The sequence below is a fragment of the Luteococcus peritonei genome, from assembly GCF_039526385.1.
GTDB classification, from domain to species: domain Bacteria; phylum Actinomycetota; class Actinomycetes; order Propionibacteriales; family Propionibacteriaceae; genus Luteococcus; species Luteococcus peritonei.
This window is the reverse complement of the sequence record NZ_BAAAIX010000025.1, coordinates 1-45,761: the sequence shown is the minus strand read 5'-3', so window position 1 is coordinate 45,761 and position 45,761 is coordinate 1. Positions and strand designations below refer to the sequence as shown.

Sequence of the window (45,761 nt, the reverse complement as noted above, 5' to 3'; positions counted from 1 at the left end):
CCTGCCCGCGACCGCGGGCAACAGGACGACTCTCGTAACGACTGGACCTACGAAACGGGGTCAGCCCAGAGCCGGATGTCGTGGTGCTCACCGACCCGACACTGGGGCAGCAAGCAATCCATCACTCCCCCGAGTTGGGACCCATAGTGCGACACATCATGGTCCGACCGCTAGTGCAAGACTCCCAATCCTCACCTCCAGAAAGGCGTCTCAGGCGCCATTTCACGCCCGTAATGTGCGTAGAGACAGGGATCGGGCCTTTGCTAGCGACTTGAAAAATGTCGCACGAAGTCGTGAGCAAACCTGGCTTCACGCTGTGCGGCGTGCATGCCGAACACCGCCGACGGGTGTCATCAGCGCCTCGACCTCATCAACCCTCACGCGAATGATTCGGTTCCCCAAGCGGTAGGCGGTCAACTCACCACTGCCGATCCGTCTGCGCACGGTCCACACGCTGACTCCAAGGAGTTCCGCCGCGTCGGCGATGGTGACCATAGAACGCGGGGCCTTCGCTGTCTTCGCTTCATGGGTTCTCATGCCCTCACAAGACGCGCTCCATCGGACCGTGGCCATGCCGTAGGGGACGCATGGGGGAACGCCTAGTCAAACGAGCGTTCCCCCTCCGACTTTCAGCCGTGGCCTCGGGCCATCTCGGAGAGTCGTGCTGCAATCTCTGCATCCCGGTTGCGCGCAACGTGCTGGTACCTCATTGCCGCGCCCACTGTGGAATGGCCCATCCGGTTCATCAGCTCAGGGAGGGTGGCCCCCGCGACAGCGGCCATCGTCGCGCCCGTATGGCGAAGGTCGTGCCAGCGCAGGTCATCTCGCCCGGCCTTCGTCCTCGCCGGGTAGTACCAGCGATACAGCGTGCTGGTGGCCAGCTGTTCCCCCGAGTCCCGTCCAACGAATAACAGCGCGTCCTTCGCTGGGCCCACGAAGTCCTTGAGGTGATCGTGCACGGCGGGCATCACGTGAGGCGGAATGGTGACATCGCGGATGCCTGCCTGGGATTTCGGAAGGCCGACGATGGGGGCCTGGCCGGCGACTCTGGTTACAGCCCGACGAACTCGAACGACTTGTCGCGAGAGCACGATGTCACCTCGGCGCAGCTCCAGAATCTCACCCTGCCGAAGCCCGGTCCACGCAGCCAAGAGCACCGCGAGGCGGAGTCGTTCCGGCATGTGTCGCACGATGACTTCGAGTTCCTCCAGTGTCGCGGGCTCAGGCTCATGCACCCGCTTGACACTCCCCGCCCCGGGGATCATGCAGGGATTCCTCGTGAGGCCATCAAGCTCGCGCACGGCGCTATTCATGATCGTCCGGAGCAAGCTGTATGCGTGGGCGCGACTCGTCGGTGTCCCAGGTGCCAGGGACGCATACCAGGTGCGAACCCGGATGGGGGTGATCACGTCCAGGGTGAGCGGCCCGAAATGGGGCATGAGATACCGGTCCAGCAGCATCTCGTAGAGCTTTCGCGTCGCCGGCTTGAGATCTCGGCTCATTACCCAGGCGAGCGAATACTCCTCGAAGGTCGGCGGCCGCGAGCTTCGCTCATGTTCGAGACGCAGTCGAGGAGGAATCCAATCCGCTCTCGTACAAGCGTCTCGTTCATCGGCCAGCCAGCCCTCGGCCTCTGCCTTAGTCCTGAAGGTGTCAGGCGCCTGGTGTCGTACAGTGTCAGGACCCGTGTAGTAAGCCTGCCAACGCCCTGAAGGCAGCTTTCGCAGCCCGCCAAATCCTCGTCGGGAACCACTTGTCATCTTTCCTCCGCGTGCACTCCGCGTGCACTAACCGTGCACTTGAGAGCCTCCCAGAGCCGACTTCTGCACTCACGCATCAGGCTCTCCAGGACGGCATCTCCGCTTGTGGGAACGCTCTAACAAGGCAAAATGCCCCGCTCGGTGCCTAGGCTCAAGGGAGGTTCAAATCCTGTCCCCGCTACGAAGCAGAAGTGCCGTTGACAAGGTGAAACATCCGAAGTCAACGGCACTTCTTTTTTTGTCCGTGCACTCGGCGTGCACTTTCGCCCCGTCACCGGTTCGCCATGAGAGCGCCTGGGTCGCTGATCTGCTTCACCAGGTGGTCGCGTCCAATTCAAGGTGCACACGCCGGCAAGATGCCGTGCCACGATCGCCAGCCCATGCCGTTCCAGCACACCGCCATCGCGCCTGGCGCAGGGTGCCCGCGGTTCAGGACGACGTCATACCCGAGCGCCTGGTAGCCGTTGCCAAGCCGGCGAATCCCGTGGCCTGTCTGAGTTCCTCGTCGGCTGCCGGCATGGCTACACCCTGCCCCCATCGCCGCGGGCGGTGAAGGCGAAGGGCAGACAGTCCGTCTCCGCCACCGTGAGCACCTTCGCCTGCTCCATGGTGAACCACGACAAATCGTCGTGCTCGTCCGGCGCGCAGTTACTCGGTGTCCCCGACCACTGCGTCGCGACGAAGACATCCTTGTGACGGCCGCCAATGACTTCGTACTCCGCAACGCGGACGACCTGGGTCAATTCGACACCCAGTTCCTCTCGGCATTCACGCCGTGCCGTCTATAGGCGATTCGCAGTCCTCGAGATGGCCTCCGGGAAGGCCCAGCAATCGGGATAGTTCTCGCGATCCGGCCGACGATGTACCAGCAGGACGTGGCCATCTTGAACCAGTGCGACGACGGCGATGCAGATCATGGTGCCTCCTGAACTGGTGTGTTGGCTTGGTCGCGCCGGGCTTGATGCTCCACCACGACAGCGATCAGCTCCTCCTCGAGGGGCCACCAGACGCCGATGGCCCCTCCGAGGATCAGCGCCCACCCGGTTTCTTGGTCGCCGCCCTTGATCTTGTCCCGCTCCGACAGCTGCCGCCCCCAAGCCAGTCCAGCAACCAGCCTCGCCACCGCAGCCTGAGCTCCCCCTGCAGAGACCGTTGGGATCTGTCAAGATGACAGGATGCAGCCCCGGGCCTTGTCAGTGGGAGGTGCGGGCCTGCCAGGCGGAGGTCACCATCTGGTCGATGTCGTGGCGCATCCTCCAGTCGATGTCACGCGCCGCGGGCGAACCGTCGGCCACGATCCGGGCCGGGTCGCCCGCACGACGCTCGCCGATCACCGGCTCGAAGCTGTGCCCGGTGCCGCGCTGCATCGCGTCCATGATCTGCCGCACCGAGAGCCCGTCGCCGGAGCCCAGATTGTAAACCGGCTGCAGCTCGCGTCCCTCGGTCATCGACAACGCCTTGGCCTGGGCGGCAATCAGCCACTCGCCGATCAACTTGCTCTCGCCGTAGGGCGACTCGGGGTGGAGCTCGCAGCCCTCGGTCACCAGGTCCACGTCGGGCGTGCTGTAGACGGCGGCCGAGGAGGAGAACACGATCTTGTGGACCCCGGCGTCGTTCATGGCCTCCAGCACACAGGCGGTGCCCTGCACGTTCTGCGAGTAGGTGTGCAGTGGCTTGGTGACCGACACCCCGGCGTACTTGTAGCCGGCGATGTGCATCACGCCCTCGACGTCGAGGTCGCGCATCGTCTCGCGCAGCAGTTGGGTGTCCTGCACCTGCCCCTCGACGAAGGTCACGCCGTCGGGCACGAACTCGCGGTGCCCACTGGACAGGTCGTCCAGCACGACGGGCTCGATCCCCTCCGCCAGGAACGCCCGCACCACGTGCGCACCGATGTAACCGACTCCGCCGGTGACCAACCAGGTCATGGGCCCGTCCTTTCGTGGTTTGGGCGGGGCGCCCGGTGTCGAGTGCCCCGCCCCGGTGGTGGTGTGGGTCAGGCGGTGGCGGGCCGCACGGCGCGCAGTGCGTGGTTCGCCTTTTCCACGTTGAGCCGGCTGAGGAAGAACAGGATGATGCCGGTGGCGATGGCCGGGATCCACAGGTACATGAAGTAGAGCATGGTGATGGTCGAGTCGGGCTGGGTGGTGGCCTTGCCGACGTAGCCGCTGGCCGCCAGGAGCCAGCCGGCCAGGGCGGTCCCGACGCCGCCGCCGATCTTCACGCCGAGGGTGGTGCAGGAGAACATCATTCCGTCGATGCGCTTGCCGGTGCGCAGGAAGCTGTACTCGGAGGCCTCGGCGATCAGCGCGTTGAGGGTTCCCTGCAGGGGGCTCATGCCGAACGACGCGATCGCGGAGCAGGCGATCATCAAGGGGATGTTGCCAAGGTAGCCGCTGGCCACCACGCCGAGCCGGCCCACCAGTGCGATGACGTAGCCCCACACATTGACCTTGAACATCTCGCCGTAACGCTTCACCAGCGCGGGGGTGAACAGCAGGCCGATGATGAGCGGAATGTTGATGGCCCACGCGAACACGCCCAGCTTGGTGGCGTCGCCCAGGATGTAGGTCATGAAGTAGATGCCCATGTTGAGGGTGGCGGTGAAGATCTGCTGCACCAGGAAGATCACCAGGATGATCAGGTAGTACTTGTTGCTGAGCAGGATCCGGGCGCCCTCCTTGAAGGTGTACTTGTCCGCGACACCAGTCTCGCGACCCTCGTCGAGTTCCTCCGGGGGGAGCTCCTTGACCGACATCACCGAGATGGTGTTCACCACCAACCCGATGACCGCGTAGATGATCGCGATCCAGCGCCAGCCGTCGGCGCCGCCACCCAGCGCGCGGACCCCCTGCACGGTGAAGGTCTGGATGAGCATGCTGGTGGTGAAGGCGAACATGAACCGGATGGAGCCCATCTGGACGCGTTCTGCGGAGTTCTTGGTGATGAGCGCGGTCAGCGCCGAGTAGGCGATGTTGTTGGCGGTGAAGAAGACGCTGTTGAGCAGGGTGTAGGCGATGAAGAACCACACGTACTGTGCGGTGTCACCCAGCCCCGAGGGGATGGCATAGCAGGCCACCAGGGTGATGGCGCAGCCCACATAGGGCCACAGCATCCAGGGCCTGGCCTTGCCCATGCGGGTGTGGGTGCGGTCCAGCAGGGCGCCGAAGCCGAGGTCGGTGACGCCGTTGAACAGCTGCGCGATCATCATCAGGGTGCCGATCACGCCGGCATTGAGGCCCATCTGGTCGGTCAGGTAGATCATCAGGAAGGCCGACAGGAAGGCGTAGACGACGTTGCCGGCAACGTCGCCGGAGCCGTAGCCGATCTTGTTGCCCCAGGTGAGGTAGGTCTTCTGCGCCGTTGGCGCAGCGGGTGTGGTGCTCACGGTGGTGCCTTTCGGTGGGGGTGGTTGGGGTCAGTCGGTGACGGGCAGCAGGGTGAGGTCGACGTGGTACTCGTCGTCGTCCACCCGGTACTGGGGTAGCAACACGGGGCCGCAGCTGTTGGAGCCGATGCCGGCGATGGCGTGGTCCAGGCACAGCACGGTGTGGCCGCTGGGCTGCAGTTCGACGTCGTGCCGGGCTGCGGTGAGCTGTTCCTGGGTGTACGGCGAGGCGTTGAACGAGAACGGTCGGGCGGCGCTGACCTGTAGGCCCGCCCCTCCCCCGGTGATGCTCATCCAGTCGCAGTCGCCGCGGCTGCCGCCCTCCTGCGGGCACAGGTAACCCACCTGCAAGTCGTCCACCGTGGCCTGGTAGCGGCCGTGGCGGCTGGCCTGTCGCTTGTCGGGGTAGTTCTCGTGGGGGCCGAGGCCGGCCCAGCCCACCTGGTCCATGGCCTGTGGCAGGAACAGCCGCAGCCCGAGCCGGGGCAGGGTGGGGAACCCGTCGGAGCGGCGCACGCACATCCGGCAGGTGATCCGCCCCGCACCGTCGATGCTCCAGGTGGCCTCGATGCGGAGGATGGGCTGGATGGTGGGCGCCACCAGCGCCATGGACGCGGTGACCACCGCCTGGCCGTCGCCCACCTTCGCCTCGCAGTGGTAGGCGCGGGTGGTGGTCTGGTCGTAGCGCGCCCGCTGCCACTCGAGGCGGATACGGCTGTCGTTGTCGGTGGGGGCGCGCCACACGTTCACCTCGGCAGGCCGCTCCAGCAGCTCGGCGCCGGCCACCTGCAGTGACGTGGGCAGGCCGGTGGCCTTCGCGAACACGTAGCGGAACGTCTCGCCGGAGACGACGATGTCGTCGCCGTCGTCGACCACCTGCGGGGACGGCCCGTCGGCGGGGGCAGCGATCCGTGCGGCGTGCTGGTTGCGCGGGTCGGCCGTGGCCAGCTCCACCTCGTCGAATCCCAGTTCCTGTCCGGCCTCGCGGAGCGCGTCGCCCTGGCGCAACCGGTACTCCAGGCGCAGCTGGCAGCGGCCCGCCTCGGGCAGCCGCGGCCGACAGGTGACCTCGGCCACCTCGTGCGGCGCCACCGGCTGGTCCAGGACGAGGGGTTGGGACTCGACGACCTCTCCGTCGCAGACCAACTGCCAGGAGATGTCCACGGCCTGGTCGAGGTGGGTGAAGTCGAGGTCGTTGCGCAGCCGGAGCAGACCGCGGGCCTGGTCGTAGGAGACGACGCGGGCGGGGCGCTGCACGTTCTTCAGCTCCAACAGCCCGACGTGGGGGCGGCGGTCGGGCCACACCAACCCGTCGACGCAGAAGTTGCCGTCGTGGACGGTCTCGCCGGAGTCGCCGCCGTACAGGTAGCGGGGGCGGCCGTCGTCGGTGTGGCCGTCGAGGATGGCGTGGTCACACCACTCCCACACGAACCCGCCGCACAGCCGCGGCTCGTCGAGGATGACCTTCCAGTAGTCCTCCAGGTCGCCGGGGCCGTTGCCCATCGCGTGGCAGTACTCCACCAGGATGAGCGGCTTGTCGGGATCGCTGTCGAGGTAGTCGCGCATCTCCTGCTGGGAGGGGTACATGCGGCTGAACAGGTCGATGTTGGAGTAGTCGTAGCGCCGCTTGGAGTCTCGGTAGTAGGAGCTCTCGTAATGGCTGAGCCGGGTGGGGTCGAAGTCCTTCATCCATTCCAGCGCCGCCTCGAAGGTGCAGCCGTAGGCGCACTCGTTGCCGGCCGACCAGGAGATGATGCTGGGGCGGTTCTTCTCGCGCTGCACGCACAGCTGGACCCGGTCGACGGTGGCCTCGGTCCAGTCCGGGTTGTCGGCGATTGGCTCATTCCAGTGTTCGACGACGTTGTCCCACGCGTCGTCGGCCAAGAACTGCGTCTGGGTGCCGTGGCTCTCGTTGTCGGCCTCGGACATCACCAGGAAGCCGTAGCGGTCGCACAACTGGTAGAAGCGCGGGTCGTTCGGGTAGTGGGAGCTGCGCACCGCGTTCACGTTGTGCTGGCGCATCATCCGCAAGTCGCGCACCATGTGGTCAAGGTCCACCACCGGCCCGGTGGCCGGGTCGGAGTCGTGACGGTTGACGCCGCGCAGCGTGACCGGCGCGCCGTTGAGTGTCAGGACGACGTCAGTCACGGCGACCTCGCGGATGCCCACTTCGTCGGTGATCACCTCGCCGGGGGTCTCGATGAGCAGGGTGTACAGCTGCGGGTCCTCGGGGTTCCACAACCGCGCCTCGGCCACGTGGAGCTCCGCCGCGTGGGTGTAGCCGTGCCGCTCCGTGGTGGGCGCCATCGCGGCCGCCGCCACCTCGGCGCCGGCGGCATCCAGCAGCCGCAGCCCGGTCTCGACGGCCTGGTCGCGGTAGACACCCCGCACCAGGACCGTCGCGGTGCCGTCCGGACCAACTGCGGTGGTGGTGAAGTAGTCGAACAGGACCTGGTCGGGCCGGTCCACCAGGTACACGTCGCGGAAGATGCCGCTGGTGCGGAACTTGTCCTGGTCCTCCAGATAGGTGCCGTCGCACCACTTGAACACCAGCACCTGCAGCCGGTTGCTCCCCTCACGCAGCGCGTCGGTCACGTCAAACTCGCTCGTGGCGTGGCTGACCTGGCTGTAGCCCACGTAACGGCCGTTCAGCCACACGTAGAAGCAGGAATCGACGCCCTCGAACACCAAGGTGGTGCGCGGTGCCGCCGGGTCGGCGGCGTGGTCGAAGTCGACGACGTATGCGCCACACGGGTTGTCCTGCGGCACGAACGGCGGGTCCAGCGGGATCGGGTACCGCACGTTGGTGTACTGGTGAGCGTCGTAGCCGGTGTGCTGCCAGGTGCTCGGCACGCTCACCGTGTGGTAACCCGCCGCGTCGAAGCCCTCGCTGCCGAACCCCTCGTCGAGGTCCCGGACGCTGGTGCAGTAACGGAAGGACCACTGCCCGTCGAGGAGCTGCACCCGGTCGGAGTCCTGACGGGCGGCGACCACGTCACGCAGCGGTGTCGAGGCGGGCATGTAGTAGGCCCGGGCCGGTAGCGTGTTCTCATGCAGGACGGCCAGGTCCTGATGGTGGTTGGGGACGTTCATGACGGTTTCCTCCAGGAAAAGGGGTGTCGTCGGCCACCCGGCCACCCGGCACGGGTGGTCGACGACGGTGGGGTGGGGTGGGTTGGTGGGCTGTCAGCCCTTGGTGGCGCCCATCGTCAAACCGGCGACGAAGTGCTTCTGCAGGGCGAAGTAGATGACCAGCGTCGGCAACGCGATGATGATCGACCCGGCCGAGACCAGGTTGTTGTCGGAGAAGAAGGTGCCGGCCAGGTTGGTCAGCGAGCTGGTGATCGGGAACTTGTCGCCGTTCTGCAGCAACACCGTCGCCCAGAAGAACTCGTTGTAGATCCAGGTGGTCTCCAACGTGGCCAGGGCGGCCAGCGACGGGCGGCACAGGGGCAGCGTGAGGCGCCAGAACTGCGCCCACAGGCTGGTGCCGTCCACCATTGCCGACTCGTAGATCTCCTTGGGCAGCGCCTTCATGAAGTTGCTCAGCACGAAGGTGCAGAACCCGATCTGGAAGGCGACGTTCACCAGGACCAGGGCCAGGTGGGTGTTGAGCAGGGTGCCCGACTCACTGAGCCAGAACGGCACCTCGATCTTCTGGAACATCTTGAACACCGGGATCAACAGCGCCTGGGGTGGCAGCAGGTTGCCGGCCAGGAACAACGCCAGCATCACGGTGTTGAACTTCCAGCTGAACCGGGCGATCACGAATGCCACCATGCAAGACAGGAACAGGGCGAGGACGACCGCCGGGATCGTGATGATCGCGGAGTTGATGAACTTGTGGCCGAAGGCACCCACCTCCCACGCCTTGATGTAGTTGGAGAAGGTGAACCCGCCGAAGCTCAGGTAGGCGTGCTGAGCGGTGCACTGGTAGCTGCGCAGCGAGGCGAGCACCGCGTACAGCAACGGGAACAGCCACAGCAGGGCCATGATGCCCAGGAAAACGTGGGTCGCGATGCGGCCCTCGGTACTTCGACGTTTCGGCCTTCTCACTGACCGCGATCGCGGAGGGATGGGCCTGCACGTTGGTCATCTGGGCCTCGGCACTGCCCAGGTAGGGCAGGAACGTCTTGGCCCCCTTCTCGTTCTTCGGCCGCTTGCTCAGCACGTATCCGTCGGTGGGCGCCTCGATCGCGCCGGAACCGATCGTCGAGTCGATCTCGGGGAACACGAAGAAATCGAGATCGTCCTGTTCGGCACCCGCAGCGAACTGCTGAGCCATGAAGGTGGCCAGGTAGTACATGCCGGTCTGGCCCTTCTGCAGGCTGCGAGCCGCTTCCTGCCACGTACGGCCCATCGCGTCTGGCTGGCGCAGCGGCAGCAGTCCGCGCCACACGTCGAAGACGTCCTGAACCTTCTTCTGCGACCAGTCCTGCTTGCTAGACATCAACCCGATGTGGAACGGGTAGCCGTTCTGGCGCATGTTCAGGACGTCGAACAGGCCCATCGCCTCCCAGCCGTCCTTGTCGGCCATCGCGAACGGCACCAGGCCGTCCTTCTGCATCTTCGCCGCGAGGGCCTTCAGCTCGTCAAAGGTCTTCGGGACCGTGTAGCCGTGTTTGGTGAAGACGCTCTTGCGGTACTGCACCACCCACGGGTAATAGGTGACCTCACCCGAACCACTACCACTCCCCCCGCCGGAACCGCTGCCGCACCCGGCGAGGCCGACCGCACCCGCAGACAAGGTGCCGAGCAGCAGCGAGGGGCGCCAGATGCCGCTCACCGGCGCGGACAGCAACGTGGCGAGGTACTCCGCCTCCGATTGTGGGCGTGTCATGGTGACCTTCTTCCTCCGTTGGAATGACCGGCGGCCTGTTACCGGTAACAGCAGTGACGGTACACCATGCTGTTACCGGTAACAAGAGGTGGTTGGGAAGTCACCTGGCGCGGTGGGGCGCGGCAGTCGAGGCGCGGATGACCAGTTCGCTGGAGAACGGGTACTGCTCCATGGCGGGCGGGCTGCCCAGCCCCTCGCCGGCCAGCAGTGCCTGCACCGCACGGCGGCCCATGGCGCCGAAGTCGATGGCGATCGTGGTGAGCGGGGTGGCATAAAAGGCCGCGTCGCGCAGCCCGTCGTAGCCGGTGATGCTCACGTCGTTGGGGACGGACAGGCCGCGCTCGCGGAGCCAGGACATCGCGCCCAGGGCGATCTGGTCACTGGCGGCCACAATCGCGGTGGGATGGTCGTCCAGCGGGAAGTGCCGCATGGCGTCGTATCCGTTCTCCGCACCCCAGGGCCCTTCAGTGTCGCCACAGTCCACCAGGCCCAGCTCGGCCACCGTGTCGCGATAGGCGGTCCTGCGGTTGCGACCGGAGGGCCACTGCGTCGGCCCACCCAGGTAGAAGAAGCGTTCGTGCCCAAGTCCCGCGAGGTGGCGCACGGCCCGGGACATGGGGTGGCGAAGCGCCATCGGGTGCCCACTGGGGATGTCCGGCTCCACCTCGATCATCCACGGGGTCTGCAGCGAGGATAGGTCCATCCGCTCGAGGACCATGTCGGGGGGTGAGAGCACCATCACCCCCGCCAGTGAGGCTCGGTTCATCATCTGCAGTGCCGTGTCCACCGACTCCCGGTCGTCCACGTCGCAGCGGATCATCTCCAGCAGATGGCCGGACTGACGCGCTGCCTCCGCCGCGCCGGCCAGGACGCGCTGCGGCGCCCAGTCATCCACGTCGAACACCAGGGCCCCGATGCGGCTCGGCTGGCGCGAGGCCAGCTCGCTGGCCGTGTCGTTGTAGCGGTACCCCAGCTCGGCGATGGCCTGCGCCACCTTCTCCTGGTTCTCGGGCATGATGCGTTCGCCTCGCAGGTAGCGCGAGACCGTCATCTGGCTCACGCCCGCGTGGGCAGCCACGGTCCAGATCGTCGGCCCGGGCCGACGGGGCTTCCTGGCAATCGGCATTGGCGCTCCTGGATGTCTGACCGGCGGCTATGGCTGCAGTTGTTGGGCGGCAGCCCTGCTCTCACGACGCCCCGCACTGCTCCGGGGCGACGGGGTCAGCATACTTCCGACACCCTTTCCCGTGGGATGTTTGCGACCCCACACTGGCGCGACAGGACCGAGAATCGCGGTTCCCGTGGCCCTGAACACTTGACGAAGGAGTCGTGTTAGCGCAAACATGCATGCACTCACACGGTTTCGAGCGGCATTCAGCGCGACGAGGCGCGGACCATCACGGAGAGGCAGGGCATGGCGCAGGGGCAGGGCATGGCGCAGGGGCAGGGCATGGCGCAGGGGCAGGGTGCATGGAGCGACCAGGACGGGGCGGGGCGGGTGCTGTCGCTCTTCTCGGAGGGGTTCGGGGGCTCGTCCCACGGGGTCTGGGCCTCGCCCGGTAGGGTGCACCCGATCGGTGACCACGTGGACTACAAGGGTCGGCTATCCCTGCCCGTGGCGTTGCCGCACCGCACGTTCGTGGCGGTGTCGCATCGTCAGGACGGCAGGGTTCGCCTGGCGACGCACATGGATGCCAAGGTCCCGCGCTGGGAGGGTGTGCCTCACGAGATTGTGCCCGGGCGCGTCGACGGATGGGCCGCCAACGCGGCGGGGCCCGCCTGGGCGCTGCGGCAGGCGGGATTGGACGTGCCCGGATTCGACATGGCCATCACCTCCAGTGTTCCCGTGGGGGCAGGGTTGTCCTCGCCGGCGGCCATAGAGCGCGCGGCGGCGCTGGGGTTGTCCGCGGTGGCCGACCAGCCGTTGCCGTTGGGTGACGACGATGCGGGCCGGGCGCCCCTGGCCCGCCTGTGCGTCCGGGCAGAGAACGAGGTGGCGGGTGCGCCGACGGGGGGTCTCGACCAAGCCGCGTCGCTGCGCGCTCGGGCTAGGCACGCGTTGCTGTTGGACTGCCGTGACATCAGTGCGAGTCAGGTGGAGCTGCCGCTGGAGCGTCTGGGTCTGGAACTCGTGGTGATCGACACGCGAGCCAGCCACAGCCTGAGCGACGGGCAGTACGGTCAACGACGCGCCGACTGCGAGGCGGCCGCCATGCTATTGGGCGTTGAGTCCCTTCGGGAGTTCGCCGACCGTACGGACTGGTCCGCCCTTGACGGTGAGCTGGCCGCGCTGCCGGGGCGGCTGCGGCCACGGGCACGCCACGTCGTCACCGAGATCTGGCGGGTGACTGGCTTCGTGGATGCCGTACGGAGTCCTGACGTGGAGCGGGCCGGCCGGCTCATAGTGGAGTCACACGTCTCGTTACGCGACGACTTCGAGCTCAGCGTGGCGGAGCTCGACTGCGCGGTGGAGGCGTCGCTCGCGGCTGGCGCCGTGGGGGCGCGGATGACCGGAGGCGGGTTCGGCGGCAGTGTCGTCGCCCTGGTACCCCGAGACGCGGTGGCGTCGGTGGCCCGCTCGGTGGTCGCAGAGGCCGAGCGCTGCCGCCTGCCCGAGCCCGAGGTGCACCGCGCCAGTGCCGGCGAGCCGGGGCGGAGGATCCTGTGAACGACACCGGCAAGGGCACCAGCCGCCGCGGCGGCATCGGGTGGAGTGATCGTCCCACCGCCAAAGACGTCGCCGTCCTGGCTGGGGTCTCGACACAAACCGTCTCGCGCGTGGCCAACGACACCGGCAACGTGTTGCCTGAGACCCGGCAGCGGGTCCTCGAAGCCATGGCCCGGCTCGGATACTCCCCCAACGCCGCCGCTCGCGTGCTGCGAGCTGGCCGGTCCAGCAGCCTCGCCCTGGTCGCGCACCACATCAGCCGCACAGGTGAGGCGAACATCATCGAGGCGGTCTGTTCCACCGCCCGCGAGCACGGCTACGACGTGCAGCTGACGATCGCCCCCAGCGGCTCAGCTGCGGACCTCAACCAGGCCATGACCCGCTCCAGGCAGGGAGCGGCTGGCCTGGTCGTCCTCGGCCTGGAGACCGCCGCAGTCAACCAGCTTCGCTTCCCGCCCAACCTGCCGGTGGTGGTGGCTGATTCCCGCACCTTGTCGTTGCCGAGCGTCGGCTCGGACCAGGCGGGCGGGGCCAAGCTGGCGGTGGAACACCTGCTCGCCACCGGTGCCTCCACGGTCCACATCGTCGCCGGCCCTGAGAACTCGGTGCAGTCCACGCAACGCGTCGCGGCCTGGCGAAGTGTCCTGACCGCCGCCGGGTGTCCAGTCCCGCCCGTCCTGCACGGTGACTGGAGCCCCGCCTCCGGCTACCAGGCTGCACAACAGTTGGCGGACGATCAGCAGGTGCGCGCGGTGTTCGCAGCCAACGACGAGATGGCTGCGGGAGTCCTGCGGGCCCTCCACGAGGCTGGACGCCGGGTGCCCGAGGACGTCCGGGTCGCCGGGTTCGACGACGTCTCCGCCCCGTGGCTGTGGCCACCGGTGACAAGCGTGCGTCAGGACTTCTCAACCATTGGAGAGCTACTCATCTCGCTTCTGCTTGACCAGCTCGACAACCGGCCAGAGCCCGGAGCGGTGCCCGTAACCCAGTCCGTGGTCGTCCCGGCCCAGTTGATCGTGCGGGGCAGCACCATGGCCACGGCAACGGACGGCCATTGGTAGACCGCGCTGAGCTTCGGAAGTAGGGGCCACAACCACCACCCCGCAGGCCGTCGAGGCCACCGGGGAGACTGGGCTTGGCGGCAGGCTGCCGGCGAGGTCTCGCTCGTGCTGCGGGGTCTCCCGCCCCGGCGAGATCAGACCCCTCAGGACTCGCTGGTGTGCGGCGATGAGGTCGGTGGTCATCCGGGGGGTGAAGGCAGCGGGCCTGGTGGCGCCAGCCGACCGCTGATAGGTACACGGCCTCAACAGTTGTTGTTGCAGGGCGTGACGATGTCGGAGGCGGCCCGCAGGGTCGGGGTGAACCGCAAGACCGCGAAGCGCTGGCGCTACGGCCCCACGGTCCCCACAGCCAACGGGTGGGTGCTGCACTATGCCCCCGTGATCCTGCTCAAACCAGCCACGCCTGCCTCGCCTCGTTACCTCAGCCTGGACGAACGAATCCGGATCGCGGACCTGCACCGTGACGGCCACAGCCTGCGCGCGATCGGCAGGCTCATGGGCCGGCCGGCGTCGACCATCAGCCGCGAACTCACATCCAGCAGCAGCCCATCGGGCCGCTACCGCCCGCACCAGGCACAACAGCGCGCGATGGCCCGCAGGCCCCGGCCGCGCACCAGTCGCCTGGCCCAGGATGCTGTGCGGCAAGGTCGCGTCGGATGCAGCGCAGGTGTGCCCACTCCTCGAGGACCACGCGGATGCAGTCACCGACGCTGGGACGCCACTTCCCCTGCGGATCCCACGGGTTGCGGGCCGCCTGGTCGAGTTGGGACTGGGTCACCGTGTCCAGGAAGTCCTCGACCATGCGCTGGCGCTCGGCGCGGACGGCCAGGATCTCGTCGAAGTCCTTGGCCGGGCGCATCCGCGTCATGTCGAAGCCCATCTCCTGCGCACCGTCGAAGACCTGACCGATCGGCTGGAAGGGCTCCGGCTCCTGCTGGATGCCGGAGCGCAGCCAGGCATCGGTCACCAGGACGAGGTGGCGCAGGGTCTGCGACAGCGACCACTCACCGCGCACCGTGGCCTCCCGCAGCTCGGCCGGGGTCTGCTCCACCGTCGCGGCCCAAGCGGCCTTCACAGCCTGGAAGCCCTCCCGGAGGCCCTCGGGATCGTTGGTCTCCATCAGTTCCCGGCCCGGGTACTGCCGGTTCAGCTCCGCCTTCACCAGCGGCACCACGTCGACGCCGTTGACCACCAGGCTGCCGAAGAACAGATCATGGCTGTCGATCTCGAGCCGGTCGACATCGCACTCACGAATGGTCAGGCCTTGCAGGTTGGAGAAGCGGACCAGCGCATCGGCAGCATTCGCCTGGATCAAGGTGGTGCCGGTGAAACGTGCCTGGTGCAGGGTCTGCCCGCTGAAGTCGGCCGCAGCCGGTTCGGTCGTCATGGCACGAGTGTGCCCGAGGCAGCCGACCCATGGTGGAGGGCAAGGCATGGAGCCCACCGATCCTCAGGGCAGGCAGCTGATGCCGGCCGGGAAACGGGGTTCCCGGCATCTCGCCGCTGCGGCAGACTGGCGTCACGCCAGCGAGAGGATCCCGATGACCAGCCGGACCGCGAACTTCTGCTTCGATGCCGCCGACCCCAAGGCCCAGGTGGCCTGGTGGGCCCAGGTCCTGGACGACTTCGTCCCCGACGAGGAGCAGGGCGACGAGGAGGCCGGGCTCACGGGCCCGGGTGGCCGCTGGATGGGCTTCCTGCGCGTTCCCGAGCCCAAGACTGTGAAGAACCGGATGCACCTGTGCCTGCGCCCGGTGGACCGCAGCCGCGACGAGGAGGTCGAGCGCCTGCTCGCGCTCGGCGCCACCATGGTCGACGACCTGCGCCAGCCCGACCAGGGTTGGGCCGTGCTGGCCGACCCGGAGGGCAACGAGTTCTGCGTCCTGCTCCGTTCCGCCGACGAGGCGGGGATCCGGCGCGACTGATGGCCACTCTCCACGGCCGGCGGCTGCTGGCCCTCACCGTGGCCCTCGAGGTCGCCTGCTTCCTGGCCTTCTCGGTCACCTGGGGCAACCAGAACCCCAAGCCGCTGCGAACCCTGCTGATCCCCGTCACGATCGGGCTGCTGGCGGCCTTCTGGAACCACCTGCGCTCCCCCGGTCCGGACCCCAAGGGCTCCCCGTGGACGGCGCTGCTCGCCTGTTCCGGCCTGGCGGTGGTCCTGCTGGCCTACATGCTCGCCACCGTCGTCGAGGCCTTCCAGGTGGGCTTCTGAGCGCCGACCGACGCGCCATGACATGACGACGGGGCCGACGGGGATCTCCCCCGCCGGCCCCGCGCGTGCCCAGCTCCGTGATGGGACTCAGTGGGCGTTGAGCGTGGCCTCGTCGAACTTGTCGCGGCCGTCGAGCACGGCCTCGGCCTTGCTGCGATCGAACTCACCCACCCATTTGCCGATCAGCAGGGTGGCCAGCGCGTTGCCGGTGAAGTTGGTCAGGGCACGCGCCTCGGACATGAACTTGTCGATGCCCACGATCACGCCCATGCCCTCCAGCAGGGCGGGCTTGTGCGCCTGCAGGCCGGCCGCCAAGGTGGCCAGGCCTGCTCCGGTCACGCCGGCAGCACCCTTCGAGGCGATGATCATGAACAACAGCAGACCGATCTGCTGCGGCAGGCTCATCGGCATGTGCATCGCCTCGGAGACGAACAGCGCCGACATCGTCAGGTAGATGGCGGTGCCATCCAGGTTGAACGAGTAGCCGGTCGGCACCGTGATGCCCACCACCGACTTGCCCACGCCCGCGTGCTCCATCTTCGCCATCAGTCGCGGCAGCGCCGTCTCCGAGGACGACGTGGAGAAGATCAACAGGTACTCCTTGGCCAGGTACTTGAGCAGCTTCAGGATGTTCAGCCCGGTCACCACCTTCAGCAGGGTGCCCAGCACGATCAGGATGAACAGCGCGCAGGTCAGGTAGAAGGCGAACATCAGCTTCAGCATGGCGCTGACCGCGGACCAGCCCGTGGCGCCCACGACGGCCGCGATGGCGCCGAAGGCTCCCAGCGGGGCCACCCACATGATGTAGCCCAGGATCTTGAAGACCACGGCCTGGATGTGGCCGACGGCCTCCAGCACCGGGGTGCCGCGCTTGCCCAGCGACTGCACCGCGAAGCCGACCAGGAGCGCCACGAACAGGGTGGGCAGCACCGGGATCGACGGCGGGATGATCTCCATCAGGAAGTCGAGCGTGCCGTGGGCGGCGCCACCGCCCGAGGAGGGCTTGTAGGGCTTCGGCTTGAGGCCGTCGCCGGGATGCACCAGGTTGCCGACCACAAGGCCGATCGCGAGCGCGAAGGTCGACATGGTGATGAAGTAGCCGAGCGCCAGGCCGCCCACCTTGCCGACGGTGGCCGCCTTGGCGATGGAGCCGATGCCCAGCACGATGGTGCAGAAGATCACCGGGGCGATGATCATCTTGATCAGCTTGATGAAGGCGTCACCCACCGGCTTCCACTGCACCGCGGCGGAAGGCCAAATGATGCCGAAGGCGATGCCCAGGATGACGGCGGCGATCACCGAGATGTAGAGCCAGTGGGTCCGGTCCTTCTTCGGCGCCGGCGGCTCCTCGTGGGCGGTGACGATGTCATGGCCGTGCGGGTTGTTGGGATACATCTGTTCGTCGTTGTAGATGGTCATGCGCTTCCTTCCTGGCGCCGTCTGCGTGCGCGAGGTGGGCGGCGGTCATTGCCACCCGGGCACGGGCGCCGGTCACATGGACGTTCCAGCAGGAAGCACCCTCTCACACAGAGGCCGGACCTCTGTGCTCATGCCAAACTCGCGCGAACCAGATCCCGTCCGCTCCCCACCCCAGGCGTAGGGGTCGACGGGACAAAGCGTCGGGTGGCTAGTCGGTGGCGCCGTCGGCCCCGGCCGCGTCGTCCTCCAGGGTGATCGCCGCATTGACCAGTGCCAGGTGGCTCAGGGCCTGCGGCAGGTTCCCGACGTGGTCGCCGGTCTCCGGGTCGATCATCTCGGCCATGATGCCCACGTCGTTCGGGACGGTGGTCACCAGCTCGTCCATCAGCTCGGCCGCCTCCTCACCGCGGCCCACCTGGTGCAGCGCCGAGACCATCCAGAAGGAGCAGGCCACGAAGGCCCCCTCCTCCTCTCGCATGCCGGAGTAGCGGTACAGGTGCGGGCCGTGGCCCAGCTCGGCGCGCAGCGCGTCGATGGTGCGCGACATCCGCTCCCCGCGGTCGAAGCCGCTGATGGCGTGCAGCAGGATCGAGGCGTCCAGCTCCTGCGAGCCGGGATACCAGGTGTAGGTGCCGCGCCGCTCGTCCCAGCAGTTCTGCTCCACCCACGCGCGGATCTCGTCGGCCTCGCACTGCCAGCGACGGCTGTCGCCCGGGATCTGGCCCGCCTCTGCGAGCCGCACCGCGCAGGTCAGGGCCTCCCAGCAGCCCAGCCGGCTGGTGGTGTAGTGGCGCTGCTCGGGCAGCTCCCACATGCCCGCGTCGGCGCGCCGCCACCAGTCGCAGGCCATGTCCGCGATGTCGGCCAGGCTGCGCCCGGTGGGGGTGTCGAGCACGTTGCCGTTGTCGACGTAGAGCCGCACGAAGGTGAACAGGTCCCCGAAGATGCCCAGCTGCAGCTGGTCTGCGGCGGCATTGCCGTCCTTCACCGGGCCGTGGCCGCGCCAGCCGGGTGCCTCGGTGGCCTTCTCCTCGGCCGGGGGCAGCTGGCCGTCGAGGGTGTAGAAGATCTGTGGCTGCGGCCCGTGCTCGCGCACCCGGCGCAGCATCCAGCTGATCGCGGCATGGGTCTCCTCGCGCAGCCCGAAGCGGAAGAGGGCCTTGAGGGCGTAGGCGCTGTCGCGCACCCAGGCGAAGCGGTAGTCCCAGTTCTTCTCCGCCGTGGCGGACTCCGGCAGCGAGGTGGTGGCCGCGGCCGCCACCGCCCCGGTGGGTGCGTGGATCAGCAGTTTGAGCGCCATCGTGCTGCGCTCCACCGCCTCGCCCCACCGTCCCCCGCAGGGCAGCTCACCGCTCCAGCGCTGCCAGGACTCCACGGTCCTGTCGATGCCGCGGTCCACCGCCTGCGGATCGGTGAGGAAGAGGGGCTCGTCCTCGGTCGCCACCAGGCCCACGACGTGGTGGGAGCGGTGCCGGCTGGTGAAGCGCACCCGGATCTCCTCGCCCTCCACCTCCACCTCGGTGTCCTCGCCGGCCCGCACCGCCAGCGTCAGCCCGTCGAGGCGCAGCACGTAGCCGTGGACGGTCTCACGCAGCCACGGCGAGGCGGTACGCAGCGCCGTGCCGGGGCGGAAGATCGCGGTCATCGTCACCTGGCCACGCAGACCCTCGACGCGGCGACCCAGCTCCGCCCAGGGCAGCCGGCCCGCCACGCCCGAGTTCAGCGCATCGGTCACCCGCACCGCGCCGGCCTCGGTGGTGAAGGTGGTGGTCAGCACATTGGTGCCGGCCACGTACTCGCGCTCGGTGGTGAAGGGTGCATCGGGCCGCAGCGAGAGCTGGCCGCCCAGCTCCGCGTCCACCAGGGCGCTGAAGGCCGGCACCGCATCCAGGGAGGGCAGCGGCAGCCAGTCGATGTCGCCGTCCTGGGCCACCAGGGCCACGGTGCGCCCGTCACCCAGGGCTGCATAGCTGCGCAGGGGTGCATAGCCCTGCTCGTCGCGCAGGCTGGTGCCCAGGTCGGTCTCGGGGGATCGCTTCGCCATCCGTCGAGCGTAGTTGCGCTGAGGGCGATCAGGAATCCACCCCTGCGGATGGCCCGATCCCTGTCAGACCCCGCCTAGCGTCGACAGGGCAGGCGACAAGAGGCGTCGCCCGGACCGCGACCACAAGGAGACCCATGGCTTCCCAGGACGCCGACAAGACCACCACCGACCAGCTCACGCTGCAGGACCCGGTCAAGCGCTACCCCACCATCACTCCCCCGGCCGAGGCCCTGCCCGGCACCGGCCTCGACGCCGAGATGACCCCCAAGGCCGACCTGGGCGAGGAGTCCTACCGCGGCACGGGTCGGCTGGAGGGCCGCAAGGCCCTGATCACCGGCGGCGACTCCGGCATCGGTGCCGCCACCGCCATCGCCTTCGCCCGCGAGGGCGCCGACGTGGCCATCAACTACCTGGAGCAGGAGCAGGCCGACGCCGAGAAGGTCAAGCAGGTCATCGAGGCCGACGGCCGCACCTGCGAGCTGATCCCCGGCGACCTGCGCGACAAGCAGTTCTGCGCCTCGCTGGTGGAGCAGGCCGTCAAGGCGCTCGGCGGACTCGACATCCTCGTGAACAACGGCGGCAAGCAGGTGGCCACCGGCGGCATCGAGGAGATCACCGACGAGCAGCTGGAGGCCACCTATGACGTGAACATCCTGGCGATGTTCCGCCTGGTACGCGCCGCGCTGCCCCACCTTGAGGCCGGCTCGACGATCATCAACACCACCTCGATCCAGGCCTACCAGCCCTCCGAGTCGCTGATCGACTACGCCTCCACCAAGGCCGCGATCAACAACTTCACCAAGGGCCTGGCCGAGCAGCTGGCCCCCAAGGGCATCCGCGTCAACGCGGTGGCCCCCGGACCGATCTGGACCCCGCTGCAGCCCTCCGGCGGCCAGAAGCCCGAGGACCTGCCCGAGTTCGGCCACTCCACCGGCCTGGGACGGGCCGGCCAGCCCACCGAGCTGGCCCCGGCCTATGTCTTCCTGGCCTCGCCGGAGTCGTCCTACGTGATCGGCGAGACGCTGCACGTCAACGGTGGCATGCCCACCCCGTGATCCCCGGTGATCCCGGCCGACGGCCCCCGCGAGCTGCGCGGGGGCCGTCGCACGTCATCGCCTCTTCCGCGGTGGCTACAGTGGCACCCATGCCGCAAGCACTGACGCTTCACTACGAGATCGACGAGGTCACGCTGCCCAACGGGCTGCGGGTGGTGGCCAATCCCGATCCCTCCTCGCCCTCGGTGGCCGTGAACCTCTGGTACCACGTCGGTTCGGCCGACGAGATCAGCGGACGCAGCGGCTTCGCGCACCTGTTCGAGCACCTGATGTTCCAGGGCTCGGCGCGCGTCGGCTCCGGTGAGCACCTGTCCGCCCTGCAGGCCGTCGGCGGTCACGTCAACGCCACCACCTCCTTCGACCGCACCAACTACTTCGAGACCGTGCCGACCGGTGCCGCCGAGCTGGCGCTCTGGCTGGAAGCCGACCGGTTGGCCTCGCTGGACGTCAGCCAGGAGAACCTGGACAACCAGCGCGAGGTGGTCAAGGAGGAGAAGCGGCAGCGGTACGACAACCAGCCCTACGGCGACCAGCTCAGCCTGCTGCTGGCGCTGAACTTTCCCGACGACCACCCCTACGGCCACACCACCATCGGCTCCATGGACGACCTGGACGCCGCGAGCCTGGCCGACGTGCGCGACTTCTTCACCACCTGGTACCGCGCCTCCAATGCCGTGCTCAGCCTGGCCGGCCCGCTGACCAGCGCCGAGGCCTTCGACCTGGCCGAGCGGCACTTCGGACACCTGCCCGCCCTGCCCGCCCCGGAGCGCCGCCGGGCCGAGCCGCTGCCGGTGCACACCGGTGTGCCCCACCTGGAGGTGCGACGCGACGTCCCACGCTCCGCCCTGCACCTGGGCTGGCGCACCCCCGACCTGACCCACCCCGACCACCTGGCCGTTGAGCAGGCGCTCGCCGTGCTGGGCGGCGGGCCCGCCTCCCGGCTGCACAAGCTGATGGTGCGCGAGACCGAGACCGCCGAGGGAGTCGGCGGATCGCAGTTCGACCTGGCGCAGGGCACCGGCCTGGCCCTGGTCAGCGCCCGGGGACGCGAGGACCACGGCCTCGACGAGCTGGAGGAACAGGTGCTTGCCGAGCTGGAGCGGCTCGCCGCCGACGGGCCCACCGAGGCCGAGCTGGACCGCGCCAATGCCGCCTACGAGCGCGAATGGCTGGGCGAGCTGGCGCAGGTCGACAACCGCGCCGACCAGCTGGGCGCCTTCGCCACCCTGCAGGGCGACCCGGGCCTCGTCAACGAGCACCTGGGCCGGATCCGCGCCGTCACCGCCGAGCAGGTGGCCCGCGCCACCCGCACCTGGCTCGCCCCCGAGCAGCGCAGCGTGCTGCACTACCTGGCCAACCCCGAACAGGAGCAGGCATGAGCAACGCCCCCGAGCGCCCCGAGGTCCGTCCCGCCGAGGGCTGGCAGTTCCCCGCACCCCGGATCCGCAGCCTCGACAACGGCCTGCAGGTCTGGGTCTTCCAGCTGCCCGGCCAGCACGTGGTCAGCTGCGAGCTGGTGATGGACATCCCGCTGTCCGTCGAACCCGCCGAGCTGGAGGGCGTCGCCACCCTGGCGCTGCGCTGCAGCGACGAGGGCACCGCGGCGCACCCCGGCGAACAGCTGGTGGAGGCGCTGGAGTCCTGCGGCGCCGCCTACGAGGGCCATGCCAGCGCCAGCGCCACCATCGCCAGCCTCGACCTCCCGAGCACCCGGCTGGAGCAGGCGCTGCCGCTGTTCGCCGAGATCGTGCGCACCCCGAGCCTGGCCGACGGCGACGTGGAGCGCCACGTGGCGCTGCGGCTGGCCGAGATCGAGCAGACGCTGGCCAGTCCGCCGTCGCTGGCAGCGCTGGCGGTGCGCCACCTGCTCTTCGAGGCCGACAGCCGCGAGACCCGGCCGCAGGGCGGGCGGGCCCGCACCGTCGAGCGGGTGGATCCCGCCGCCGTGCGCGACTTCCATGCCCGCTGGTGGCGTCCCGAGGGGGCCACCCTGGTCCTGGCCGGCGACCTGGGCGAGCAGGTCGACGAGCTGGTGGACCGCTGCTTCGCCGACTGGCAGGGCGTCGAGCCGCGAGCCAGCCACCTGGTGCCGCTCCCGGCCTCGCTGGCCGGCCACGACGAGCAGGGCCGGCGCATCGTGAACCTGGTGGACTCCCCCGGCGCGGTGCAGGCCGAGCTGCGGGTGGCCGGGCTCGGAGTGGACCGGTCCAATCCCCAGTTCGGGCCGCTGCAGGTGGCCGCCACCGCCATGGGCGGCTCCTTCGGCAGTCGGCTCAACACCCTGCTGCGCGAGGAGCGCGGCTACACCTATGGCGCCCACTGCTCCGTCGCCCCCGCCCGGCTGGGCGGCACCTGGGCGGTGAGCACCAGCGTCCGCAACGAGTGCGCCGTCGAGGCGCTCACCGACACCCTGCAGGCCATGGAGCTCGACGAGGAGGGCTTCGTCATCGACGAGGTGGCTGATGCCGTCAGCTACCTGGTGGGCATCGCCCCGCTGCGCTACGACACCGCCGGCGCCATCTCCGGCCAGGCCGCCAGCCTGGCCGCGGCCGGGTGGACCCCGGACTTCGTCAACCTGCACTTCGCCCGGGTGGCCAAGGTGACCCCGTCGGCCGCCACCCAGGCCTGGCGCCAGGTGATGGCGCCGGAGCGCAGCCACGTCGTGGTGGTGGGTGATGCCGCCCAGCTGGCCGGTCCGCTGGAGTCGGCCGGCTACGCGGCGGTGCCGCTGGAAGCCGCAGAGCTGGGCTGAGCGGTCTTCCGGGGCCTCAGCCCAGCAGCGCCTCAGCCCAGCAGCTTGCCGGCCGCCTGCACCTTGGACTTCGCCACGGCCAGCTGCTTCTGGTAGGTGGCCAGATCTCCCTTGCGCAGCGCCTCCTCGGCAGCCGCGAAGGCGGTGTCCGCCTCGGCCAGCAGGGCCTTGGCCGCCGCCTGCTTCTCCGCCGGAGTGGTGGGTTGCTTGGCCGGGGCGGGCGCCTTCGAACCACCGGTCGTGGTGCCCGTCTCGCCCGTGTCCGCGCCCGCGTCACCCTTGAAGACGCTGTCCAGCGCCTCCTGCAGGGTGGCGCCGATGCCGATGTGCTCACCGAAGCGGACCACCACGAAGCGCAGCACCATGTAGCCGCCGCTGGTGGTGGACTGCTGGGTGTAGACCGGGCTCACGTAGAGCAGGCCGCCGCCCAGTGGGATGGTCAGCAGGTTGCCCCACCTGGCCTGGGCCGAGCCCTGCATCAGGTAGGGACGTAGCTTTGCCGCCACGTTCTCGTCGGTGTTCATGGCATTGAAGGTCTGGCCGGGGCCGGCCACCTGTTGCGCGTCGGAGAGCTTCAGCACCCGCATCCGGCCGTACTCCGAGCTGGCCGCGTCGGCATTCACCGCCACGAAGGCGCCCAGGTTCTCGCGTCCCCGCGGCACCATCACCGAGGTCTGGCTGAAGACCGGCTGCTTGTCGCCGGGCCACTTGATGGACAGGTAGTTGGGGGCCTCCTTCTGACCGTCATTGCTGACCGGGTCGTTGGGCACCTCCCACAGGTCCGACTGCTGGAACCAGGTCTCGGGATTCGTGGTGTGGTAGCGGCCCAGCACCTGGCGCTGCACCTTGAACAGGTCGGCCGGGTAGCGCATGTGCTGCAGCAGCGAGGCCGGGATGGTGTCGCGCGGCTGCACGATGCCCGGGTAGACCTTCTGCCAGGTCTTGAGGATCGGGTCGGACTCGTCCCAGCCGTAGAGGGTCACGTCGCCGTCCTGGGCGTCGACCACGGCCTTGACGGAGTTGCGGATGTAGCTGACCGGCTGCGTGCGCTGCCGGCTGCCCTGCACCGAGTCGTCGGTGGCGCCGCGCAGGTCGACGGTCTGCGAGTTCGGGTAGCGGCTGGTGGTGGTGTAGCCGTCGACGATCCACTTGATCCGCCCGTCCACCACCGCCGGGTAGATGTCGGAGTCGATGGTCAGCCAAGGGGCCACCTTCGCCACGCGCTCGCGCGGGGTGCGGTCGTAGAGGATCCGGGAGGCCTCGTTGACCCGGTCGGTGGACAGCAGGATGTTCGCATCCCCGAAGCGCAGCGCGAACAGGGTGCGGATCAGCGGGTTGCCGATCCCGATGCCGCCGGCGCCGTCATAGGTGTTGCGGGTCTCGTTGACCCCCTGGGAGCCACCGCCGGGGGTGTCCAGCTCCACCGGCGCGGTCCCGGCCGGGGCGCCGACGATCGCATAGTTGCTGGTGCGCTCACCGAAGTAGATGCGCGACTGCTTCTCGTCCAGCTTGCCGACGGTGGGGATGTCGCGGGCGATCCAGGAGGGCTCGCCGTTGGGCTGGCGGGTGTTGCCATAGGCGGCCACCACGCCGTAGCCGTGGGTGTAGACGGTGTGCAGGTTGGTCCACGACTTGTCCGGGATGTCCTCGGCGCTGATCTCGCGGGCGGCCACCACCGCATCGGTGGGGGTGCCCTGAATGGTGTAGCGGTCCACGTCGAGCACCGACGGGAAGGAGTAGTAGCCGCGCACCTGCTGCAGCTGCTCGAAGGTGGGCCCGATCAGGGCGGGGTCGATCAGCCGGATGCCGGGCAGGGCGGCGGCATCGGACTTGAGCTGGCCGGCCGAGACGGTGGTGGTGACGTCGTGGTCCTCGGCCACCTCCACGTCGGCGATGTCGTAGGCCTCGCGGGTGGCGGCGATGTTCGCCTCGATGTACTGCCGCTCCCGGTTGGGACCCTTGGGCGCGACGTCGAAGCGCTGCACGACCGCCGGGTAGATGCCCGAGAGGATCAGGCTGGAGACCACCATCAGCACCACCGAGGCGGTGGGGATCGCCCAGCGGCGGATCCTGGCGTTGACGAAGAAGAGCACGGCGCACAGCAGCGCGATCAGCGCCAGCACGTTCTTGGCGACCACCCGGGAGTGCAGGTCGGTGTAGGCCACGCCGGTGAACAGCCAGTTGTCGGTGACCGAGTAGTTGTAGCGGTCCAGCCAGTTCTGCAGGGCGTACAGCAGCATCAGCAGCCCGCACAGCACCGAGATGTGCGCCTGCGCGGCACCCGACATCGGGTTGTGGTGGCGGGTCACCACCTGGCCGCGGGGGGTCTGGGTGATGGTGAAGGACTGCAGGGCGCCCAGCATGAAGTGCGTGGCCGCCACCAGCACCGTCGCCGTGCCCAGGATCCAGAACCCCTGCCCCAGCAGGAATCGCCACCATGGCAGGTGGAAGGCGTAGAAGGAGACGTCCTGGTTGAACCACGGATCCTGCTGGCCGAAGTCGGTGGCATTGCGCCAGGCCAGGAAGGTGTCGCGGTTGGCGAAGGCCGCCAGCCCGGACAGCAGCCCCAGGCCCGTGGAGACCACCGCGATGGTGGTGCGCTGACGAGCATCGACCAGGTCACGGGTGCGGCCCACCAGGGCCGAGTTGGCGGCGGTGCGGGTGCGCGGACGCATCCGGTAGGCGAGCGCCAGATTGAGCGCCACCACAGCGGCCATCAGGGCCCCGAGGACGACGAAGAGCACGATCCCGGTGACCAGGCGGGTGCGGAAGACCTGGCCCACGCCCAGGTTCTTGAACCACAGCCAGTCCGTCCACAGCCGGCTGCCCAGCAGCACCAGGGCGAGCAGGGCCAGCGTGCCGCCCAACCACGGAAGGGCGCGCTGAGAGGTGTCCGGCCGAGCCGGTCGACGGCCGGGACGCGAGGGGCGCGGGGGGCGCGGGGGGCGCGGGATCGAGGAGCTCATGTCACTGCAGGGTGCCGGCCAGTGCCTGCGAGAGGCCGGGGACGAGGTCGTGGCCGGCCAGCAGGTCCTCGGGCCGGCTCACCAGCCGGGCCAGGCCGTGGGTGCTGCCGTCGCGCAGCGCACCGACCACCACGCGCACGTCCTGACGCTGCGGGTGCTCGGCGACGAAGCGGGTGGCCTCGTCGGGATGGGCGGGGATCTGGTCCTCGAGACCGGCGGGCAGGAAGGTGCGCTCCAGGGCGATGGCGCAGCCGGTGACCGCCTCGGTCCAACTGATGCCGCGCAGCGTGGTCAGCAGGTCCTCGCCGTCACGGAAGTCATCCTGCTCGATGGAGCTGAGCGCGTCGTCACTGGTCAGGCGCACCTGGTCGGCCAGGTGCGGCTCGGCGGCCAGCAGGTCGGCGGTGCGCACCAGGGCGAACAGCCGGGCCGGCTGGTCCCACCCGGAGGCGCCGACATGGTGCTCGATCTCCACCAGGGCGGCGATCAGCGCCTCGGGCTGGTCGGGCTGCGGCTGGCTCGGCTGGCCGTCATGGTCCACGGTCGTTCCCCTGCTCTCGTCGTGCTGGCTGTTCGGTGACTGGCTGTTCGGTGACTGGGTGTTCGGTGGCCGGCTGGTCCTGCGGGCTGCTCAGCAGCCGGGTACCTGGGCCTTCGGGTCCTCGCGCAGCGCCTTCAGGGAGGAGACCGCGTCGGCCAGGGTCGTGACCTTGACCAGCGTCATGTCGGTGCTGACACCCTCGATGTCGATGCAGTTGGGGGCAGGCACCAGGAAGATCTGGCTGCCGGCGTCCTCGGCCCCGGCGATCTTCTCCTGGATGCCGCCGATGCCGCCCACGGTGCCGTCGGCGGAGATGGTTCCGGTGCCCGCCACCTTGCGGCCCGCCACCAGCTGCGCCTCGGTGATCCGGTCGTAGATCGCCAGGCTGAAGACCAGCCCGGCGCTCGGACCCACCACCTGCGGGTCGATGCCGTAGGTCACCCGGGGGCTGTAGAGGTAGCCCTCCTGGCTGACGATCCCGATCACGGGCTTCTTCTTGTCCTTGTTGGAGGAGACGGTGGTCACGGTGACATCGCTGGACTTCCCGTCGCGCAGCACGGAGAGCACCACCGGGTCCCCCACGGCGTGCTTGGCGACGATGGCGGCCACGTCGGCGGGCTGGCGCACCTCGGTCTGGTCAACCCGCTCGATCAGGTCACCGGGCTGCAGCTTGTTGAACGACGGTCCCGCCACCCCCACCGAGCGGATCTGCGGCATCACCTGCACCGGCTGGCCGGCGGCGCGCAGGGCGGCCACCTCGGCGTCCTTGCGGGAGGTGTCCATCATGGCCACCTGGTCCGACTCCACCTGCTGGGCGCTCTTGTTGGGGGCGTAGACCGAGTCACGCACCAGCACGTCGCGGTTGGGCATCCAGTAGGCCCACAGCGCCTCCGGCAGGCTGAGATGGGAGTTCACACGGGTCACCGAGACGGTGGTCATCCGCAGCTCTCCCTGCACCGGATAGGTCTTGATGCCCTCCACCTCGAGCGCCGGGCGGCCCTGGGAATTGTTGCCCAGCAGGTCGATGGTGGTGCCCGGACGCCAGGCGACGAAGGGCACGCGCACCACGGCCAGCAGCACCGCCAGCACCACGAAGCAGGCCGCGGAGACGATCGCGGTCCAGGTCTGCGGGGTCACCGGGCCCAGGCGGCTGGCGCCGGCCCGCGGGCGCACCGCGCCACGCCGCAGCGACAAGCCCGGACTCTCCATGGCCGACACCCTACAACGGCAGGCGAAGCGGCCGGTTGCCCGGTACGGTCCGCAGACCGGGGCGCTGCCCTTGCCCGGTGAGGTTCAATGGAGCCATGAGCGAGACGCCCCGCGATCCCCGTGACGAGCAGCCCGAGGACCCGCTGACGCAGATGATGCGCCAGCTCGGCATCAACCTGGGCCCTGACGGCCAGGTGGACCTGAACGCCCTGATGGGCCAGCTGCAGCAGCAGATGGCCGCCTTCAGCACGGCGCCCGCCAGCGGCTCCGGCGTGAACTGGGAGCAGACCCGCAATGCCGCCCGCCAGGTGGCCGCCACGCTGGGTCCGGATCCCTCCTGCACCCCCGCCCAGCAGCGTGAGGTGGCCGATGCCGAGCGGCTCGCGAATCTCTGGCTCGACGAGGCCTGCGACTTCGGCCCCGTGCCCGCCCAGGCCGTGGCGTGGAGCCGGGCCGAGTGGATCGAGGAGACGATGCCGGCCTGGCAGCAGGTCACCGAGCCGATCGTCACCTCCATTGCCTCCGCCATGGGCGAGATGATGGGCGGGCAGGCCGGTCCGCAGCTGCCGCCCGAACTGGGTGCCTTCGGCGCCATGATGCAGCCAATGCTGCGCCAGGCGGCCGGCGCCATGTACTCGATGCAGCTCGCCCAGGCCATCGCCAAGGTCTCCAGCCAGGTGGTCACCGGCTCCGAGCTGGGCTTCCAGATGCTGCGCACCCCGCGCGTCGCCCTGCTGCCCACCAATGTCGCAGCCTTCTCCGAAGGCCTGGAGGTGGGCGGGCAGGACATCGCCCTCTACCTCGCACTGCGCGAGTCGGCGCGTCAGCGCCTGTTCCACCACGTCGGCTGGCTGGCACCGCAGATGCTGGCCCTGGTGGAGCACTACGCCCGCGAGATCACCATCGACGCCTCCGCCCTGGAGAGTGCCATCGACATCGACGACATGGGCCAGATGACCCCCGAGAAGATGGCCGAGATCAGCGAGAACCTGCAGGGCAAGCTCTTCGAGCCCACCCAGACCGCCGAGCAGGTGGAGATCCTGGGCCGGCTGGAGAACATGCTGGCGCTCGTGGAGGGCTGGGTGGACGAGGTGGTGGCCCAAGCGGCCGGCCGCTGGATGCCGAACTCCTCGTTGCTCGCCGAAACCGTGCGTCGCCGACGCGCCGCCGGCGGCCCCGGCCAGGACGTCTTCAAGTCGCTGGTGGGCCTCGACGTCAGCCCCCGTCGGGTGCGCGATGCCGCCAACCTGTGGGCCGCGCTCACCGCGGACCGGGGGGTCGGCGGGCGCGACGCCGTGTGGAACCACCCGGACCTGATCCCCACCGCCTCCGACCTGGACGACCCGCTGGGCTATGTCTCCGGCGAGAGCACCGCGCAGCCCGTCGACGACCTCGACGCCGAGCTGGCCAAGCTGCTGGCCGAGGAGTCCGGACGCACCGACTCCCCCGCCGAGGGCGACGACTCCCCCGGCCCCGAGGAGCCGGACGGTGGCCCGCGCGGTGACGACCCGGGTCCCCAGCCCGTCTGAGCCGGCCTCAGTCCAGATCGTCCCCCTCCAGGCCCTGCGGCATGTCCGCGGGGCCTGGTGCCGTCTCCTGGCGGCCGTGCACCCAACCCTGCAGGAAGCCCTCCGCCTTGTCGGCCAGCGGGTAGTGGGCCACCAGGGCGTGGAAGGCGGCGTCGTGGTGCCGGTGGGCCAGGTGCGCGAGTTCGTGCACCAGCACATAGTCCACCACCCAGTCGGGGAAGGGCTGCAGGCGGTGCGAGAGCCGGATCACGCCGGTCTCGGTGGAGCAGGAGGCCCAGCGCCGGTTCTGGTTGGTCACCCACTTCACCTCGGTGGGGCGCAGCGGCCGGCCGGCGGCGCGGTCCAGGTGGGCGGCGGCCAGCTTCTCGGCACGCTGCAGCATCTGGTCGGCCCGCGGTGCCCGGGAGCGCTGCTCACGGGCCAGCACCCGTCGACCCATGGTCTCGAGCCAGCGGCGCTGATCGGCCACCGCCATCCGCTCCGGCAGGTGCACCACCACCACGTTCCGTTCACGACGGGCCTGGATGGTCTTGCGACGCCGGGCACTGGTGCGGGCCACCACCCTGACCCCGTCCACCTCGATCTCCACCGGAGTGCTGCTGCTCATGGCCACCACTGTGGCACGCAGCCCTGACAACGACTGCTCTTGACGCGGTCGGGGCCAGCCAGTAGCTTTTCCTCAAGGCCCTCGGCCGGTCGATCGCATGCAGGGGAAGGCAGGCGATCTTGATCGCCGAGGGCCTCTCTCATGCGTCGAAATCTGCCGAATGTCATGTTCTGCACGGCGCGCCGGGCCGATTGGGCCCCCTTTGCTTGTCGGGCATGGCTACAGTTGCCGAGAGCCCGGTGGCCGCCCCTCAACTGGCTGCCGGCCGGACACCATCAATCAGGAGGAAAGTCGTGGCGAACGAAGAGACCTACAGCGGTGAGTTCTACTGCGTGAAGTGCAAGGCGAAGCGTGAGGCTTCGGGCAACGTCGTCGTGAACGACAAGGGCACCCGCATGGCCAAGGCCAAGTGCCCCGAGTGCGGCACCAACCTGAACCGCATCCTCGGCAAGGCCAAGTGACGGTTCTGTCAGTCGTCTTCTGACGCACAGACATCGCAGGGGCGGGTCCTTCGGGCCCCGCCCCTGCTGCATGTCCGGAGCACTGCCGCGGCCCCGGATCCCCGGGTGTTGTCTTCGGCGGCACCGGTGTCGTCGTGGTGTTGTCCCTGCTGGCCCGGCCCCGCACGACGGCGCAAGGCTGGGGCCATGCAGGACATCCTCCACGGCCGCACCCGTCTGCGAGCCACCCGCATCGAACTGGCCGGCACCGTGCGCTGGTGGCTCGACGAGCAGTGCTGGGCCGAGTTGGCGCCCGACCAGGCGCTGGAGCGGCGCCTGGCCGAGGCCGACGGCTGGTGCCGGGCCGAACAGCTCGCCCGTGGGCTGGACGCCACTGGGCGAGAGCAGCTCGGCTCCCTGCTCCAGCTGATGCACCGGGCCGGGCTGGCGGTGGAGGGTCGCCCGGAGGCGGTGCCACAGAGCCTGCGGGTGGGGCTGGTGGGCTCGGGGGTGCTGGCGCGCAGCGTCGCCACCAGCCTGGTGCGCTCCGGAGTGCGCAGCATCACCTGCCTCGACGAGCGCAGCCCTGACCCTCTGGTCTGGCCCGGTACCCGGCAGCTCACCGGCTCGGCCGCCCTGGCTCGCTCCTTGCGGCCCCGTCACGGGCTGCGTGTGGGCATCGCCCATGGGGTGCGGGAGCTGGCCGAACTGGGCACCGACATCGTGGTCGTCGCTGCCGGCACCCTGGAGCCCGACCGGCTGCTGCTGGGCGAGCTGGTGGAGCACGGGCTGGGTCACCTGGTGCTCGGCGCCCACCAGGACACCGGCCGGATCGGTCCGCTGGTGCTGCCCGGCCGGACCCCCTGCCTGCAGTGCCATGACCTGGCGCGGGCCGAGCAGGACCCGGCCTGGGGCCTGGTCCTCGCCCAGCTGTGCCAGGTCACGGCACGACCCCACCCCACCATCGGGCAGGTGGTGGCCACTCGCGCTGCGCTGGAACTGGGATGGGCAGGGCGGGACCTGACCCACGGGGAGCGGCTGCACGGCCGCTGCGAGCTGCACGACCTGGAGCGGCCGACAGTGCGCGATGTGCGATTCTCGCAGCATCCCGGATGCTCCTGTGCCCGACGGCCATGAGGCCGCCGGGCACAGGCTCAGGCTGCACGTTCCACCTCCGGGGCGTCGACCGGCAGCGGGTGCTTGCGCGGACGGCCACGGGGCCGCTTGCGCTCGATCACTGCGCCGGCCTCGAACAGCTCGCCGCCCCAGACGCCGTGGGGCTCACGGCGTTCCAGCGCCCCGGCCAGGCACTGCTGGCGCACCGGGCAGTCGGCGCAGACCTGCTTGGCGCGGGCGACGACCGACATGTCGTCGCTGAAGAAGATCGTGGGGTCCGCCTCGATGCAGGCCGCCTGCGTCACGAGTTCGACGAAGGCCTCGGCATCGATGGCGGTCATCGCCTCCCCCGGCATCAGCTCGGGGGCCATCGTGAGGGTGGGGTACATGGTGGTGCTCTCCTGGAAGCCGCTGGTGGGGCCCAGAAAAAAGGGCCGTGGTCTCGGGTTCCCCGAGGCTCACGGCCGACTGAGTGCGATGACTCAGGCCAGCGGTCCTGCGGGGAGGGTGGTGTTCTGGATGCGAGGCTTGGTGGGCCGGGCGTGGCGCGCGACTCCACCCGGGTTGCCGAATGCGGAGGCATCGGCGAGGGTGGCGAGGGAGGCGTACGCATTGCCGCGGACGGCGCTGCCAGTGACGACCAGAATGTTGATCTCCATGTCTTCCACCCTCCTCTCATCGGTCCAGATCCACCCCGGGGCTCCGGAGCAGTACGTGGAACACTCTACGGGCCGCGAGAAAATTCCCACAACCTATTTTTGACTAGGACTTTCACCGGTCCGGCCGGATGGCGTCCGAGCTCATCGCAGGTGTTCTCGGCACACCATCGGTCAGGTGACCAGGCGATCAACCGCTCAGTCGGCGAAGAGCGAACCCATGCCCGAGGGGTCCTCCCCCGCCACCACGGCCAGCAGTTGCTCGCCGTAGCGCTCCAGCTTGGCCCGGCCCACGCCGCCGATCTTCAGCAGCTCCTGCTCGTCGGAGGGGGTCTGCTCCGCGATCGCGATCAGCGTCGCGTCGGTGAAGATCACGAAGGCAGGCATCGACGCCGCCTCCGCGGTCTGCTTGCGCCAGGCCTTGAGCCGCGCCAGCAGGTCCTCGTCGTAGTCCGACGGGCAGCCCATGTGACGGCCCAGCTTGCGCTCCGCACCGGTGCCGAGCGAGTGCCCGCAGATCCGGCAGGTCTGGCTCTGGGCGCTGCGGGTGCTGCGCCGCTTCGGCGCCTTCGCCTGCTCCGCTGCCTGGGCCAGCGCCGCGGGGGTGAGCCCGTCGAGGAAGCGCGAGGGGCCGCGGTTGCCACGGCCGCCGGAGCGCGAACGGCTCCAGGAGATCCGCAGCAGCCGCCGGGCTCGGGTGATGCCCACGTAGAGCAGCCGCTTCTCCTCGTCGAGCTGCTCCGGCGTGGTGGACAGCACGAAGGGCAGGGTGCCCTCCTGCATGCCGAACAGGCAGACCGCCTCCCACTCCAGGCCCTTCGAGGAGTGCAGGGTGGACAGCGTGACGCCCTGGCTGATCGGGGCCTGCTGCAGCGCGGCGCGCTCGTGCAGGGCGTCGACCAGCTCCACCAGCCCGAACTCTGGCTGGTCCACCGCGATGTCGTGGGCCAGGTCCACCAGGGCGTTGAGGGATTCCCAGCGCTCACGCACCGAGCCGGAGCCCTCGGGGGCATCCGCCGACCACCCGACCGAGGCCAGGGCGTCCTTGAGCAGCGGCAGGCCGGGGCCCTCCGGCTCGGCGCGTGCTGCCTGGCGCAGGGCCAGCAGCGACTGCTTGATCTCGGGGCGGTCGTAGAACTTCTCGCTGCCGCGCACCAGGTAGGGGATCTTGCGCTCGGACAGGGCGGCCTCGAGCGCCGGCGACTGGGCATTGATCCGGAAGAGCACCGCCATCTCGCGCCAGTCCACACCGGACTCGTGCTGCTGCATGAGCCACAGCGCGATCGCCCGCGCCTCGTCGGACTCCTCGGGATGGGAACCGAACTCCACCTCCGGGCCGGGTGGCTGCTGGGCCACCAGGTTCACCCCGGACAGGCTTCCCAGCTGAGGCGGGCCGCCTCGGCCACGGCGCGGCGCCATCACCTTGTTGGCCAGGTCCACCACCTGCGGCGTGGAGCGGTAGTCGCGCACCAGGCGGACCACGGTGGTCTCGGGGTGGGTGGCGGCGAAGCCGGTGAGGAAGTCGGCCCGGGCCCCGGCGAAGGCGTGGATGGACTGGTGCGGGTCTCCCACCACGCACAGGTCACGGCGCTCCCCCAGCCACAGGTTGAGCACGCTCTGCTGCAGCGGCGAGACGTCCTGGTACTCGTCCACGACGAAGTGGCGGTACTGGCCGCGCACCTCGGCGGCCACCTGCTCGTGCTCGCTGAGCAGCGCTGCGGTGCACAGCAGGATGTCATCGAAGTCGATCTGTCCCCGGGCCCGCTTGGCCGCCTCGTAGCCCGTGAAGACCTTGGCCACCGTCTCCGGATCGGCACCCGCCAGGGTGCGATTGGTGGCGCGCGCGATCGCGGGATACTCGCCCGCGGTGACATTGGAGACCTTCGCCCAGCTGATCTCGCCCACCAGGTCGCGCAACAGCCCGGTGTCCACCCGGAGACCGGCTCGCGAGGCAGCCTCGGCCACCAGACCCATGCGCTTCTCGCTCACCTCGGGCAGCTCGACGCCGTAGGCGCGGGGCCAGAAGTACTTGATCTGCCGCAGCGCCGCGGCATGGAAGGTGCGCGCCTGCACGTGCGGCACCCCGAGTTGCTTGAGCCGGGCGCGCATCTCCCCGGCGGCGCGGGTGGTGAAGGTGACGGCCAGCACCCCGGCCGGGTCCAGCGCGCCGGTGAGGGCGCCGTAGGCGATCCGGTGCGTGATGGCCCGGGTCTTGCCGGTGCCGGCACCGGCGATCACCGCCACCGGGTTGCCGAAGGTCGTGGCCACCTGGCGCTGTTCCGCGTCGAGCGCCTCGAGCACGGCCTGCGGATCGACAGGGCCGGACGGACCGGAGGCACGGATGGGACTGGACACGCCCGCCACCCTAACGCCGCGCGCCGACAGTTCCGGACCGGCGCGAGCCGCGCACCGATTCTGTCGGCGACGCCACCTAGGGTGGGAGCACGATGAGCAGCACGACCCCCACCTCCCTCGCCCCCGCCCCTGCCGTGGCCTGCGCCGGGCTGGAGCTGGTGCTGTGCCCGGACTGGGAGTCGCTGGCCGACGACCTCTGCCGGGACCTGTCCTCGCCGCTGGAGGACCCCTTCGCGACGGTGCTGGTGCTGTGCGGCGCCCCGGCGGTCCGCCGCGCCCTGTCGCAGCGTCTCGCCGCCGGCCAGCCGTCGTCGGCGGGCATCTGTGCCGGCGTCGAGTTCACCAGCCTGCGGCAGGCACGACGCCGGCTGGAACAGGACCTGCTGGGCATCGACCCCGGCACCGACCCGTGGCGCAGCCGCGGCCTGGCGCTGGCCGTGCTGGACGTGATGGAGGAGGTCGGCGACCAGCCCTGGTTCCTGCCGGTGGCCCACCACCTGGGCGATGCGAACCTGCGCCCCGGCCGACGCCTGGCCACCGCCGAGCGGATCGCCCGGCTGCTGCGCCGCTATGTCACCACCTGCCCGGAACTGCTGGTGGCCTGGAGCCGCGGTGAGCTGGTCTGTCCGGACGGGTCCCCGCTGGGTGAGCAGCGGCTCTGGCAGGCCCGGATCTGGAACCTGGTCCGCGACCGGCTCGACGTCCCTGATCCCGTCGCCCGTCACCAGACCCTGTTGGAGGCACTGCGCCAGGACTCTTCGGCGCCTCTGCTCAGCGAGGACGGCATTCTCCGTCTGGTCGATCCGACGCCCTGTGAACCCCTGGACCGCGAGCTGGTGACCGCGCTGTCCGTACGGATGCCGGTGCGCCTGTGGCAGCTCACCCACGATGAAGCCGCTCCTCTGGCCCGGCGCTGGGGCGCCGCGCGTCGAACCGGCGTACAGCGCTGGGAGCAGGCCGCCGACAGCGTGCGCCGGCTGGCCCCCGTGGCCCCGAGCACCAGCCTGCTGGGAGCGGTGCAGGCCGAGGTGCTGGGGCTGCCCGCCGCCCCCGTCGGCGATGTACCCGATGCCAGCGTGCAGGTGCACGCCTCGCACGGCCCGGACCGGCAGGTGGAGGTGCTGCGCGAGGTGCTGCTGGGCCTGATGCAGGCCGACGAGAGCCTGGAGCCTCGTGACGTGGTCGTGGCCTGCACCGACCTGGACACCTATGCCCCGCTGGTGCGCGCCACCTTCTGCCTCGACGAGCAGGTGGTCGGCGAGGACCTGCACCCGGGCCACCGGCTGCGGGTCCAGCTGGCCGACGCATCGCTGGAGCAGCCCAACCAGGTGCTGGAGGTGCTGCGACGCCTGCTGCACCTGGCCGGAGACCGCGCCACCGCCCAGGACCTGGTGGACCTGTGCACCGCCACCCCGGTGGCCATCCGCTTCGACCTCGGCCCCGACGACCTGGACCGGATCACCCGGCTGGTGGCCGCCGCCGACGTGCGCTGGGGCCTGGACGTGCGCCACCGCGGCGAATTCGGGCTGTCCCAGGTGCGCCAGTCCACCTGGCTGGCCGGCGTCGAGCGGATCTGCGTGGGCATCGCCATGGGCACCCAGCCCTTGCGCTGGCTGGGCACCGCCCTGCCCGTGGACCAGGTGGAGAGCTCCGACGTGATGGCGGCCGGCAGCCTGGCCGAGGTCGTCTCACGGGTTCGCAAGGTGGTGGCCACCTGGCGCACCCCCGCGCCGGTGCAGGAGTGGATCAGCCGGCTGCACGAGGCGCTCGACCTGCTGGTGGCCACCGACATGGACGACGCCTGGCAGCTCAGCACCGCCCGCGGCGAGCTGGCGGACCTGGCCGACCTGACCGTGGACCGCACCGCCGCGCTGGGGCTGGGCGACCTGCAGGCCCTGTTCGACCGGCTGCTGCGCACCGGCCGGGGGCGGCCGAACTTCGGCAACGGCTCGCTGCTGGTCTGCGGTCTCGACGACCTGGCCGACGTGCGCCACCGGGTGGTGGCGGTGCTCGGCCTGGACGACCAGCGCTTCCCCGTCCGCCCCGCGCAGGACGGCGACGACCTCTCCCGACTGGGCGAACACGACCCCGAGCTCGACCCGCGAGCCCGCTCGCGCGAACTGCTGCTGGACGCGCTGATGGCCGCCTCCGAGACCTTCGTCGTGGTCCACCAGGGCCGCACCGCTCGCACCAACGAGCCGGTCCCCCGCCCGATGCCGGTGATCGACCTGGTGGACGCCTGCGAACGCCACGGACGCCCGATGGTCGCCACGCACAGCCTGCAGCCGCAGTCCGCCGCCAACTTCAATGCGGCCCCCGACGAGCCGCCCTTCAGCTTCGACCGCGCCGCCCTGGCCGGAGCCCAGGCCCGTGACCTGCTGGCCCAGCACCCCGTCGAGCCGCCACCGCCGCTGTGGCAGGTTCCGCTGGGACAGCCCCCGGTGGCCACCGAGGTGGACCTGGGTGAGCTGGTGGACTTCTACCGGCATCCGGCGCGCGAGCTACTGCGCCGCAGCCTGGGCGTGACCATGGGTCGCTGGGACGACGAGCTGCCCGACGAGCTGCCGATCGAGCCCGACTCGCTGCAGGAGTGGGCGATCGGCGACCGGATGGTGCGGCTCGCCCTGGACGGGCTGGACCCGCAGCAGGTGGCGGCCGCCGAGCGACTGCGCGGCGAACTGCCGCCCGGCCAGTTGGGGGCCCGCACCCTGAACAAGCTGATGCCGCAGGTGACCCGGGTGGTCAACGCCACCCTGCGCGAACGCGGTGTCCCCGCCGTGGACCTCGACTGCGAACTGCCGCTGGACCGGGTGCTGCTCACCGGCCGGGTGCGGGTGCACGAGAGCACCGTGGTCAGCCACGCCTTCTCCCGCACCAATGCGGCCACGCTGATGACCGCCTGGCTCAACCTGCTGCTGCTCTCGGCCACCCGTCCCGCACCGGCCGTGGGCTGGCGCGCGGTGCACGTGGGTCGCGACGCCCTGTGCACCCTGCTGGCGCCGCCTGCCGAACGCTCGGCCCAGCTGCTGGCGGAGATGACCTCGCTGCGCTCCGCCGGACTGGTGCAACTGGTCCCGCTGCCGATCCGGGCCGCGGCCGCCTTCCAGCGCCTCACGCCGGTCAAGCCCTGGCGTCCCGAGGACCCCGAGGTGGTGGCCCGTCGCGACTTCCGCCACGAGCACGACGCCGACTGGGCCCGCTTCGTCGGCGACGACCTGGACGCGCTGCGCCGGCTGGAGGCGCAGCCCGGTGACCCGGGCCTGCCCGGTGGGTCGCGCTTCGAGAACCTGTCCGACTGGATGTTCACGCCGATCCGTGAGCAGCTGAGCGTGGGGAACCTGCGATGAGCCAGCACACCGTCCTCACCGACCCCTCCCCCTTCGACCTGCTCGGACCGCTGCCCAGCGGCACCAGCGTGCTGGAGGCCTCGGCCGGCACCGGCAAGACCTATGCCATCACCGCCCTGGCGGTGCGCTACCTGGCCGAGGGGCACTTCCGGCTGGACGAGATCATGATGGTCACCTTCTCCCGGGCCGCCACCAGCGAGTTGCGGCACCGGGTCTACACCCGGCTGCGGGAGACCCGCGCGGCCCTGGCCGCCCACCTGGCCGAGGGCAGCATGCCGACCGACCGGGTGGACGCCCATCTGGTGGCCGCCTCCCCCGAGGAGGTGGCGCTGCGGCTGGAGCGGGTCGACGCCGCGCTGGCCGAGATCGATGCGGCCACCATCGCCACCACCCACGAGTTCTGCCAGCGGATGCTCACCGGGCTGGGACTGCTGGTGGACCACGACCAGACCGTCCGCTTCGCTGACAATGTCGACGACCTGGTGCAGCAGGTGGTCCAGGACGCCTACCTGGCGCGCGAGGTGGCCGACGCCTCAGACGTCCCACCGTCCAAGCAGGCCGGCTGGAAGGCCTTCCGCGAGGTGGGGCTGCAGGCCCTGCGCGAGGTGGAGCTGCCGCTGGTGCCCGAGGAGGTGCCCGGCCTGAGCGCCGCCCGGGTGGACTTCGCCCGGCAGGTGCGCGCCGACTTCGAGGCCCGCAAGCGCCGCGGCGGCATCTACACCTTCGACGACATGGTGGCGCGACTGCGCGACGCACTGACCGACCCGGTCACCGGCGAGCTGGCCGCCCGAACCCTGTCCGAGCGCTACCCGCTGGTGCTGATCGACGAGTTCCAGGACACCGACCCCACCCAGTGGCAGATCGTCCACCGGGCCTTCGTGGGGCGCTCGACGGTGGTGCTCATCGGAGACCCGAAGCAGGCCATCTACGCCTTCCGCGGCGCCGACGTGAATGCCTACCTGGACGCGGTGGCCCATGCCGATGCGCTCTACACGCTGGACGTGAACCACCGCAGCGACGAGCCGGTGGTGCGCGGCGTGCTCGAGGTCTTCGCCGGGGCGGCCATGGGTTCGCAGCGCATCGTGGTGCGCGACGTACAGGCCCGGCACAAGGGTTCCAGGATCGAGCCGCCCTTCTCGCCGGTCCCCCGCGAGGTGGCGCCGGTGCAGGTGCGCTGCATCCGTCGCCCGGCGCGCGGCGAGATGTCGGCCACGCGCGCCGAGCGCGCGATCACCGCCGACCTGGTCAACGAGGTGGTGGGCCTGCTGGCCGACGGCTGGCAGGTGGACCAGGGCGGCGAGGACGGCTGGCGCCGGCTGCAGCCCAGCGACATCGCCGTACTGGTGCGGGCCAACCGTCGCGGCGAGCAGATCCGCGACGCCCTGGCCACCGCCGGTGTGAGCGCCGTCTTCGGGGGCGCCTCCAGCGTGATGACCAGCGAGGCGGCCATGGCCTGGCTGGACCTGCTGCACGCCCTGACCGAGCCGTCCAATCCCGCCATGAAGCGTGCCGCCCTGGGCTGCCTGATCGGCTGGAGCGAGCAGGAGCTGGCCGCCGCCAGCCGCGACCAGGCCACGGCGCCCGAGGCGGAGCCGCTGCCCGTGGGTCGCTCGCTGCCGGAGCTGGCGGTGCAGGTCAAGCTGCTGGGGCGCGTGCTCGACGAGCAGGGCGTGGCCGCCGTCTTCGAGGCGCTGTGCGACCAGACCAATCTCTACCGGCGGCTGCTGGCCCGCCCGGACGGGGAGCGGCTGATGACCGACGTCCGTCACGTCGCACAACTGCTCAACGAGGCGGCGGAGCGCGGACAGCTGGGCTCGATGGCGCTGGCCGAGTGGCTGGCCGACCGGGTCAACGAGGCCCAGGGCAGCCGCGACGACGACCGCACCCGACGACTGGAGACCGACGCCTCCTGCGTGCAGATCATGACGATCCACGGCGCCAAAGGGCTCGAGTTCCCGGTGGTGCTGCTGCCCGAGGCCGCCAACGAGTGGGAGCGCCCCGAGCGAGACCCGCGCCCGATCGTGGGACAGCTCAACGGCCGTCGGGTGCTCGACGTGGGCGTCGACGGCGCCTGGGCCCGGCGCCGTGAGGACTACCGGGTGCACGAGCGGGCCGAGAGCCTGCGCACGCTCTACGTGGCCATGACCCGTGCCAAGTCGCGGCTGGTGATGTGGTGGGCTCCCACCCGCGAGAACACCGCAGCCTCGCCGCTGCACCGGCTGCTCCACGGCCCCCGCCGCCCCGGCGTCGAGCTGGACCTGTCCTATCCGCTGCCCGAGGATCCGCGGGTGCCGCTGGACCGGCGGCTGGTGGAGATGGTGCTGGTGGATCCCGCTGAAGCACGGCGTCGCGAGGCACGGCCGCAGCGCAGCGCGGGACTGGTGGCGCGCAGCTTCACCCGTGAGGTGGACACCACCTGGCGTCGCACCTCCTACTCGGGCCTCACCCACGAGGTGCACGGCGTCCGGATGGCCAGCGCCGAGGCACCGGAGCAGGACGAGGTGGAGCTGGACGACGAGGCCGCCACCCCACCCGCCGCGGTGCCCGCCGGCTCGCTGGCGTCCGCGCTGGGTCCGCTGCCCGGCGGCACCCAGTTCGGCTCGCTGGTGCACGGCGTTCTGGAGACGGTGGATCCCACCTCGGCCAGCCTGGAACAGGACCTGGCCTCGCGGGTGGATCATCTGCTGGCCCGGCTGCCCGTCGACGGACTGGATGCCGAGGCGCTGGTGCAGGGGCTCGCGGAGGTGCTCCGCACCCCGCTCGGGCCGCTGGCCGATGACCTGCGGTTGTGCGACATCCCGGTCAAGGATCGGCTCGCCGAGCTCGACTTCGAGTTGCCGATGGGCGGCCCCGGCGGCGAGGCGGCCCGGCTGCGCGACATCGCCGCGGCGCTGCAGGACGGTGCGCTGACCGGCGGGGACGACTTCGCCGCCGCCTATGGCCGCCACCTGGCCGAGAGCCCGGTGGCCGACAAGACCCTGCGCGGCTTCCTCACCGGCTCCATCGACGCGGTGCTGCGCATCCCCGATGGTGGCGGCCAGCGCTTCCTCGTGGTGGACTACAAGACCAACCGGATCCCGGTGGCCGAGGGCGAAGAGCTCTCGGCACTGCACTACACACCGGCCGCGATGGGCCGCGCGATGGTGGAGGCGCACTACCCGCTGCAGGCCCTGCTCTATGCCGTGGCGCTGCATCGTTTCCTGGGCTGGCGGCTGCCCGGCTACCGTCCGGAGCAGCACCTGGGCGCCACCGGCTACCTGTTCGTGCGCGGCATGGCCGGTGCCGACACCCCCACGGTGGACGGCATGCCCTGCGGCGTCTTCACCTGGCACCCGTCGGCCGCCCTGGTGGCCCACGTCTCCCGACTGCTCGAAGGACGATGATGGCGACGATCGACACGGTGGTCTCCGCCACCGGCCTGCTGGCCGACTTCAACGCGGCCGGGGTGCTGGCCGCCCCGGACGTCCACGTCGCGCAGACCCTGGGCCGGCTCTGCCGCGAGGACGACCAGCGGGTGCTGCTGGCCGCGGCCCTGACCGTTCGGGCGCTGCGCCTCGGCTCGGTCTGCCTGGAGCTGGACGGTGTGCGGGAGCGCGTCGTGGCCGAGATGCGTGATCCTGCGCTCGATGCCGCCGAGGCCGGGGCCGACGTCGACGCCCTGGCCTGGCCCGAGCCGGCGGCCTGGATGGCGGCGCTGCAGGCCAGTGCGATGGTGGCCCAGGGCCTGGAGGCGCCGGTGAACGAGCACCCGCTGCGGCTGGCCGAGGACCTGCTCTACCTGGAGCGCTACTGGGCCGAGGAGTCCGTGGTGCGCTCGCGGCTGGACCAGCGAGCCGCCCACCCGGTGCCCCCGGTGGACGAGACGGAGCTGGGCGCCGTCCTGGATGCCCTGTTCGACGGCTCGGGGTTGGCACCGGGCGAGGCGGACCTGCAGCGGCAGAGCGCCGAGTGCGCCGCCAGGAACTGGAACAGCGTGGTGGCCGGCGGTCCGGGCACCGGCAAGACCACGACGGTGGCGCGACTGCTGGCGGTACTGCAGGCCACCAGCGGGCAGCGGCTGCGGATCGCCCTGGCCGCCCCCTCCGGCAAGGCGGCCGCCCGGCTGGAACAGGCGGTCACGGAGGCTCTGGAACAGCTCCCGCCTGGCGTCGAGCGCCCGGTGATCAGCCAGGCCTCCACCCTGCACAAGCTGCTGGACGCCCGCGGCGCCGGACGTGGTTTCGGGCGCGGCGTGGCCAACCCGCTGCCCCACCAGGTGGTGGTGGTGGACGAGATGTCGATGGTGGCGCTGCCCCTGATGGCGCGGCTGCTGGAGGCGCTGCGTCCCGAGACCCGGCTGGTGATGGTGGGCGATCCGAACCAGCTCACCTCGGTGGAGGCCGGTGCGGTGCTCTCCGACCTGGTGGCTGCCTCCGCGCGGCCCGAGGCGCGGCACCGCGGTGCGGTCACCGAGCTCACCCACACCTGGCGCTTCGGACCGGCCATCGAGGCCCTCGCCGAAGCCATCCGAACCGGCCGGGCCGACGATGCCCTGGCGCTGCTGTCTGCGCCCCCGGATCCGACCGCGTCCGAGCAGGACGGCTTCGTCGAGCTGGTGGCGGTGGATCCGGGTTCGCTGGACCTGGCCGATCCCAGTCTGCGCGCGGTGCGCGAGAAGGTGCTGGAACAGGGCAAGGGGGTCTTCGCCGCGGCCCGCGGCGGCCGCGTCGACGACGCCTTGGCCTCGCTGGACCTGCACCGGATCCTGTGCGCCCACCGAGAGGGCCGCTGGGGCGTCTCGCGCTGGGGGCGGATGACCGAGGATCTGCTGCGCGACGAGGTGGCCAGCTACGGCCAGCAGTCCGATCGGGCGCAGGGCGAGTGGTACGTGGGCCGACCGCTGCTGATCACCCAGAACCTGCGCGACCTGGACCTGTCGAACGGCGACTCGGGCGTCGTGGTGGACACCGCGCAGGGGCTGCGGGCCGCCGTCGGCAGTCCGGGCCAGTCACGGCTGCTCTCCCCCTTCCTGCTGGACGGGGTCACCAGCCTGCATGCCATGACGGTGCACAAGGCGCAGGGCAGCCAGTTCACCCACGTCACGGTGGTGCTGCCGCCGGCCGAGTCGGCGCTGCTGACCCGCGAGCTGCTCTACACCGCGGTGACGCGTGCCCGGCTCGGGGTACGGCTGGTGGGCACCCCGGAAGCAGTCGCCAAGGCCATCGACACCCCCGCCACCCGGGCCTCCGGCCTGTCCCGCGGCTGGTGAGCGTGGGCATCGGGCATCCCAGCGGTGTGACACCTCGACACCCGGCCGCCGGACCTGCCCTGAATCGGCCGCTGGGCGGCAGTGGCTGTGCCAGCCTGTGACCATGCCGACGCCCGATGTGATCCAGCTCCACCCGGGATTCCCGCTCACGGAGCAGGACTACCAGCCCCTGCTGCAGGCACTGGCCGCATCCTTGTCCGGGAGCGCCGTCGCCGTCGCCCATTCCCATGGAGCGCTCGCCGCCCTGTCGGCCACCCCGTCGGGCCGGCCCTTGGTCCTGCTCGCGCCGAGCGACCCTGGTCGGCCACGGCCCGCACGCCGCGCCACCGCACGCCTGCTCCAGGCGCTCGCACGGATCCCCGGCGCGGACGACGGGATGGCCGATCTGCTGCGGCGACGCTCCTTCGCAGCCATGGGAGTCACCCCACCTGCCGGTCCCGCCCTGCCACTGTCCGAGGCGGCCGGGCGCCTGATGGGAGCTGTTGACGTTCCTCTTGGGCCACGTCGCCACACCTGGGTGCTGAGCTCAGCGGCGGATCGCCGCCACCAGGAGCAACTGGCCCTGGCCCACCTGCTGGGCGCCGAGGTCGTGCTCGTCGAGGGCGGTCACCTGTTCCCCATCACCGAGCCGCAGGCGACCGCCGCGGTGATCGCTTCCTGCCTGGGCGCAGAGCCCACCCCCACCTGACGAGTTCCGCTCAGAGCCCTCGTTCGGCGCGAGCGGGTGGCCGGTCACCGCGGATCGAGGCCACCATGTCCAGCACGCGTCGGGTGGCGCGCACGTCGTGGGTGCGGAAGACACCGGCCCCGAGCCAGGCTGCCACGGCCGTGGCAGCCAAGGATCCCTCCAGGCGCTCCTCCACCGGCAGGTCCAAGGTCTCGCCGACGAAGTCCTTGCGCGAGATCGCCGCCAGCACAGGGAAGCCCAGCTCCACGATCTGGTCGCTGGCGGCCACCAGGCGCAGCGAATGGACGGTGGTCTTGCCGAAGTCGAGCGTGGCATCCACCAGCACCGCCTCGGGAGCCACCCCGGCCGCCACCGCGCGACGGGCTCCCTCCGCCAGACCCTCGAGCACGTCGGCCACCACGTCGTCGGAGCCGGGACCATAGCTGACGCCCTGCGGGTCGGTGCGCGGCGGCAGTCCCCCGGTGTGGGAGACCACGTAGCCGCAGCCCTGCCGTGCCGCCTCCACCACCAGCTGCGGGTCATGGCCCGCCCAGGTGTCGTTCACCAGGTCCACGAGGCCCTCGCAACCACGCGCCACCTCGCTGCGCCAGGTGTCGAGACTGAGCAAGGCCTCGGGGTGTGCATCTCGGGCTGCCTCGAGGAAGGGGCGCACACGGCCCAGCTCCTGTTCGGCGTCCACCCACTCGCCCTGCTGGCCGGCGCGCACCCCACCGACGTCGACGATGTCGGCGCCGTCGGCCAGCACCACCTCCAGGCGTTCCAGGGCCGCGGCCAGGTCGTGGCGGGCGGCGGCGTAGAAGGAGTCGGGGGTGCGGTTCACCACGGCCATCACCGCGGGGCGGGAGGCGTCGAAGCGGCGCCCGCGCAGCACCAGCGGCGCACCGGCCGGCGGCACCACCACCGGCCTCACAGGCCGGAGCCCAGCTCCGGACGGGGCAGTTCCCCGCGTCGCCAGGCCTGGATGATGCGCCCGGCGATCGAGCCCAGACCGGGCAGGGTGAGGCCGCCGGCCTCCGCGGCGGCGAGGTCCTCGGGCGTGTACCAGGTGGCCCAGGCCAGCTCCTCGCCGTCGACGCGCACCTCGCCGGCCGCCCGGGCGACGTAGCCGAGCATCAACGAGCGGGGATAGGGCCACGGCTGGCTGGACAGGAAGTGGGCCGCGCTCACCTCAAGGCCGGACTCCTCGCGCACCTCGCGCACCACCGCGTGCTCGGCGCTCTCCCCTGCCTCCAGGAAGCCCGCCAGGATCGAGACCCGCCCCTCGGGCCAGCTGGCCTGGTGGGCCAGCAGCAGCCGGTCCTGCTCGTCGAGCACGGCGACGATCATGGCGGGGTCGGTGCGCGGGAAGGCCAGCCGACCGCAGGCAGTGCAGGTGCGCTGGAAACCTCCGGCCGACATCTGCGTGGCCGCGCCGCACCGCTCGCAGAAGCGGGCCGCATCGTGCCAGGCCAGCACGGCGGTGGCGGCGGTCACCACCTCCAGGTCGGCGGCGTCGAAGTCGGTGGAGCGCAGGGTGCGTCCCTCGGTGAGCTCGCCACGACGGGCGAACCAGACGTGGCCGTCAGGCCCGTCGGTGCGACCGAGCAGGACGTCGCGCTGCGGGTTGTAGCTGCCGGTGACCGGACGACCGAGCGGGTCGGCCACCAGGCCGCCCTCGCCCACCTCGACGAGCAGTGCACCCGGCTCGGCCCACAGTGCCTCCAGGGTCTGCGGCTCCACCCGGGCCAGACCCATCCGGTCCAACCTGCTGTGCAGGTTCCACACCTCACTCATGGGTCCCGAGCCTAGTTGTTGGTCGCAGGCAGGTTCATGACACTCGGGTGATGGGAGCTTTCCCGCCGAGGGCGCTGTGGCCTC

34 protein-coding genes and 2 pseudogenes are annotated in these 45,761 nt (G+C 70.3%); 15 read left to right on the top strand and 21 right to left on the bottom strand.

What is annotated here, in order from left to right; translation table 11 throughout:
* Positions 1 to 309: 309 nt before the first annotated feature.
* The 9 genes and pseudogenes from ABD073_RS15565 to ABD073_RS09775 all read right to left on the bottom strand — a co-directional run bounded on the left by ABD073_RS15565 (position 310) and on the right by ABD073_RS09775 (position 11,066).
* On the bottom strand, positions 310 to 495 hold the full coding sequence (locus tag ABD073_RS15565) for a helix-turn-helix domain-containing protein (RefSeq protein WP_386778168.1): 186 nt from the start codon (positions 493 to 495) through the stop codon (positions 310 to 312).
* 134 nt (positions 496 to 629) lie between these two features.
* Entirely contained in the window at positions 630 to 1,760 is a 1,131-nt protein-coding gene (locus ABD073_RS09810) for a tyrosine-type recombinase/integrase (protein WP_343874137.1), read from the bottom strand.
* Positions 1,761 to 2,281: 521 nt separating this feature from the next.
* Positions 2,282 to 2,530 (bottom strand): annotated as a pseudogene (locus tag ABD073_RS09805) (NUDIX domain-containing protein); the annotation flags it as partial.
* Between the two features lie 423 nt (positions 2,531 to 2,953).
* Positions 2,954 to 3,688: an NAD-dependent epimerase/dehydratase family protein gene (locus ABD073_RS09800; protein WP_343874135.1), complete on the bottom strand. Its 735-nt coding sequence runs from the start codon at positions 3,686 to 3,688 to the stop codon at positions 2,954 to 2,956.
* A 68-nt stretch (positions 3,689 to 3,756) separates the two neighbouring features.
* A complete protein-coding gene (locus tag ABD073_RS09795) occupies positions 3,757 to 5,148 on the bottom strand; it encodes an MFS transporter (protein ID WP_343874133.1) in 1,392 nt (463 codons plus the stop codon).
* A gap of 30 nt (positions 5,149 to 5,178) precedes the next feature.
* A complete protein-coding gene (locus tag ABD073_RS09790; RefSeq protein WP_343874131.1) occupies positions 5,179 to 8,241 on the bottom strand; it encodes a glycoside hydrolase family 2 TIM barrel-domain containing protein in 3,063 nt (1,020 codons plus the stop codon).
* 93 nt (positions 8,242 to 8,334) lie between these two features.
* The gene (locus ABD073_RS09785; RefSeq protein ID WP_343874129.1) at positions 8,335 to 8,880 is read right to left on the bottom strand and encodes a carbohydrate ABC transporter permease; all 546 of its coding nucleotides are present in this window, start codon (positions 8,878 to 8,880) and stop codon (positions 8,335 to 8,337) included.
* A complete protein-coding gene (locus ABD073_RS09780) occupies positions 8,777 to 9,988 on the bottom strand; it encodes an ABC transporter substrate-binding protein (protein ID WP_343874127.1) in 1,212 nt (403 codons plus the stop codon). The genes ABD073_RS09785 and ABD073_RS09780 overlap by 104 nt, the downstream gene beginning before the upstream one ends.
* A gap of 100 nt (positions 9,989 to 10,088) precedes the next feature.
* Positions 10,089 to 11,066 (bottom strand): LacI family DNA-binding transcriptional regulator, encoded by a 978-nt coding sequence (locus ABD073_RS09775; protein ID WP_343874125.1) that lies wholly within the window; start codon positions 11,064 to 11,066, stop codon positions 10,089 to 10,091.
* 336 nt (positions 11,067 to 11,402) lie between these two features.
* Between ABD073_RS09775 and ABD073_RS09770 the strand changes: the two genes are divergently transcribed.
* From ABD073_RS09770 to ABD073_RS15560, 3 genes and pseudogenes are all read left to right on the top strand, one after another.
* Positions 11,403 to 12,656: a galactokinase gene (locus tag ABD073_RS09770; protein ID WP_343874122.1), complete on the top strand. Its 1,254-nt coding sequence runs from the start codon at positions 11,403 to 11,405 to the stop codon at positions 12,654 to 12,656.
* A complete protein-coding gene (locus tag ABD073_RS09765) occupies positions 12,653 to 13,717 on the top strand; it encodes a LacI family DNA-binding transcriptional regulator (RefSeq protein ID WP_343874121.1) in 1,065 nt (354 codons plus the stop codon). The genes ABD073_RS09770 and ABD073_RS09765 overlap by 4 nt, the downstream gene beginning before the upstream one ends.
* A 270-nt stretch (positions 13,718 to 13,987) precedes the next feature.
* A pseudogene (locus tag ABD073_RS15560) lies at positions 13,988 to 14,236 on the top strand (helix-turn-helix domain-containing protein); the annotation flags it as partial.
* A 10-nt stretch (positions 14,237 to 14,246) separates the two neighbouring features.
* Here ABD073_RS15560 and ABD073_RS09760 read toward each other — a convergent pair.
* The gene (locus ABD073_RS09760) at positions 14,247 to 15,104 is read right to left on the bottom strand and encodes a DinB family protein (RefSeq protein ID WP_343874119.1); all 858 of its coding nucleotides are present in this window, start codon (positions 15,102 to 15,104) and stop codon (positions 14,247 to 14,249) included.
* Between the two features lie 154 nt (positions 15,105 to 15,258).
* On the opposite strand from ABD073_RS09760, the gene ABD073_RS09755 reads away from it, so the two are divergent.
* Both ABD073_RS09755 and ABD073_RS09750 read left to right on the top strand, forming a co-directional pair.
* Positions 15,259 to 15,642 (top strand): VOC family protein, encoded by a 384-nt coding sequence (locus ABD073_RS09755; RefSeq protein WP_343874116.1) that lies wholly within the window; start codon positions 15,259 to 15,261, stop codon positions 15,640 to 15,642.
* Complete coding sequence (locus ABD073_RS09750) at positions 15,642 to 15,932, top strand: hypothetical protein (protein WP_343874113.1); 291 nt, start codon at positions 15,642 to 15,644, stop codon at positions 15,930 to 15,932. Before ABD073_RS09755 ends, ABD073_RS09750 begins: the two co-directional genes overlap by 1 nt.
* An 87-nt stretch (positions 15,933 to 16,019) precedes the next feature.
* Here ABD073_RS09750 and ABD073_RS09745 read toward each other — a convergent pair whose 3' ends face one another.
* Positions 16,020 to 17,351: a cation:dicarboxylate symporter family transporter gene (locus tag ABD073_RS09745; RefSeq protein WP_343874111.1), complete on the bottom strand. Its 1,332-nt coding sequence runs from the start codon at positions 17,349 to 17,351 to the stop codon at positions 16,020 to 16,022.
* 208 nt (positions 17,352 to 17,559) lie between these two features.
* Entirely contained in the window at positions 17,560 to 19,395 is a 1,836-nt protein-coding gene (locus ABD073_RS09740; protein WP_343874108.1) for a glycoside hydrolase family 15 protein, read from the bottom strand.
* A gap of 134 nt (positions 19,396 to 19,529) precedes the next feature.
* Here ABD073_RS09740 and ABD073_RS09735 point away from each other — a divergent pair, with 134 nt between their 5' ends.
* The 3 genes from ABD073_RS09735 to ABD073_RS09725 all read left to right on the top strand — a co-directional run bounded on the left by ABD073_RS09735 (position 19,530) and on the right by ABD073_RS09725 (position 23,202).
* Positions 19,530 to 20,450: an SDR family oxidoreductase gene (locus ABD073_RS09735; protein ID WP_343874106.1), complete on the top strand. Its 921-nt coding sequence runs from the start codon at positions 19,530 to 19,532 to the stop codon at positions 20,448 to 20,450.
* 89 nt (positions 20,451 to 20,539) lie between these two features.
* On the top strand, positions 20,540 to 21,829 hold the full coding sequence (locus ABD073_RS09730; protein ID WP_343874105.1) for a M16 family metallopeptidase: 1,290 nt from the start codon (positions 20,540 to 20,542) through the stop codon (positions 21,827 to 21,829).
* Entirely contained in the window at positions 21,826 to 23,202 is a 1,377-nt protein-coding gene (locus ABD073_RS09725) for a M16 family metallopeptidase (protein WP_343874103.1), read from the top strand. The genes ABD073_RS09730 and ABD073_RS09725 overlap by 4 nt, the downstream gene beginning before the upstream one ends.
* Before the next feature lie 32 nt (positions 23,203 to 23,234).
* On the opposite strand, the gene ABD073_RS09720 is transcribed toward ABD073_RS09725, so the two are convergent.
* The 3 genes from ABD073_RS09720 to ABD073_RS09710 all read right to left on the bottom strand — a co-directional run bounded on the left by ABD073_RS09720 (position 23,235) and on the right by ABD073_RS09710 (position 27,918).
* Positions 23,235 to 26,069, bottom strand: coding sequence for a UPF0182 family membrane protein (locus ABD073_RS09720; RefSeq protein ID WP_343874100.1), 2,835 nt, complete (start codon positions 26,067 to 26,069; stop codon positions 23,235 to 23,237).
* 100 nt (positions 26,070 to 26,169) lie between these two features.
* Entirely contained in the window at positions 26,170 to 26,709 is a 540-nt protein-coding gene (locus ABD073_RS09715; RefSeq protein ID WP_343874099.1) for a PPA1309 family protein, read from the bottom strand.
* A 90-nt stretch (positions 26,710 to 26,799) separates the two neighbouring features.
* Complete coding sequence (locus ABD073_RS09710) at positions 26,800 to 27,918, bottom strand: YlbL family protein (RefSeq protein WP_343874097.1); 1,119 nt, start codon at positions 27,916 to 27,918, stop codon at positions 26,800 to 26,802.
* A 95-nt stretch (positions 27,919 to 28,013) separates the two neighbouring features.
* On the opposite strand from ABD073_RS09710, the gene ABD073_RS09705 reads away from it, so the two are divergent.
* Positions 28,014 to 29,447, top strand: a complete 1,434-nt coding sequence (locus ABD073_RS09705; protein ID WP_343874095.1) for a zinc-dependent metalloprotease — start codon at positions 28,014 to 28,016, stop codon at positions 29,445 to 29,447.
* 7 nt (positions 29,448 to 29,454) lie between these two features.
* On the opposite strand, the gene ABD073_RS09700 is transcribed toward ABD073_RS09705, so the two are convergent.
* Positions 29,455 to 30,054 carry a M48 family metallopeptidase gene (locus tag ABD073_RS09700; RefSeq protein ID WP_343874093.1) on the bottom strand — a complete coding sequence of 200 codons (600 nt, stop codon included), beginning with the start codon at positions 30,052 to 30,054 and terminating at the stop codon, positions 29,455 to 29,457.
* Positions 30,055 to 30,347: 293 nt separating this feature from the next.
* Between ABD073_RS09700 and ABD073_RS09695 the strand changes: the two genes are divergently transcribed.
* Together ABD073_RS09695 and ABD073_RS09690 are read left to right on the top strand one after the other, a co-directional pair.
* Positions 30,348 to 30,515: a DUF5679 domain-containing protein gene (locus ABD073_RS09695; RefSeq protein ID WP_343874092.1), complete on the top strand. Its 168-nt coding sequence runs from the start codon at positions 30,348 to 30,350 to the stop codon at positions 30,513 to 30,515.
* Positions 30,516 to 30,701: 186 nt separating this feature from the next.
* Positions 30,702 to 31,631, top strand: coding sequence for a Rossmann-fold NAD(P)-binding domain-containing protein (locus tag ABD073_RS09690; RefSeq protein ID WP_343874091.1), 930 nt, complete (start codon positions 30,702 to 30,704; stop codon positions 31,629 to 31,631).
* 17 nt (positions 31,632 to 31,648) lie between these two features.
* On the opposite strand, the gene ABD073_RS09685 is transcribed toward ABD073_RS09690, so the two are convergent.
* The 3 genes from ABD073_RS09685 to ABD073_RS09675 all read right to left on the bottom strand — a co-directional run bounded on the left by ABD073_RS09685 (position 31,649) and on the right by ABD073_RS09675 (position 34,621).
* Positions 31,649 to 31,999: a WhiB family transcriptional regulator gene (locus tag ABD073_RS09685; RefSeq protein ID WP_343874089.1), complete on the bottom strand. Its 351-nt coding sequence runs from the start codon at positions 31,997 to 31,999 to the stop codon at positions 31,649 to 31,651.
* Between the two features lie 93 nt (positions 32,000 to 32,092).
* A complete protein-coding gene (locus ABD073_RS09680; RefSeq protein ID WP_343874087.1) occupies positions 32,093 to 32,269 on the bottom strand; it encodes a hypothetical protein in 177 nt (58 codons plus the stop codon).
* 195 nt (positions 32,270 to 32,464) lie between these two features.
* Entirely contained in the window at positions 32,465 to 34,621 is a 2,157-nt protein-coding gene (locus ABD073_RS09675; RefSeq protein ID WP_343874085.1) for an ATP-dependent DNA helicase UvrD2, read from the bottom strand.
* Between the two features lie 92 nt (positions 34,622 to 34,713).
* On the opposite strand from ABD073_RS09675, the gene ABD073_RS09670 reads away from it, so the two are divergent.
* The 4 genes from ABD073_RS09670 to ABD073_RS09655 all read left to right on the top strand — a co-directional run bounded on the left by ABD073_RS09670 (position 34,714) and on the right by ABD073_RS09655 (position 43,904).
* Positions 34,714 to 37,968 carry an exodeoxyribonuclease V subunit gamma gene (locus ABD073_RS09670; RefSeq protein WP_343874083.1) on the top strand — a complete coding sequence of 1,085 codons (3,255 nt, stop codon included), beginning with the start codon at positions 34,714 to 34,716 and terminating at the stop codon, positions 37,966 to 37,968.
* Positions 37,965 to 41,351 (top strand): UvrD-helicase domain-containing protein, encoded by a 3,387-nt coding sequence (locus ABD073_RS09665; RefSeq protein ID WP_343874081.1) that lies wholly within the window; start codon positions 37,965 to 37,967, stop codon positions 41,349 to 41,351. The genes ABD073_RS09670 and ABD073_RS09665 overlap by 4 nt, the downstream gene beginning before the upstream one ends.
* Positions 41,351 to 43,216 (top strand): exodeoxyribonuclease V subunit alpha, encoded by a 1,866-nt coding sequence (recD, locus tag ABD073_RS09660; protein WP_343874079.1) that lies wholly within the window; start codon positions 41,351 to 41,353, stop codon positions 43,214 to 43,216. Before ABD073_RS09665 ends, recD begins: the two co-directional genes overlap by 1 nt.
* Positions 43,217 to 43,319: 103 nt before the next feature.
* Positions 43,320 to 43,904, top strand: coding sequence for an alpha/beta fold hydrolase (locus tag ABD073_RS09655; RefSeq protein ID WP_343874078.1), 585 nt, complete (start codon positions 43,320 to 43,322; stop codon positions 43,902 to 43,904).
* Positions 43,905 to 43,914: 10 nt separating this feature from the next.
* Here ABD073_RS09655 and folP read toward each other — a convergent pair whose 3' ends face one another.
* Positions 43,915 to 44,814 carry a dihydropteroate synthase gene (gene folP, locus ABD073_RS09650; RefSeq protein WP_343874077.1) on the bottom strand — a complete coding sequence of 300 codons (900 nt, stop codon included), beginning with the start codon at positions 44,812 to 44,814 and terminating at the stop codon, positions 43,915 to 43,917.
* Complete coding sequence (gene nudC, locus ABD073_RS09645) at positions 44,811 to 45,677, bottom strand: NAD(+) diphosphatase (RefSeq protein ID WP_343874075.1); 867 nt, start codon at positions 45,675 to 45,677, stop codon at positions 44,811 to 44,813. Before nudC ends, folP begins: the two co-directional genes overlap by 4 nt.
* Positions 45,678 to 45,761 lie beyond the last annotated feature (84 nt).

Bases quoted from the DNA above. Each gene is read 5' to 3' on its own strand.
- ABD073_RS09730 (WP_343874105.1), top strand. From the start codon at position 20,540: ATGCCGCAAGCACTGACGCTTCACTACGAGATCGACGAGGTCACGCTG.
- nudC (WP_343874075.1), bottom strand. From the start codon at position 45,677: ATGAGTGAGGTGTGGAACCTGCACAGCAGGTTGGACCGGATGGGTCTG.
- ABD073_RS09700 (WP_343874093.1), bottom strand. From the start codon at position 30,054: ATGAGCAGCAGCACTCCGGTGGAGATCGAGGTGGACGGGGTCAGGGTG.
- ABD073_RS09770 (WP_343874122.1), top strand. From the start codon at position 11,403: ATGGCGCAGGGGCAGGGCATGGCGCAGGGGCAGGGCATGGCGCAGGGG.
- ABD073_RS15565 (WP_386778168.1), bottom strand. From the start codon at position 495: ATGGTCACCATCGCCGACGCGGCGGAACTCCTTGGAGTCAGCGTGTGG.
- ABD073_RS09745 (WP_343874111.1), bottom strand. From the start codon at position 17,351: ATGACCATCTACAACGACGAACAGATGTATCCCAACAACCCGCACGGC.
- ABD073_RS09790 (WP_343874131.1), bottom strand. From the start codon at position 8,241: ATGAACGTCCCCAACCACCATCAGGACCTGGCCGTCCTGCATGAGAAC.
- ABD073_RS09690 (WP_343874091.1), top strand. From the start codon at position 30,702: ATGCAGGACATCCTCCACGGCCGCACCCGTCTGCGAGCCACCCGCATC.
- ABD073_RS09705 (WP_343874095.1), top strand. From the start codon at position 28,014: ATGAGCGAGACGCCCCGCGATCCCCGTGACGAGCAGCCCGAGGACCCG.
- ABD073_RS09740 (WP_343874108.1), bottom strand. From the start codon at position 19,395: ATGGCGAAGCGATCCCCCGAGACCGACCTGGGCACCAGCCTGCGCGAC.
- ABD073_RS09750 (WP_343874113.1), top strand. From the start codon at position 15,642: ATGGCCACTCTCCACGGCCGGCGGCTGCTGGCCCTCACCGTGGCCCTC.
- ABD073_RS09800 (WP_343874135.1), bottom strand. From the start codon at position 3,688: ATGACCTGGTTGGTCACCGGCGGAGTCGGTTACATCGGTGCGCACGTG.
- ABD073_RS09810 (WP_343874137.1), bottom strand. From the start codon at position 1,760: ATGACAAGTGGTTCCCGACGAGGATTTGGCGGGCTGCGAAAGCTGCCT.
- recD (WP_343874079.1), top strand. From the start codon at position 41,351: ATGGCGACGATCGACACGGTGGTCTCCGCCACCGGCCTGCTGGCCGAC.
- ABD073_RS09735 (WP_343874106.1), top strand. From the start codon at position 19,530: ATGGCTTCCCAGGACGCCGACAAGACCACCACCGACCAGCTCACGCTG.
- ABD073_RS09655 (WP_343874078.1), top strand. From the start codon at position 43,320: ATGCCGACGCCCGATGTGATCCAGCTCCACCCGGGATTCCCGCTCACG.
- ABD073_RS09760 (WP_343874119.1), bottom strand. From the start codon at position 15,104: ATGACGACCGAACCGGCTGCGGCCGACTTCAGCGGGCAGACCCTGCAC.
- ABD073_RS09785 (WP_343874129.1), bottom strand. From the start codon at position 8,880: ATGCTGGCGTTGTTCCTGGCCGGCAACCTGCTGCCACCCCAGGCGCTG.
- ABD073_RS09755 (WP_343874116.1), top strand. From the start codon at position 15,259: ATGACCAGCCGGACCGCGAACTTCTGCTTCGATGCCGCCGACCCCAAG.
- ABD073_RS09685 (WP_343874089.1), bottom strand. From the start codon at position 31,999: ATGTACCCCACCCTCACGATGGCCCCCGAGCTGATGCCGGGGGAGGCG.
- ABD073_RS09665 (WP_343874081.1), top strand. From the start codon at position 37,965: ATGAGCCAGCACACCGTCCTCACCGACCCCTCCCCCTTCGACCTGCTC.
- ABD073_RS09670 (WP_343874083.1), top strand. From the start codon at position 34,714: ATGAGCAGCACGACCCCCACCTCCCTCGCCCCCGCCCCTGCCGTGGCC.
- ABD073_RS09680 (WP_343874087.1), bottom strand. From the start codon at position 32,269: ATGGAGATCAACATTCTGGTCGTCACTGGCAGCGCCGTCCGCGGCAAT.
- ABD073_RS09710 (WP_343874097.1), bottom strand. From the start codon at position 27,918: ATGGAGAGTCCGGGCTTGTCGCTGCGGCGTGGCGCGGTGCGCCCGCGG.
- ABD073_RS09780 (WP_343874127.1), bottom strand. From the start codon at position 9,988: ATGACACGCCCACAATCGGAGGCGGAGTACCTCGCCACGTTGCTGTCC.
- ABD073_RS09725 (WP_343874103.1), top strand. From the start codon at position 21,826: ATGAGCAACGCCCCCGAGCGCCCCGAGGTCCGTCCCGCCGAGGGCTGG.